This window comes from Larkinella insperata (genome assembly GCF_026248825.1).
In the GTDB taxonomy this organism is placed as follows: Bacteria; Bacteroidota; Bacteroidia; order Cytophagales; family Spirosomataceae; genus Larkinella; species Larkinella insperata.
Map to the genome: position 1 here is coordinate 3,985,172 of NZ_CP110973.1, position 56,999 is coordinate 4,042,170.

The following is a 56,999-nucleotide window of genomic DNA, read 5'->3' on the forward strand; positions in this document are numbered from 1 at the left end:
CGTTCTTAATTCGAAGCGTTCGGGTTTGCTTGCCGGCGAAAAAAAATGTTACTTTCACTTTTTACAAAGTAAGTAGGCAATCCATCAGACTTGCAACTAATTGCTTTAAACACTGAAACTTTACTTATTTGATGAACCCCATTCTACGATGGTTCAGCCGGGGAACGGCCTGCCTGCTTATGGCGGGAGCGGTGCCGGTTTGGGCCCAGTCTGTTGACGAATCTTTAACGCCTTTACCCACCGATCGGCTGACTTCTCTGCCGTCCAACTGGAAACCGGCTGCTTCGGTTCTGGTGAACCCTTTAAAAGCGGATAGTAAAACAAAAAATGGAAGTGGTGTGCTGGTCGGTACGCCGGGCCAGCCGGTTACCTTGCTGACCAACGCCAACGACGTTCGGCTGGTCATGGACGTAATGCTCTCGCCGGGCGCCGAGGCCACCCTGTCGCTCGGTTCAACCAATATTCGTCTGGCCGACAACTGGGGCAATGCTGCCATCAACACGAATACATTCGGGTCGGTTGAAGGCGCTACGCTGCTGCCGTTGCAGAACGCGGGGAAAGCCCCCGGCTTGTGGCAACCCCTGGAAGTGCAGCTGCAGGGCGGGGGCAAAGGACCGGCTACGCTGGAAAAAATGACGCTCAATGGCATTACGCTGTATGAAAACCTGGTACTGCCCCGGGCAACCGGCGGAACAAGCGGAACCCTTGCGCTGAACGTTAAAAAAGGAACCGTTGCCATCCGGAATGTCGGGTATCAGTTGATTTCCGACCGGCAGGTGGCCAAACTGACCAACATTCGGTACAAATTATACGAAAACCGCACCGAGACGGTTTCGGAAGCCGAACTGGCTAACCTGAAACTGGTCAAGGAAGATACGGTTTCGGCGCTGACCTACGAGGTTTCCTTCGGGCAGCCGCGCTGGCACGGTATTCTGTATACCGGCGATCTGGTGGTTGACAAAACCGGACCCTATACCGTGGCGCTGCAACAGGGCGGCTGGGCGGCTCTGCACATCGACGGCAAGGAAGTGCTGGCCAACACCCGGCTCGATCTGGGTTACATGAATACGGCCAAAATCAACCTGACGGCGGGCAAGCATTCCTTCAAGCTGTTTTTCGGGCGGTCGTGGCCCCGGCCGGGTCTGGGTTTCTTCATCTCGGCCCCCGATACCAAGTTTCAGGCGCTGCACCCGCGGGCTTCGCTGCCGGAACCCGACCCCGTCGGTGAAATTGCGGTCGAACCCACCACCAAACCGTCCATTATCCGGTCGTTTGTCAATTATGGTCCCAAAAAGAAGACCCATTGTATTTCCGTGGGCAGCCCGACGGGTTTGAACTACACCGTTGATCTGAACCAGGGCGCGTTGTTGCAGGTTTGGCGCGGTCCGTTTGCCGACGTTACCGAAATGTGGTACGAGCGCGGAGAGCCGCAACTGCTTAAACCGCTGGGAACGCTGGCGGTCCTGTCGGCCCAGAATCCGCTGGCGCTGCTGGCCAATTCTACGCAGTTCTGGCCCGATAGCCTGTCTGACAACGAGTTGAGTTACAAGGGGCTGACGATGGACAAGCAAGGCTACCCGATGATGCAGTACCGGCTGCGGGATCTGGACGTGACGGATGCCGTAATGCCCAGCACCGACGGCAAGTCGTTCACCCGGACACTGACGGTGAAAGGACCGGAGAACGAGTCGCTGTACTGCCGGTTGGCGTCAGGGGCGTCGCTGGAAGAGGTCACCAAAGGCTTGTACTCCGTGGATGGAAAATATTTTATCCAGCTTGATTCCAAAGCCAAGCCGAGTGTGCGTACCAATTCCGGTAAGCAGGAGCTGGTGATGCCGGTCAACGTAAAAGGCGGATCGACAACGGTTCAGTATTCCATTTTGTGGTAAGTGATGGAAAACACAATTTCATGGGCTGACTTCGAAAAGGTGGAAATCTTGACCGGTACGGTTATCGCCGTGGATGCGTTTCCGGAAGCCCGCAAACCCGCTTACAAACTGACCATTGATTTTGGCCCGAAAGGCGTTAAACGGTCCTCGGCCCAGTTGACCAGGCTGTATCAGCCGGACGATTTACTGGGAATGCAGATCGTGGCGGTTGTAAATTTTCCACCCAAGCAAATTGCGACGTTCAAGAGCGAATGCCTGGTGCTGGGGGCGCTTGGCCACGACGGCGAAGTAACCCTGCTGCAAACCGAACGCGAAACCGAAAATGGCTCCCGAATTGCCTAGTTCTAAAAACATGAAAAATAAACTCTCATTTCTCTTTCTATCCCTCTTTCTTTCCGCTGCTGCGCTGGCTCAGCGTCCGTTGACGGAAGATGATTATTACCGGCTGATTACGGTTCCGGTGCCCGAAGGTGTTCAACTCGAAGTGGGCGGGATGGCCGTGCTGCCCGACGGTCGGCTGGGTGTTTCAACGCGCCGGGGCGAGGTCTGGCTTATCAGCAACCCGTATATGAAGGGCAGCCGCCAGCCGCAGTACAAACGGTTTGCGTACGGTTTGCACGAACCCCTCGGACTGGCCTACAACAAGGGCGCTTTCTGGGCCACCCAACGGGGCGAACTGACCAAAATGATCGACACCGACGGCGACGATGAAGCCAACGAATACCGGTCCATTGTCAAATGGCCGTTGTCGGGAAATTACCACGAATATTCGTACGGCCCGCTGTTTTTGCCGGATGGCGACATGCTCATTACGCTCAACCTCGACTGGATTGGCTACGGGGCCAGTCTGGCCAAATGGCGGGGCTGGATGCTGAAAGTCAACGAGAAAGGCGAGCTGAAACCGTTCGCTACGGGGCTGCGTTCTCCGTCAAGTTATCGTCAACTGCGCGATGGTAGCATTTTCTACACCGAAAACCAGGGTGACTGGGTTGGATCGGGGCGGATGACCCACCTCGAACTGGGCGATTTTGCCGGAAATCCGGCGGGTTTAAAATGGACTTCAGAGCCGGGTTCACCCCTGAAACTGAAGCCGGAAGACGTGCCGAGCACCGGAAAACCGATGCACGAGATGGTCAAATCCATTCCCAATCTGAAAGAACCGGCGATCTGGTTCCCGCACACCATTCTGGGGATTTCGACCTCCGATATTCTGGAAGATACCACCGCCAACCGGTTTGGGCCGTTCGACGGGCAGTTGTTTGTGGGCGATCAGGGCCACAGCAAAATCATGCGGGTGTTTCTGGAAAAAGTGGATGGCAAGTATCAGGGGGCGGTTTTTGCGTTCCGGTCGGGTTTCCAGTCCGGTATTCTGCGGATGGCCTGGGGGCTGGACGGTTCCATGTTTGTGGGACAAACCAGCCGGGGCTGGGCGGCCACCGGGAAAGACCCCTTTGGCGTTCAGCGGCTGGTCTGGACGGGATTGACGCCGTTTGAGATGAAAGCCATTCGCTCGATGCCCGACGGTTTTGAAGTGGAGTTTACCCAACCCGTTGACAAGAAAACCGCCGAAGACCTGGCGTCGTACAGCCTGAACAGCTTCACGTATAAGTACCACAAAACCTACGGTAGTCCGGTGGAAGATGCGCGTACGGTGCCCATCCGGGGCGTTGTAGTGGCCGATAACGGTTTAAAAGTCAGAATTGTGGCTGATACCACGCTGCGCGAAGGATACATCCATGAGCTGAAAGCCGAAGGGATCAAGTCAGCAACCGGGCTGGCACTGCTGCACAATACGGGGTATTACACCCTGAATCACATTGCGCCGGGTACGAAGCTGACCATTGCGGCTCCGGCCAAACACAACCACGGCGACATGGCGATGGCGTCGAACGCCAGTGGAGTAGGGGCCGCCGTCGGGAAAGGCAAGGCCATCGGGGGCAAACCGCAAACCTCAGCCGTTAAGCGCATTACGGAACAACCCGCCGACTGGACCAACGGCCCTGATCAGGTGATTACGATCGGTACCGTACCGGGTCTGAAATTTGATAAAACGCAGGTTGAGGTCAAAGCCGGTAGCCGCGTGAAGTGGGTATTCAACAACAACGATGATATGCTGCACAACTGTGTGATTGTGAAGCCATCCACCGCCAATGCCGTTGGCGATGCGGCCCTGAAGCTGAACCTGAACGGGTCCAAAATGCAGTATGTGCCGGTGACGCCGAACGTGTTGTACCACACCAACCTGATGCAACCCGAAAGTACAGAGTCCATTTATTTTGTAGCGCCCACAACCCCGGGTGATTACCAGTTCGTTTGCACCTTCCCGGGTCACCATACGCTGATGCAGGGAGTCATGAAGGTTGTCAAATAAAAATAGTATAATATATTCATGCAAATAGGTGATTAATGTAAAACTTTAATCACCTATTTTTATTAGGCTCATGCCGGATACTTGAGTGGGATGCATGGCCGTTACAATACGCACATTACGTGGAAAAACCTTTTTTTGATTCTATTCAACAATCATTTGCTTCCCTAGTTGGTGAGCCCGGAAAAGCTACGCTTGAAAGCCGTATCTTCAACGCAACCTGCCTGATTTTGATTCTGGTCACGTTGTATAACATACCGTTTAATTATTACATCGGACTTAAGGAGGCATCGGCTATTTCCACTCTTTTGTTTTTTATTTTTTCCGCGCTTTATTATCTCTGCCGGGTTAAAAATAAATTTTACATCAGCATAACCGTTGCCGGGGTTTTAGCGAGTTTGTTATTGGCCGTTAATTATTTCTTTAATGCAGGCGTTGTCGGCTCATCGCTGCTGCTGTTTATGCTGACCTTTTTTCTGGTATCGATTATTGCACCAACCCGCCAAGCTACTTTCTGGCTGTGTTTAAACATCCTGATTGTTCTGGGCCTTTTGTATACCGAATATTACTATCCCCAAGCGATTCTAGCCGGTTATTCAAGCCGGTTAAATTATCTTATCGATGTGGCGTCAACGTATGTGGTGGGGATCGCGCTAATCTATCTGGCAACGCGATTTTCTCGGAAAGCGTACAAAACCGAAAAGCGGCAGGTGGAAGAAAAATCGGGCATTCTGGAGCGGCTGAATGCGGAGAAAAATAAGCTTTTTTCCATTGTTTCGCATGATCTGCGCGCTCCCCTGGCTTCCATTCAGCAGTACCTTGAAATCATCCAGGAGACAGATTTAGATGAAGATCTGCGCCGGGAAATCAAATCGGATTTGATCGACGTGGTTAGTAATACGCAGGAAATGCTGTCCAATTTATTGTCGTGGTCGACCTCCCAGATGAACGGTTTAACCGTAAATCGTACAGAGGTTCATGTTGCCTCCATACTGGTCTCCATCGCTGAACTATATAAACCGCTGGCAGCAAAGAAAGGACTTCATTTAGAAGTAATAAGCAATCCGGATGTGCACGTGCTTGCAGACAGTAACATGCTTCACTTAATTGTCCGGAATCTGGTAGGAAACGCGCTGAAATTTACTCCGTCCGGCGGTTTTGTTAACCTGAAAGCCGTGCCGTCCGGCGCTCATTGCGTTATCTCGGTAAGTGACAACGGTCGGGGTATTGAACCCGAAGATCAGGAGACGCTATTTTCGATGAAGTCGCGGGTAACTTTCGGAACCAATAACGAAAAAGGGGTGGGGCTGGGGCTGTTTTTGTGCAAGGAGTACGCCGAAGCGCAGCGGGGCAAACTTTGGTTTGAGAGTGAACCAAACCTCGGAACGACCTTCTACGTATCGCTGCCCATTGCCGTTTGAATCGCATTCGTAACCCACCCTGGTAGTTTCTCCGCTTCTTACAAGACTGACGACCGCGTGGCCCTTTTTAGAACCTTGCGGTCGTCAGTCTTGTAAAAATTAGCTCAATAACGCGCAAAGCTGCATGGATCAGTAACCCAGCGTGAACCGCTGGCGGATGAACTGGGGATTTTCCAGCTCGTCGAGCAAGGCAACGGATAAGTCATTAACCGAAATTTTGCTGTCGCCGTTTGCGTCGAATACCGGCTGTTCGGTACCCAGTCGGAATTTTCCGGTCCGCTCGCCCGGTTCCAGCATGATGGCGGGGCTCAGGAACGTCCAGTCCAGATCGGTTTCTTTCCGCAGAATCGTCAGGTAGTCACGGGCGGCCAGGGCCCCGGCTTTCCAGGCTTCCGGAAATTGGGGCGTGTCGACCAACTGCAAACCCGGAGCGATTTCCAGGCTTCCGGCTCCCCCAACCACCAGCAGACGCTTTACGCCCGAATTTTTGGTGCCGCTCTGGATGGCCTGCAAGCCCACCAGCGAGTCATCGTAAATGTTGGGATTGTCCCAGCCGGGATTGTATGCGCTCACGACCGCATCATGACCCGCCACCAGCGATGCCACATCGTCGTCGTTCTGTGCATCACCCTTTTGAACCGTTAACCGCTCGTTTTCTGCGGTTATTTTCTCCGGATGGCGCACAATGGCCGTTACTTCGTGGCCACGGTTCAGGGCTTCATTTAACAAACTTGAGCCTACAAAACCCGAGGCCCCGATCAGTGCAATTTTCATGGTTTTACTTGTTTTATGGTATTTATTGGGTAATTCTATTTGCATTACTGTAGCTGATTTTATTACAGTATTGGCTAAAAAAATTAATTAAACTGTTGGCTGAAATCCGCCAGCGTAGTTTGATGGAGTTTGGCAATCAGCGCCTTCTCGGCATCGGTAAACAGATGATCGAGGTGGGTGTTGATTTGCCGACCGACCGGGCAGGACGGGTTGGGGTTATTTTTGTTCTTCCCCAGCAAAGGCGACTCGCGCACGGCCTCATAAACCTCCGACAGCAGGATCTGGTTGGCGGGTTTGGCCAGCATACTGCCACCATTTTTGCCCTCCTTACTGCTAACGAACCCTTTTTTGCGCAGGTTGCTGATTTCTTTGCGGATCAAAACCGGATTGACGTTCACACTCCCGGCAAGGTATTCCGACGACAACCGTTCATCACCGGCCCGGTCTAACAGGGTCAGAATGTGGATGGCGATGGAAAACCGGCTGCTGTTCATTCTGTAATAGATTTTATTACAGTACAAATCGCGTAGGCAAAAGATTCCCGATCAACATAATTTTATGTAAAAATTACCGACGGGGCTGACGGGGGCCTGCTGGACGGGGAGTATGGAGTTCGGGAAGTTTGAAAAATGATACCCTCACCGATCGAAACAGAAAGCCGTTTGTTGGCTTTGACCGGGGGTAGTCAAGTCGATGGGTCGGTCAGGCTTGTTACCGCCCGGATGCGGCTTAATTTTTGCCGCACGCGCCGGGGGTGTACCGGGTAATCCCATAGGCTTTGGCAATGCAGGGGTTGTCGTATGTTTTGCCGTTGCAGCCGCATACCGGGTTCAGTTCATACGTACAGGCTACCGGATCGGGCGACGGCTTTTCGACGCACTCCGGATCCACCTCCCGATCACAGCCAAGTAGAGTCACTAAAAAGACGGCACAGAGTGCGATACGCATAACAGGTTGCTTTTTTTCAAGGACCCATTCGGCCGGAAAATGGTTGCAACATCTGTCAAAACTACACCGGCAACTAATTTGAAACTTGCCCAAGCGCTCCCTTTCCCAGCGCCCGGACCGTTCGCTTACTCACGACGCCAATTTGCCTGATCCTTTGGTTACTACGGTATCGTTCGCAGTGAACGGACCTGGTAGTATGAACAGGGATGTATCATTAAGTTGCTTTGCTGAGATGAAAGATATTCTGAAAGCCGTCATTCCGGTTTCTATCGCGGTGATACTGTACACGTACTTTGCCGAGAACGGCCGCATCGATCACGGCACCTGGCCCTGGGTAATCCTGTTGATTGTCACCATCAGTATTGTTGTATACGCCGTTATTCGGTTGAACCGGCGCAAGAAGTTTCCGAAGCCGTAGTGCAGAGATTGGACGGAGAGCTGAATCGTCTGAGCCCGTAGGTAAGGGAAAATGAGCGCAAATGCCCCCCTTAGTTGCCGCACTTGCCCCGCATCGAACTTCATGATCAGAGCATACTTTTGTTGAGAAGACTAAAAACACGCTCTGATCATCATTAAGGCTGCCAGGCTTAAGAAGGGCTTGAGCTTTGCCCCTGAGCGGATGGATTGAGGACAAAGGCTATCGGCGATATAAATTATCAGGGCAGAAACGATAACCCGCAACGCCGGAGGATACTTTTCGGACGGAGATAAAAAGGTGCGGGTAGAAAGATCGGCTCAGCGACCCAATGAGTGCAATTCAGTAAGCGTTTACATACGCCGGTTTAGCGCCAAAAAGTCGGTGGTAAAATTCGTCCCACAGCATCGAATTAATTTGAATATAATCACGAAAGAGGGCAGTTCTGTTGTGAGGACTGCTTTTTTTCGCGCCTTTTTCCTATTATCGGGCAGAATACCAAAAATGTCCGTTAATTTAGTATGCGCGCTGTTTGTCTAATCCTGTTTTGTCTTGTTTTTGGGAACGTCTCTTTGGCTCAACGGCCCGACGATCCTACGATCGATCGCCCCGGAGCTGCAGTTCCGGCTCATTTGAAGCCCATCGAGCGATCGTACGGCGCTTATTTCTACGGGGGAAAGCGGCTGCGATCCCCCCATTCGATGGAAATACCGTTTAATGAGTTGAACAACGCAACGGTCAACCGGCATTTCCGGACTTTCCGGACGTTATCGACGGTTGGACAGGCCGTGGCGGTGGTGCCGTTGATTTACATACTGACCCGCCCCCGGACCACCTCAACCCGTTCGGGCGAATACTGGACGGTTTACTTTGGCTCCATCGGAGTTACCCTGGGGTTGAGCCTGATTGGCAATGGACAGGTTAAAAAAGCGGTGAACGAATACAACCGGTCGCTGGCCAGCGCTCGTTTTGGATTTTCGGCGCAACCCATTAACGGAACAACACATACGGCCCTGGGCCTGAGCTTAACGAAACGATTATGAACTGGCGGGAACCACAGGAAGAGGAGACGGGCGGGCCATTCCGGATTTTATTTTCGGAAGACGAGACCCGCGAGTTCTACCGGCCCGTGGTTGAACTGCCTACCCGCCGGATTGCATTCTGGTCGATCGGTGCGTCCATCCTGCTGGCCTTTGCGCTGATTTTTTCGGCTCGTCCTGGAACCAACCGTTTGCTAAAGCACCCCAGATCGGTTTCGCATTCTGACGAAAAGTTACCTGTGCACCCGGCCAGCCAAAAGACCATCGGTAAGACGCATTCTCACCCGACGGGGCGCTAATTCACTACTTTACACTTTCGAATGAAAAACGTTTTTCTTCCGCTTGCATTGGGTTTGATTTCCTTTGCCGCCCAATCGCAGACGACCGTTGTCCGCGACCCGGTTATTGCGCAGTTGGTTGGAGAGGTGTCGGCAGACAGCCTGCGGTCGCACGTCACCAACCTGGTCAGCTTCGGAACGCGGCACACCCTGAGCAACCCCAATGATCCGAAACGGGGGCTGGCTGCGGCTCAAAAGTGGGTACTGCGCAAATTCCAGCAGTACGCCAGACAGTCGGGCGGGCGCCTGACGGCCCAGATCGATTCCTGGACGCTGCAACCCGACGGCAAACGCGTTGACCAGGTGACGCAGATGGGCAACGTCATGGCGACGCTCAAAGGCACCGATCCGGCCGACGACCGAATTTTTCTGGTGAGTGGACACATCGATAGCCGCGTGACCGACGTCATGAACCGCACCGCCGACGCGCCGGGTGCCAACGACGACGGTTCGGGAACGGCCGCCGTTATTGAGCTTTGCCGCGTGATGAGCAAGGTGCCATTTCCGGCCACCATCATCTTTGTGGCGGTGAGCGGGGAAGAGCAGGGGCTGCTGGGCGCCAATCACCTGGCGCAACGGGCCAAAGACGAAAAGTGGAATCTGGAAGCGCTGCTGAACAACGACATCATTGGCTCCAACAACAGCTCCGACACCAAAATCACCGATAACACGCGCGTCCGGGTGTTCAGCGAGGGACTACCGGGCTATCAGACCGATTCAGTTGCGGCTACCATCCGGCAGTACGGATTGGAAAACGACGGCAAAGCCCGTCAACTGGCCCGGTATACGAAAGAAGTCGGCGAACGGTATGTCGATCAATTGGAGGTAGTGATGGTGTACCGCAACGACCGTTACCTGCGCGGGGGCGACCATACGCCGTTTGTGACGCGCGGCTTCCCGGCGGTCCGGATTACGGAAATGAACGAGAATTTTGCCCACCAGCACCAGGACCTGCGCACCCAGGACGGCGTGGAGTACGGCGACTACGTAAAGTTTATGGATTTCGACTACCTCCGGAAAAATACTGCCATGAACCTGTCGGTCCTGGCGAATCTGGCCAAAGCGCCCGCCATGCCGCAGAACGTAACCGTAGAAGCCCGCAGCCTGACCAACGCGACAACCTTGTTCTGGCAGGCCCCAAAAGCCGGAAGTTTAGGTGGCCGAAAAATCAAAGGGTATTACGTGTTGATGCGTGAAACGCACTGGCCGTTCTGGCAGAAAAAGTTTTTCACCGACAAGCTGGGCCTGACGCTGCCGTACTCCAAAGATAATTATTTCTTTGCGGTACAGGCTGTTAGCGAAGAAGGCAACGAAAGTTTGCCGGTATTGCCGCGGCCCGGTTTGCGGTGAAACGCTCAGAGGACTTGCGGTATTTTTGGGAAAATTAGTTCACGACGCAACAATTTGGCGGTTTATACCGTATGGTAAAAGAGAAAATTCGGGCTTTGGCGCTGGAAGATGACAACCTGCCGGTTTTTTTCGTAGCTTACGTTTCCAACGGTCATCTCATCCGATCACACTAAAACTTAATACCTAACAAAAACTAAGCATTATGAAGCGTTTACTTTATCTTATTTCAGTAGTGGTCTTTGCAGCTGGCCTGGCATCTTGTAATAAAGACGATGATCCAACGCCCCCGCCTGTCGTAGTTGGTCGTTGGGATCTGAATCACGTTAGAACGTCCGGTTTTACAAGTGCAAACCTGAACAATTTGACGCTTGATCTATATTATTTGCAATTCTACAGCTCTCGTCTGGATGTATACAGTGATAATACATTTGTAAGAAACGATCGGCAGGAATTTGCCGTTGGCGATTTTTCCGGTACCTGGACGTACACAAATGACAAATTGACGCTTAAATATGATGACGGTAGCGCTGATGAAGTCTATACGTACACGAAGAATAAAAACATAGAAGAGTTATCTTCGGAGCTGGTTAATTTTTCACTTGACAGCACCAATGCGGGTAAAGCGCAACTCATTTATCGAAAATAGAAAGACTCAAGTCAGTTAATATACTCAGCCTCTAGTGCCTTGTGCACTGGAGGTTTTTTTATTGCCTCGGCATTAGAGCCTAACCATTTGGCGGAGTTCAGTGGAGAGCACTCTGATCAACTCTGCTATCCTCTGCTTAACGCTGCGAAACAACATATACTCGACTAAGCCAAACTCTAATTAAAAAGCTATTTCCTGACAAATCGTACATAATTTTCAAAAATGACTCTGATTTCAAACCTGTTTTTGAAGTAAATTGAAAAAGAATATAAATCTACTGTTAATTGAGAGGGCATTTATAAAATTTTACTATTTTTGAAAAGACGAAATTGGATTTGGTATTATTCGGAAATAATAAAATAACGTCGTAGTTTAGTACAAAAACTTACAGACCTATGAACCTACCCATTACCCGCAGAAATTGGTTACGCACGGGCGCACTCTTAACCGCCGGTCTAACCGTAAACCGGTCTTCGTTCGGTGGGGCCGCCCTTGGTTCGGATGTCTGGAATCCGGTGGCCGCCAATGCACTTCATGAACAAACGTTAGTCAACGAATTCGCTCGTCTGGGCGAACCCATGCCCCAGATCAAGGCCCGGATTGCGTTCAACGAAAATCCGCACGGCCTTTCTCCCAAAGCCAAAGAAGCCATTATAAAAGCGGTCGAATCCGGAAACCGTTACGCCATGTTCGAAGGCCAGGAACTGAAAAAGCTCATTGCCGAGCGCGAAGGCGTTAAACCGGAAAACATCATGCTGTCGGCTGGTTCGTCGGAACTGCTGACGGCGATGGCGGTGTATTTCGCCGGTAGCGCGGCCAAAGGCGCCGGCGGCACGGTGCTAACCAGCCAGTTTACCTACGACGATTTCCTGGGGTGCGCCAAGAAATTCGGTGCCAAAGTCGAAGCCGTTCCGCTGACCAAGGAGTATCGGTACGATCTGGCGGCCATGAAGGCGAAAATTACGCCGGATACCAAACTGGTCTACATCTGCAACCCCAATAACCCCACCGGTACGGTTATTCCAGCGGAGGAACTGGTGGCGTTCAGCAAAGAGGTGTCGCCCAAACTGCCGGTTTTTATCGACGAAGCGTACATTGATTTTCTGAAGCCGGAAGACCGCCCGGCCCTGCCCAAACTGGTGGCCGAAGGACACAACCTGTTCCTGACCCGCACCTTCTCCAAAATTCACGGGTTTGCCGGGCTACGACTGGGGTACGCCATCGGACCCGAAAAATTCCTGAAAGAGTTGCAGAATTACTCCCGGGGCGAATGGAACCCGAGCGTGACCACGCTACGGGCCGGTATTGCCAGCTACCAAGACCTAGAATGGCAGAATTTCTGCCGCACCGAAAACGACAAAGCCCGTGACTTTCTTTACAAAGGCTTGAAAGACAAAGGCTACGAATACGTGCCTTCGTTTGCCAACTTCGTGCTGTTTCCGATTCGAATGAAACCCAAGACGTTCGAAAAGGAGATGTTCAGCAACGGCATTCTAACCTCTACCCGCGAATACAACGCCCAGCCCTATTGCCGCGTCAGCATCGGTACCCAGGACGAAATGGGCCTTTTCATGGATGCGTTCAAGAAAATAGTTTGATCAATTATGAGTGATCAATGCTGAACGATGACGGGGCCGTCCACACGGTGGGCGAGCGTATTCATTCATCGTTTACCATCCATCATTCATCATTCGTTAAAGATGACCCGACGTAATTTTATTGAATCCACCGGAGCCACCTACGCGACTCTGCTAGCCTGGGGCTTGCTCAAACCGGCGCCCGCCGAAGCCTTTAATTTACCCGCCAACGGTTCCAAAGACGGAAAAGCCCGCAAAGTGGTGGTTCTGGGGGCCGGTCTGGCCGGTCTGACTACGGCTTACGAACTCGGAAAACTCGGCTACGACTGCACCGTGCTCGAAGCCCGCAGCCGGTCGGGGGGGCGGGTCTGGACGGTTCGCGGAGGAACGAAGGAAACGGAAGTGGGCGGTCCGGAGCAGGTCTGCAAATTTGCTGCTGGTCAATACTTTAACGGCGGAGCGGCCCGGATTCCGCACAACCACCAGCTCACCCTGCACTACTGCCGCGAACTGGGCGTTCCGCTCGAGATTTTCAACGGCGGCAACGAATCGGCCTGGCTCTACAACGAAGGTGGCACGGGCACATTGGCCAACAAACGGATGCGGATTCGGGAGTACCACAGCGACCTGCGCGGTTACACCAGTGAGTTACTGGCAAAGGCACTCGATCAGTCTTCGCTCGACCAGCAACTGACCAAGGAAGACGTTGAAAAACTGGTTGATTTTCTGAAAAACGAAGGCGACCTGAACACCGGCAAGCTCTACAAAGGGACCAACCGCCGGGGCTACAAAAACCCGCCCGGCGCGGGAGCCATTCCCGGAGATCTGACCGATCCGTACGGGTTGACGGACTACCTGCGGTCGGGGTACATGCAGCCCGTTTTCTACAACAACGGAGATTACACGTTTGAGCAGCATTCGACGCTGTTGCAACCCGTCGGCGGAATGGACGCCATTCCGAAAGCGCTGGAGAAAAAACTCGTGGGCAAGATTCAGTTCAACGCGCCGGTAAAGGAGCTGCGCAAAACCGAAAACGGGGTGCGGGTGGTTTACCAGAAAGACGGCAAGTCCGCCGAGCTAACGGCGGAATTCTGCGTCTGCACGTTACCGTTACCGGTTCTGAAAAAAATTGATTCCGACCTGTCGCCGATAGTCAAACGGGCGGCTGATTTTATCCCGTACATGAAAACGGGCAAAATCGGGCTGCAATTCAAACGGCGTTTCTGGGAAGAAGACGACGCGATTTACGGCGGCATTTCGCGCACTAACATGGACATCAACCAGATCTGGTATCCTTCCTTTGGTTTGATGGGCCAGAAAGGAGTTCTGATTGGATACTACAATTTCTACAGCCGGGCCGAAGCCGTGGGCGACCTGACGCTGGCGGCCCGCGAAAAAATGGCCTTGGAGCAGGGCTATAAAATTCACCCGCAATACCCGCAGGAATTTGAAAACTCGTTTTCGCTGGCCTGGCAGAGAATCCCGTACAACGAAGGCGGCTGGGCGGTTTACGACGACACCGTTCGCCGGAAATACTACCCGGCCCTGCTCGAACCGGACGGCAATATTTACTTTGCCGGAGAGCACACAACCTACCTGACGGCCTGGATGGCCGGGGCGTTTACCTCCGCCCGGCGGGTGGTGGATGCACTGCACGCACGCGTTGGCGAATACACCAAAAAATAACGATTTAACTTCTATCCATGAAAACTACCCTGTTTCGTACGTGTTTCCTTGTCTGCTGCCTGGTTGTGGTTCAACTGGTTTCCCAACGGGTTTGGGCGCAGACTGCCACCGCGAGCATGTCGCTGGATCAACTGAAAGCCATCAAGGCCATCAAGGTGGGTAATCTGGAAAAAGATACCTATTTCAAGTCCGGTGATTACATCCTGGACCGCTACGAGGAACGCCCGGCTTACGTCTTCAACTACAGCGACGGGATTCCGCGGAAAATCTATCTCTATAAGGTATTCACGGCCGCCGATACCAAAGAACTGGGGCTGCTGGCGGTCTACGAAAACGGTAAAACCAAAGAAACCAAGCCGTTCGTTATTCCCGGAGCCAGCGCCGACCGCAAAGCTTGGGACGCCTACATCGACGATCTGAAGTACGTGGGTGAAAAAGAAGCCGGTCTGATGTCGGCGCTCGGTTTTGTGCTTTCGCGCGAAATGGCCCTGCTGATGGGCGGGGGCGGCTCGAAAGAAGAAGGGGGCGACAAGAAGAAGGAAGAATATAACTTCTGCTTCCCCGCCGACGCCGTGGTGACACTGGCCGACCGGCAAACCCAAGCCATTCAGGACGTAAAAGCCGGTGACGAGGTGATGGCCTACGATGCCAAAACGCGCCTGCTCGTTCCAACGCGGGTGCAGGGCGTAACCGTCCACGAAAAACCGAATCTGGCCATTGCGGGCGTTTGGGTTGTGCCGGTCGAGGAGATTTCGGCCAGCGTTTCCCTGACCAAACCCGTTCTGCTGGAAGCGACCGCCAACCACCCCGTACAAACCGCAACCGGGGCGAAAAAGCTGGGTGACCTGCGCAACGGCGACGTGCTGTACCGCTTCGATGGGGCCACGAAGTCGGTAGCAGCCTGGAAAGTTGCCAGCGTCCAGTCAAACCTGCGGACGGTGGAGAAAGTCTACAACCTGACGACCGAGAAAGGCAGCTACCTGATCAACGACGTGGTGGTGCTGGATAAGTAGACGGTTTTAACGGTGAGTAAAAAAGGGCGAAAGTGGTTTCGCCCTTTTTTATTACATGCCCCAGGCCGTCATTCCGCCGTCTACCGCCAGCGTCTGGCCGGTGATGTAACCCGCTGCGGGCAGGCAGAGAAAGGCAACGGCGGCTGCCACTTCTTCCGGCTCACCCACCCGGGCCAGGGGCGTCCGGGTCAGGATTTTCTGGAGCCGCTCCGGGTTGGTCAGCACCGGTTCGGCCAGCGGAGTTCGGATGTACCAGGGAGCTACGGCGTTGACCCGAATGCCGTCCGGCGCCCACTCCACGGCCAGATTCCGCGTCAACTGGTGCAGGGCGGCTTTGGTCATGCCGTAGATCGAACCGCTGCTGGTGTGCGTTAGCCCCGACACCGACGAGACAAACACAATACTGCCTGTTTGGGAAGACTGGAGCAGCGGATAAGCCGCCTGACACAGTTCGTAGGCCGAGCGGAGGTTTGTGTTCAGAATCTGGTCGAATTCGGCCGGGTTGTAATCCGTGGTTGGTTTGCGGATGTTGGTTCCGGCGTTGTTAATCAGAATATCCAGCTGGCCCCAGCGGTTTCTGACGGTTTCGATCAAGGCCTGGGCCGCACCGGGCTGGCTGATGTCGGTGGCTAAACCGTCGACTGAGAAGCCGTTCTGGCGGTATTCCCACAATTGCTGTTGCAGCAATTCGTTATCCCGGGCAACCACAAATACGCTGGCGCCCAACTGGAGCAACTGCTGTACAATGGCCTGACCGATGCCTTTGGTGCCGCCGGTGACCAGGGCGCGCTGGTTGGAAAGTTGCCAGGAGAGGGGCATAAAATGGTTAATTGGCTTTGAGTTTGGATGAAACCGTTAATAAACAAACTCCTTTTTTCATTTGCCAGATAAGACGTCACAATCTGACGGTACGGCATGAATTAGAAATCCGAAATCAATCTTATTTCAAACCATTAGTTTTTGCGTCTGAAACGCTTTCTAGCTTGATTAACCGAACCGTGTTTCTTCTCGTGAACAAGCTTTTACCCATGACTACGCGCAGGACTTTTATAAAAACTACCGCCGGACTCGCCGGAGCCGCTGCGCTCGGTTTTTCGTTTAAAAAGGCCCAGCCGCGTTTGGCGTTTTCTACCCTGGGTTGCCCCAAGTGGCCTCTGGCGCAAATCATTAAAACGGCCGCGGCCGAAGGCTACGAAGCCATTGAAATCCGGGGGATTCAGGGGGAACTGTTTCTACCCAAATGCCCGGAGTTCAGCACACCGGCCCGCATTGCCGAAACCAGAAAGATGGTTGCCGATCATAAAGTGAAAATCTGCAACCTGGGGGCTTCTGCGGCCCTGCACGATGCGGATCAGGCAAAACGGCAGAAAAATCTGGACGAAGCCAAACGGTTTATTGACCTGGCCCAGCAACTTGAGTGCCCTTACATCCGCGTATTTCCCAACGACCTACCCAAAGACCAGGACCGCGATAAGACCATCAATCTGATCAGTGAAGGGCTGCTCGAACTGGGCCAATATGCGCAGAAGGGCAAAACGACGGTGTTGCTGGAGTCGCACGGGCAGGTGATCTGGAAAGACGTGCTGCTCCGGATTATGAAACAGGCCGACCATCCGAACGTGGGGCTGATCTGGGATATCTTCAACATGTGGTCCGTTACCAAGGAGCCGCCCGCCGACGTGTACAAAACGTTGCAGAAATACATTCGCCATACGCACATCAAGGACGGCAACATCGTGGACGGCAAACCGGCGTACACGCTGGTCGGTAAAGGCGTTGCGCCGTTGAAAGAGGCCATTGACGCCCTGAAAGCCGGGGGGTACAAAGGGTATTACAGTTTTGAGTGGGAGAAAATGTGGCACCCGGAAATTGCCGAGCCGGAAATCGCTTTTGCCGACTACCCCAAAGCCATTCGCCCGTTACTGGAGTAAAGCAATCAGCAATGCGGCTTAGGGTCCGCTACAGACCGTTTGACGCTCCATCGCAGGAAACGAAGGCCCCCGGTTGGTGCGGCAAAATGTGCGGTTTTCTTACTACATTTACACAATTTATTACAACTCTTCTAACCTTACGGGCAGTTTATGATTCCATCTCGCTACTTAAAAAATGTCCGGTTGCCCCGGCGGGCGCTGGCCCTGTCGACCGCCGGTCTTCTCATCGGGGGCGTTCTGGTTGGCGCCTGGCAAAACGATAACCTGAACCAGGCTTCCGGTGAATACCTGGGGCGGCTTTTTGCCCGTCTTTCCGACGATGATAAGCGTGATCCGAAGTACGCCGTCGGAAGCTTGAACGTGGCACCGGGGCTGGAAGCGAAACTTTTTGCGGCCGAACCGATGCTGACCAACCCGACCAACATCGATGTGGATGCGCGGGGCCGCGTCTGGGTGTGCGAAGCGTACAACTACCGGGCCGGCATCAACGGCAATCCGACCCGCCCGGAAGGCGACCGCATTCTGATTCTGGAGGATACCAACGGCGACGGACAGGCCGACGTAACCAAGACCTTTTATCAGGGCCCGGAGCTGGTGTCTCCGCTGGGCATCTGGGTGCAGGGCAATAAAGTTATCGTGTCCGACAGCCCGAACGTTTATGTGTTTACGGACGAGAACGGTGACGATAAAGCCGATAAGAAAGAGTTGCTGTTTACGGGAATCAGCGGAGCCGACCACGACCACGGGATGCACTCGTTTGTGTTTGGTCCCGACGGCAAGTGGTATTTTAACTTCGGCAACGAGGGAAACCAGATCCTGAACAAAGACGGCAAACCCATTTTTGACCGCTCGACGAACAAGGAAATCACCTCCCCCAATTACCGCCAGGGCATGGTTTTTCGGTGTAATCCCGATGGGAGCGAGATGGAAGTGCTGGGCCATAATTTCCGGAACAACTACGAAGTCGCCCTGGATTCCTACGGGGCCATGTGGCAGTCGGACAACGACGACGACGGCAACAAGGGCGTCCGGATTAATTACGTGATGGAATACGGTAATTACGGCTACACCGACGAAATGACCGGGGCGGGCTGGCGGGCCAACCGGACCAACCTCGAAGAAACCATCCCGCTGCGTCACTGGCACCTCAACGACCCCGGCGTCGTCCCGAACCTGCTGCAAACCGGGGCGGGATCGCCAACGGGCATCATCGTTTACGAAGGAAAACTGTTGCCGCCGGCTTTTCAGGGGCAAATGATTCACTGCGATGCCGGGCCGAATGTCGTGCGGGCTTACCCGGTAACCAACGACGGAGCCGGGTACAAAGCCACGATTGTACCCGTAGTGGAAGGCGTACGCGACCAGTGGTTCCGGCCCTCGGACGTGTGCGTAGCCCCCGACGGTTCGTTGATCATATCCGACTGGTACGACCCGGGCGTTGGCGGTCATCAGGCGGGGGATCAGAACCGGGGTCGGGTGTACCGGATTGCTCCGCCGAACACGCCCTACCAGCGCCCAAACATCAACCTGACCACCACCGCCGGCGCCATTGAAGCCTTGCAAAGCCCGAACATGTCCATCCGGTTTGCAGCCTGGAATAAACTGCACGATCTGGGTGGTAAAGCCGAAAAAGACCTGGCAAAACTCTACAAAAATTCGCCGGACCCGCGCATGAAAGCCCGCGCGCTCTGGCTGCTGAGCAAGCTGGACGGCAACAAAGGCAGGAAGTACGTCGAAGCGGCCCTGAAAGATAGCAACCCGAATCTACGGATGGCGGCTCTGCGGGCAGCCCGGCAGATGAAAGGCGACGTGGTACCGTACGTGAAGCAGTTGGTCAACGACCCCGATCCGCAGGTGCGCCGGGAATGCGCCATCGCCCTGCGCCGGAGCCCGTCGCCCGACGCGCCGGAATTGTGGGCGCAACTGGCCGCTCAGCACAACGGCAACGATCGCTGGTACCTGGAAGCGCTGGGCATTGGTGCCGAGGGACAGTGGGATACCTACTATACGGCCTGGCTGAAGCGCGCGGGCGCCAATCCGTTGAGCACGGCGGCTGGCAAAGACATTGTCTGGCGGGCGCGGACCAAAGATGCGGTTCCCCTGCTGGCGCGGCTGGCGGGCGATTCACAGACGGACCTGAAAAGCCGGTTACGGTATTTCCGGGCGTTTGATTTCAACCCGGGGGCCACCGAAAAGTCCAATGCACTGCTGAGTTTGGTGAAAGACAATCCGACCGACGTTCAGGTAACCAAACTGGCGCTGCGCCACCTCGATCCGAGTTTTGTCAAGAACTCGCCGGAAGCGACGGCGGCTCTGTCGAAGCTTTTAAGCGAAACCTACGGCACGCCCGAATACATTGAACTGGTCAACCGGTACGAACCCAGCTCCGAAAATAATCGACTGCTGGCCCTGAGTCAGAAACAGTCCAGCGGCCCGGTTGGCCGCGATGCAATCCGCCAACTGCTGCGGCAGGGTGGGGGGAAACTCGTGTGGGACGTTATCAACGGATCCGACCCGCAGGCCGCAATTACAATGGCCTCGGCGTTGCGCTGGGTGGGCAGCAAAGAATCGCTCGATATTCTGAAAACGGTTGCGCTGGACGAAAAACGCCCGACGTCCCTGCGCCGGGAAGCCACCCGGGCCATCGGGGGGAGTGGCGACGGGGAAGAGCTGATTCTGGAGCTGCTGCGTTCCGGGCAGATTAAAGACGAGTATAAATCGGCCGCCGTGCAGGGCGTGGCTACCACCTGGCGCAAAAAAGTGCGGACCGAAGCGGCCAGCTACCTGGACGGTGCCAAAGGCGGGGGCGGCAAAAAGCTGCCCGCTATTCCGGAACTGCTGGCCATGAACGGCGACGCCGGCCGGGGCCTGACGGTTTTCAAAACCAACTGCTCCATCTGCCACCAGATCAACAGCGACGGCATGGACTTCGGACCGAAATTATCGGAAATTGGCAGCAAGTTGCCGAAAGAAGGACAATATCTGGCTATCTTGTACCCCGATGCCGGGATTAGCTTCGGCTACGAAGGTTTTGAAGTCAAATTCAAAGACGGTAGCACGGCTTCGGGCATCATTTCCAGCAAAACGGAAACCGATCTGCAAATGAAATTTCCGGGTGGAGTAGTGACGGACTATAAGATGAGCGATGTCGTATCGATGAAGCCACTGGACGGTTCGATGATGCCGGCCGGTTTGCAGGAAAACATGACGACGCAGGAATTAGTGGATTTAGTAGATTACCTTGCAAGCTTAAAACGTAAATAGAACCTTTCCTTTAAAATGATTCAACGTCGCGATTTTGTCAAATCAACATTAGGGCTGGCTGGTGCAACCCTTGCCGGAAATGCTCTGGCTGCTAATGAGTCCTCACAACCGCAGACTATGGCTAAAAACCAATTCAAATTGTTGTATGCCCCCCACTTCGGGATGTTTACCAACAGCGCCGGCAAAGACCTGATCGACCAGCTTAAGTTCATGGCAGATAACGGCTTCAAGGCGCTGGAAGACAACGGGATGATGGGTCGGCCGGTTGAGGAGCAGGAGAAAATCGCGAAAGAAATGGCCCGGCTTGGAATGAAAATGGGCGTCTTTGTGGTCGATAAAGGCGGCAACGGGGCCAATACCCTGGCCGCCGGAAAAAAGGAGTACATTGATATTTTTCTGAATGGCTGTAAAAAAGCCGTAGAAGTGGCCAAGCGGGTCAATGCCAAATTCATGACGGTGGTGCCCGGCGATTTCCAGCGCGATCTGCCCATCGGTATTCAAACCGGTAACGTCATTGACGCCCTGCGCCGGGGCGCCGAGATTCTGGAGCCCCACGGTCTGACAATGGTGTTGGAACCGTTGAGCGATACGCCCAACCTGTTCTTACGCACCTCCGACCAGACCTACGAGATTTGCCGGGGTGTCAACAGTTCGGCCTGCAAAATCCTGTTCGATGTGTACCACATGCAAAAAAACGAAGGTCATATCATTCCGCACATCAACTGGTGCTGGAGCGAAATTGGCTATTTCCAGATTGGCGACAACCCCGGCCGGAAAGAACCGACAACGGGCGAAATCAACTACAAAAACGTTTTCAAGCACTGTTACGACAAAGCCAAAGCCAGCAACCAAGAGTTTATCTGGGGCATGGAGCACGGCAACGCCTATCCCGGCAAAGAAGGCGAAATGGCGCTGATCAAAGCCTACGTCGAATCAGACAGCTTCGCGGTTTAATGTAGTGCGGCTTTAGGCCATTAGAAGAGGGGACAATCTAAAAAGCCCGGCCAAAAGGTCGGGCTTGCTTTTTCCAACAGGCTGAGCCAATTACAAAGCCACCACGGAGTTGTCGTCGGATGAAACACCGCTGCCAATGAATTTGTCGGCTTCCGGATCGTTCAACCATTGGTCACCATCAATCAGATAACGGAATTGCGTCTCCTGACCTACGGGTAATTCGACAGTGGTTTTATAAGATCCGTCTTTTTGTTTTTTCAGAGGAGTAGCCGACGCGTCCCAGCCGTTAAAATCACCAACTAGAGCGACCTCTTTTGCGCCATTAACAGCGTCAGCAGGCAGCGTAAACGTTACTTTGCAAATTGTAGGCTTGCTTTTTACATACTGTTTTGCAAGTGCCATATCGAGTAGAGTGTTTGGTTTACGGGTGTAAATTTATATGAAAAGATAAGTAATGCAATGGTAATCAAACTATTAAATCCGAGCTTTCTGGTAATTGTTCTATTTCTAGAAGCAATAATTTAAAAAGTCGAATCAAAACAAGTTTTTTTCATAAAACCATACTACAAAAAAAATGTTTGCCCCGCCCCAGCTCCCTTCTCTTCTTAAGGACCTGATTTGACCGGCAAAGGTTGCATCCGGTCGCTTTCGTTAATGAATCGTATACCGAACCCCCAGAAAACCGCGTATTCCCTGGTTGGGCGCAAATACGTAGTTGGGATCGAACGTCAGCCGGTAAGGATTGTCCGGTGTGGCCACCACCTGGCCGTCAGCGCCGAATACCACCCGTTTGTCGAACGGGTCGTTGGCCCGGGCGATGCTGTTGGCCGGAGGGGTGAAATTCAGCAGGTTTTTTACTCCGCCGTAAATTTCAAATCCATTGTCGAACCGTTTGGTTACCTGGATGTTTTGAATGCTCCAGGTTGGTGAGTATTCGGGGCGCGGGTCGTCGGAACTCAGCAACGGGAGCCGCATGGGACCGTACAGATTCCCCGTATAATCAGCCGAAAGCCCCCGCCCAAAATCGTAAGAAACCGTCCAGGTTCCCGTAATCCGTTCGGTCAGCAACTGACGCGTCTTGACGGGTTGCCCGTCGGCCCCGTCTTCCACTTTGTACACATCCATGAGCGTAAAACCGGCGTTTACTTTCAGCGGGAACGTGAAACTGGCGTCCAGGTTAACGCTCAGACCTTTCGACGTTGAGTGGCCTTTCAGGTTATCGAAGAAGATTTTATTGGGGTCGGTATCGTAATCGGCAATGATCCGGTTGGTGAAGTAAGTATAAAACAGCGATGCGTCGATGTTCAGAAAACCGCTCCCGAATACCAGCAGCTTCGTATAATTAAGGTTAACGTTCCAGCTTCGTTCGGGCTTCAGTTCATCTTCCACCACCACCTGCCGGGCACCGGTCAGGGCCGCGTGATCTTCCGTAAACAGGTTGACCACCCGGTAACCCGTCCCGGCATTGAGCCGGATCACGTTGTCTTTGTTGGGCGACCATTTGTACGAAAACCGGGGCGTCAGGATGTTGCCGTGCCGGGAGTTGTAATCGTAGCGCACCCCGATCAGGAGCTTATGCTGGTCGTTAAACGTAAATTCGGGCTGGGCGAAAATCCCGGGCAGCAGCGTCCGGTCGGGCTGGTTGACGGGCCGGAGCGAATCGCCCGACTGGGTTGCCGGGGTGCTGTCGTCGTAAAAGGTAGAGCGGAAGGGCGTCCCGACCAGCAGGCTGACGTGGCGGTTGAATTCTTTGTTCCAGAGCAGTTGGGCGAAGAAAATCCGCTGGGTGGCTAAAAAGGGCGTTGTGCCGTAAACCGAGTTCTGCTGGTGGCTGTTAAACGATGATTGCAGGGTAATATTTTCGGTGGTGGGCAGTTGATACGCCCCGATCAGTTCCAGGCGCTTGGTAAAAATACTTTCGGCGTACAGGCTGTCGGTGCCCCGCAGGCTGCGATTCCAGTTGGTTTGGCCGCCCCAGCGATCTTCGTAAAAATACCGGGCCACGATGCTGGCCAGCCGGTTTTCTTTCCGCTCAAACTGCCACTTGTTGAACACCGAAATCCGGTGTTGCAGGGTTACATCCGTAAAACCGTCGCCGTTTTTATCGAACGGCCGCTGGTAATTATAATAGTTTAGCCCCACCAGCGAGTTGGCGGCTCCGGCCCGGAATTTTACGCCCAGGTCCGCGTTGTATTCCTGCCAGCTTGTTCCGAAGACATCGGCCGTCAGCACGGGTGCTTTCAACGGGTTTTTCGTAATGATGTTGATCAGACCGGCCACGGCTTCCGAACCGTACAGCGTTGAAGCCGGACCTTTTACCACTTCGACCCGCTCTACCAGCGAGTTGGGGATGCCGGATAAACCGTACACCGTTGACAGGGAACTGACAATGGGCATCCCGTCGAGCAGCACCATCGTATACGGTCCCTCCAATCCGTTGATGTGAATGTCGCCGGTGTTGCAGACGTTGCAGTTGAGTTGTGGCCGCACCCCATTGATGTTTTGCAGGGCGTCGTAGATGTTGGGCGTCGGGTTTTTCTGGAAAAATTTGGGTGTGTAAATCTCGACCGGAACGGGGCTCTCCAACTTCGAGACTTCTTTCATGGTGCCCGTTATTACCACCTCACCCAGCGTGTTGGCAGCTTCGCGCAGGTCGACGGTTTGGTGGAAGGTCTGCCCGGCTGTCAGCGTAATGGTTTTCTGAAACGTCTCAAAGCCCACCTGCGACACCACCAGTTGATAGCGCCCCGCCGGAACGCCGGTTAGCTTAAAGACCCCCGCCGTGTCGGTCAGGGCGCCGAAACGGGTTCCTTTCAGGGCCACGGTGCTCAGTTCGAGCGGTTTTTGTTTGGAATAAACCCGGCCTTCCACCGTGGCGGTTGACTGAGCATAGGCAAATAAGGTACTGCACAATAGGAGCAATACCGATGCGTATATCGTTTTTTGCATGGTTGTCGTTCGATAAAAAGAAAGAATGTGCGGAAGTGTCAACGCGCCCAAGGACAGCTAGTTACAGGCCAGCCTTCACCGAGGTTCGGGACAACGGGGCACGAAAGAAGAATCGCGAGAAGCGACACAACAGGAAGTGACTATCCGACAACCGGCGGACCCCGATGGGAGAAGTAAGGAAAGAAATGAGTACTGATCGACTCGTAAAGGTCCAGAAAATAACGCAGCACCGGCACGCTCAGCACCGCGCAGATAAACACCAACGGCGTTAAGGTATCGTAGAAGGCATTGGCAAAATTATCGAGCCAGAACAGCTCCCCGGTGGTGTGCGTGTTGGGCTGATAGGGGCTGTCGCCAATGGGAATGTACGGGTGCGCGTGAACGATGATCCGCCCGCTGGCGAGCTTGTGAGCGTGGCGGAAAACGACCGAATTGACCAGCATAAAGCTGAACAGAATCAGCAGAATGCGGGCAATTTTCTGTCGATAAACCGGCAACCAGTGCATGGCTTTTTATAACAAGTAGAAGCGGAAAACGATACCGTTCGAAACAAATATAGAAAATAAATTTAGGCACGTCTAAATTTATTACTGATTGGGACAAATAAACCCTGTTTTCAATCTTTTACTCGGAAAAGCTACTCATCCATTTTCCCGCTGGCTATATTTGACGGGAAGGATGAGGGCCCGCGTCAGCCGCTTCATCGTTCATCATTCCTGATCCATTATTCCCTTAATTCTTATGCGAAAAATTGCCATGCTGGGTTCCGGTTTTATTGGCCGGTTCTACGCCGAATCCATCCACGGTCAACGCGGCCGTGACCGTGTGGTGGCCATCTACGCCCGCCGGGAAGAAAGTGCCAAGAAATTTGCCACCGACTACGGCTGCTCCATCTGGGCAACGGACATGGAAGAGGTGATTGCTCATCCGGAGGTTGATATGGTGTGCATTGCCCTGCCCAACAACCTGCACGAAGCCGCCGTGCTGCTTTGCGCCAAACATAAAAAAGCCGTGGTAAGCACCAAACCGCTGGGCCGCAACGCCGAAGAAGCGCTGCGGATGATGAAAGCCGTGGAAGAAGCTGGCATTTTTGCCGGTTACCTGGAAGATTTGTGCTATACCCCCAAGTTTCTGAAAGCCCTGGAAAGCGTTAAAAACGGCGCGTTGGGCCGGATTCTCTGGGCCAAATCGCGCGAGACGCACCCCGGACCGCACAGCGACTGGTTCTGGGACAAGGAGCAGGCCGGTGGGGGGTGTATGCTCGACCTCGGTTGTCACTGCGTCGAAATTGCCCGGAATTTTATTGGCAAAGACGTCAGGCCCGTGGAGGTCATGTGCTGGGCGGCTACGCAGGTCAAGCCCATTGACGCCGAAGACCACGCCATCGCGCTGGTGAAATACGAAAACGGCGCTATCGGGCAGTTTGAGGTAAGCTGGACATTCCGGGGTGGGATGGACCTGCGCGACGAGGTGATGGGAACCGAAGGCACCATCTGGATCAACAATTTTCTGCGGACGGGTTTTGAAATGTTTACCAGCGGCAAAGGCGCCGATTACGTGGCCGAAAAAGCCGAAAGTACGTCCGGCTGGCTTTTTCCGGTGGGCGACGAAGTAAACGATCTGGGCTACAACCACATGTTTACGGACATGTTCAATGCCGCCGAAGCAGGCCGTGAACCCGCCGAAACGTTCTACGACGGCTATGTGGTCAACGCCATACTGGACGCGGCTTACCGATCGGCGGAAACCAAGCAGTGGGAACCCGTTCTGTTGCCGGTCTGGCGGGGGAGGGAAGGGCTGAAACCTGAAGCGACCCTGGTTGATTATGATGAAAATTATTATTTAATCAAAGAGGAAGTTACGCACGACGGACGGCATAAGGTTATTCTCAAAGACAAGGAAACCGGCCGGATCCTGGAACGTGATCTTCCCTAGAAAGCCCGTAACCATTACCTGATTGATACCATCTCCTCCTGTGGCCGGTTCATCGAAGCTGGTCTTTACGCATCTGCCTCAATTTGCTAAATTTCTGCTGGATAATCACCTGGCGGACTTTAGCCGGGAATTGCTGCGCCTGTACCGGCAGGTAGACATCCCAATCCTGGCTTTTTACAAAGACCTGCCGCCCGAACAACTGATTGAAATCCTAAACGATTCGTCCGTGAAACTGCTCACGGCTTTTGTTGAAAACCGGGCCGGTCAGCACATTGAGGCCACCCTGCAACGCTGGGCGCTCGATCAGTTGGGTCAGGTTAGGCGCGACCAGATTGCTACGCAGGACATTGCTCTGATGGGATACGTCCGCAAGCAAGGCTTTCTCACTTTCCTTCCCCGTTACACCGTCGATCCGGTCGAAATGGTTGGGCTGATCCGGGAAATGGACGCCTATACGCTGGAGCTTTCCAACAATGCGTTTGGGCTGTACATCAATCTTTTGCAGGAGAAGATTGATGCACAGGTCCATTTTATCCGAAAAATTACGGATGCCGCTCCGGCCATCATTGCTACCTACCACATCCAAACCGGAGAGTACCAATACATCAGCCGGGGTTTCGAGATGTTGCTGGGCTATTCTCAGGAGCGGGTTCTGCGGGAGGGAGTTGATTTTTTGCTGACCATTATTCATCCCGACGATCTGACGAGTCTGCTGGCGGAGAACGCGCAGGCTTTGGACAAGGCCAATCAGGGACCGGAGGAAGCCCAGGTGTCGGAATTTATATACCGGATGCGGCACCAGAACGGCCATTACCGCTGGTTTCAAACCTTCGGTACGGTTTTCGACCGCAATGCGCAGGGCCTGGTCGAGCACGTGCTTAACATTTCGATCGACATCACCGACAAGGTGGAGGCCGAGCACCAGGTGGAAGAAAAGAACCGCCGACTGGAGCAGTCGAACGCCCGTTTGCAGGAGTTTGCCTACATTGCCAGCCACGATCTGAAAGAGCCGTTGCGGAAAATATCCACCTTCGGCGAGCGGCTGTCGATCAGTCAGCACGACAAAATTGATGCGGAAGGGGAGTTGTATCTGTCGAAGATCATCGACGCGGCCCAGCGAATGCAAACCCTGATCGGCGATATTCTGTCGGTTTCGTTGATTTCGTCGGACCAGAAATTTGAGCAGCACAGCCTGAAGCAGATTCTGGATGACGTGGTGCAGTCGCTCGAGCACCAGATTGAACAGGTAAACGCCCGGGTGTACACCGATGAGCTGCCGGTTGTGGCCCTGGTGGCGTCCCAGTTCCGGCAGCTTTTCCAGAACCTGCTGACGAATGCCTTTAAATTTGCCCGAAAGGATACGCCCCCCGCCGTCCGAATTACGCACCGTTTTTTACCGCCAGGCAGCGTTCATGCCCTCGGTCTGCCGGCGATTCGGCCGTATCTGGAGGTGAAAATTGCCGATAACGGCATTGGATTCGATAACCAGCATGCCGGTAAAATCTTCACCATTTTCCAGCGGCTGCACACCAAAAGAGAATTTGAAGGCACCGGCATCGGCCTGGCTATCTGCAAGAAGATTGTGGAAAACCACGGCGGCATCATCACGGCTGAAGGGGTTCCCAACCAGGGCGCAACGTTTACCATTGTCATCCCGGCCTGACCTCAGAACCGTCCGTGCAGCAGGTAACTGTCGGTGCGGGCGTACAGGGAAGAATAAAAGCTGAAGTCCGGCCGGTTGGTATCAAGTCGCTTGTCGAGCCGCAACAGGGGCGTATGGATGGCCACATTCAGTTGCCGCGCTAGTTCATCGTCGGCTGGAACGGCCAGCACTTTCTGCTCACCTCCTTTCACCAGCAAACCGTATTTGGCCCGCAGTAAATCAAACAGGGAACGGTTTTCCAGCCGCTGGCGTGAGAAACCGGGTAAATAGCGGTTGGGTAAACTGATTTTCTCGAAAAAGACGGGTTCTTCGTCAACCGCCCGCAGCCGTTCAAAATAAATAAAACCAACCTTGGTGTCTTCTTCGGTTGGGGTAAACAAAAAATCGTCCGGAAAAGGGTGCTGCTTGGGTTTGGTCAAAATAGTCGTGGTCATACCCTCAGCCCGGCTGGCATTCGCCGTGTTGGCCAGCCGCCCGACAATCGACATTACGCCCAGGCCAATCGGGAGCGGTTGTACGATGCTGCCTTTGCCCTGGTGCTTACGGATGTACCCGTCCTGCACCAGCAGTCCGAGCGCCTGCCGGATGGTCGGCTGCGTCAGACGGAACTGATTCTGAAGGTCTTTCTCGGACGGCAACAGGTCACCGGCTTTAAAATCGCCCCGGATAATCTGCTGGCGCAACGATTCGTAAAGATACTGATACTGCGGAATACGGGTTGGCCGATCGGTCATAGAGAATGGAAGGTTGGTAGGCAAGTATACAAAAATCTCCGCGATCTGAGACTTATTATAATAAGTTGTTGCAATCCTAGTCTGTAGTTTATACCTTCGTTTTCGACGTACGATTTTTTTGTTTATTCAATGGACCAACTGTGGCTGGCTAACAAACGGATTGTAATTATTGGCGGCACCACCGGCCTAGGCTTGTCGGCTGCGCAGGCGTTTGTTGGGCAGGGAGCCCGCGTGGTGGTGGTGGGGCGAAACGAGGAAAGCTGCAAGGCGGCCGAAGCGCAACTGGGCGGTTTTGGTTTGGCCCTGAACGGCGACGCCACCGATCCGGCCACGGCCATTTCGGCCATTACACTGTGTCAGGGCGAGTTTGGCGGTTTCGACGGACTCTACCACGTCGCGGGCGGAAGCGGTCGGCGGTTTGGCGACGGTCCGTTGCACCACCTCACGCTCGAAGGCTGGAACAAGACGGTGGAACTGAACCTGACCTCGCTGATGCTCTCCAATCAGGCAGCCGTGCGGGCGTTTCTGGAGCAAAATACCGGCGGCACCATCCTGAACATGAGTTCCGTGCTTGGTTTTTCGCCCTCGCCGAAGCACTTCGCTACCCACGCCTATGCGGCTACCAAGTCGGCCGTTATCGGTTTTACAAAGTCCATTGCGGCTTATTACGCATCCAACGACATCCGCATCAATGTGCTGGCGCCCGCCCTGGTTGAAACGCCAATGGCGCAGCGGGCCGCCAACGACGAAACAATCCGGGCGTTTATCGGCACCAAACAACCGCTGAACGGGGGCCGCATCGGCCAGCCAACCGATCTGGACGGGGCCGCCATTTATTTTATGTCGGAGTATTCGCGGTTTACAACGGGGCAGGTCCTGGCGGTCGATGGCGGCTGGGAGGTCAGTGAGGGGCAATATTGAGTAGAGTTTTCCAGATAGCGGGTTTTGAGAATAGGTGGCTCGGTTCTTATCCGGGTCAGTTCCGGCACAAGACGGAGGCATTCACCAAAACCTGTAAAAAAAGATAAATGAAGGCAATCGGCATCGACATTGGCGGTACCCGAATTAAAGGCGTGTTGATCGACGCCCAAACCGGTGACGTGCTGCACCGGGTCATTACACCGACCAACGATCGGGAAGACGGGCAATGGAAAGAGGCCGTGGCCGACACCTTTCGGCAGCTCAAAGCCGTAACCGCTGAACCGGTGGCTGGCGTTGGCTTGTCGGCACCGGGTTTGCCCACCCCTTCCAACGACGCAATTGCCTGCATGCCGGGCCGGTTGCCGGGGCTGGAAGGTCTTCACTGGTCGGCGTTTCTGGGCGAACCCGTGCGGGTGCTGAACGACGCCCATGCCGCGCTGATGGCCGAAGCCCGGTTTGGGGCCGCCCGCAACATCCAAAACGCTCTCATGCTGACGCTGGGCACGGGCGTGGGGGGCGGGCTGCTGATGAACGGACGGCTCTATCAAGGATACTACCAGATGGCGGGTCATTTAGGCCACATACCGGTCCAGGCCGACAGCAGTCAGTTGGGAATCACCGGAACGCCCGGTTCGCTGGAAGATGCCATCGGCAATGCCACGGTGGCCCGGCGGTCGTACGGGCGGTATTCGATGACCAACGAATTGCTGGATGCCTATCACCAGCAGGAACCCCTGGCGACCCTGGTCTGGCTGACTTCGGTGCGGCATCTGGCCACCGCTCTCGCAGGGCTTGCCAATGCGTTCTCTCCGGAGGTCATTGTGCTGGGGGGCGGCATTACGCAGGCTGGTGACGCTTTGTTCGGGCCGCTGGACTCGTTTATGGCTCTTTTTGAATGGCGACCGGCGGGAAAGAAGACCGCCATCCGCAAAGCCCACTTTGAAGACTGGGCGGGCGCTATCGGTGCTGCGGGCTTCGCGGTGGTAGCAGACAGTGAAATACAGACCCTATGATGATACACACGTACTTACAAAAATGCCGGCAACTGATTGATACGGTCGAGCAGCAGACAGCGGAATTGCAACTGGCGGCTCAGTGGTTTGCCGACACCATTCTGGCGGGCCGCATGGTCCACGTGTTTGGTTCGGGCCATAGCCGGATTATGGTGGAAGAGATGTGGCCGCGTTACGGCTCGTTTCCCGGCTTTAATCCCATTGTCGAATTGTCGCTGACGTTTCACAACCTGGTGGTAGGCGCCAACGGCCAGCGGCAGGCGATGTTTCTGGAGAACGTTCCGGGGTTGGCCGAGCGGATTCTGCGGAATTACGACCTTTCCGAACAGGATTCGGCCCTGGTGATTTCGTCGAGTGGCAGCAACGTGGTGCCCATCGAAATGGCGGAAGAATTTCAGCGTCGGGGCGTCAAAGTCGTTGCGCTCATCACGAAAGAACATGCCGAACGCAGCACCAGCAAACGGAAAGACGGTTTGAAACTGAGTGATTTTGCTGATCTGGTTCTGGATACGGGTGCGCCCGTGGGCGATGCGATGGTAACGGTTCCGGATCTGGAAACGCCGGTTTCACCCGGCAGCACGGTGGGGGGCGCGTTGATCGTCAACAGCATCAAAGCCGAACTGGCCCGCTTGCTGACCGAAGCCGGTCAGCCACCCAAGGTCCTGACGGCCGGTGCGGTGGTGGGTACCGAACGGGCCACCGAACTGTTCGAAGCCGCCTACGACGAACACGCCCACCGGTTGGCGAAGCTCTACGCGCAGGTTGGGCAAACCGCCGATCTGCGGGCGCAGGGACCCGCGGGAACACCCGTTTAGATCCTGATTTTTACAAACATAAGCTACTTACTTTGACAAGGCGCACGGACCAACATTCGTGAGCACCCCTTTTCAACCCTATGCAACCCAACCCCATCCGTACAACCGTTATCGGCAGTTACCCGTTTCCCGGCTGGCTTGAATTTGCCTCCCAGAATTTGGACCAGTTTGGTCCCGCCGACGTGGAAGAAATGATTGAAGATGCCGTCATCGCGGCCATTCACGACCAGACCACCGCCGGGCTGGATGTCATCACCGACGGCGAACAGACCCGGCTGGACTTCAACCTGTCGTTCTACGGCTACATCAAGGGGTTGCAACCCAACCATGCCGAGACGCGGAAATTCGGGCCACCCGCCCACGATCAGCGCGGCAAACACTCCATCGTTGAGGAGTTGACGGCTCCGAACGGTTTGGGAGCCGTTAAAGAATACCAGCGATTGAAAAAACTGGCTCCGGCCGGCCCGACCCTGAAAGCATCCATTCCCGGACCGTACACACTCAGTGGCCGGATGCTGCCCAACGACCGCTACAAAGATCGTTACGAGATTACGGAAGCGTTGCTGCCTTTTATCCGGAAGGAACTGGAAGATCTGGTTGCGGCTGGTTGTGAGGAGATTACCGTCGATGAGCCGTCCATGTCGTGTTACGCCTACAAAGAGGATACGAAGCGGTTTGTCGATATTTTCAACCGCACGGTAGCGCCGGTGGTGGGCAAATGCCGCCTTTCGACGCACTTGTGTTTTGGTAACTTCAAGGGGCGGCCCGTTGGGTACCGGAAAATTCACCCCATGTTGCCGGATTTCCTGGATTTGTCGGTGGATGAGGTGCACGTGGAAATGGCCAACCGCGAGTTCGATGAGATTGAACTCATCGCCGAATTTGCGCAGAAGATGGACGTGGCCGTTGGCATTATCGATGTGAAAAATTATTACATCGAAACCGTTAAGGATGTGATTGAACGCATTGAAACGTGCTTGAAATACATTCCGGCGGAGAAACTGGCGGTGGCGCCGGATTGCGGATTGAGTCAGACCGCTCGCTGGGCGGCCCGCCAGAAGCTAGTTAGCATGGTGACCGGGGCAAAAAAAGTGCGGGGTGAATAAATAACCCAAACCACAGTCGGCCTTTCGGAGTTGTTAGAGCAGTTAACAATGAAACGTGGGGCAATGGAAAACAACTGTGGAATAACCTGCATCATACCGTTTTACAACGAAGGAGAGCGGATCTTTTCGGTTTTGGAAGCGGTTACGGGCCTGGGTACCTTCGACCAGATTATCTGCGTCGACGATGGCTCGGAAGACGATACATTGGCCCGAATCCGGCAACGGTGGCCGCGACTGACAGTAATGCGGATGCCGGAAAACCGGGGAAAAACGGCCGCTATCAAACGGGCTCTGGAAGCCGTTGAGTCGCCGTATGTGATGCTGATGGACGCGGATCTGCGCAATCTGGAGCCGGACGAGCTGGCACAGATTGTCCGGATGATTGGCACGTGCCCGGATGTAGACATGCTGATTCTGCGTCGGCTGAATGCCGAATGGTTTGTCCGGATGAACCGCGCCGACGTGCTGTTGTCCGGGGAGCGGATTTTACGGACCGACGATCTGCGCGCCGTATTGGCCGGACCCGTTGACGGTTTTCAACTGGAGATGGCGATCAACGAGTACATGTGGAAGCATCAAAAGGAAGTGTGCTGGGTACCGTGGTCGGCCAAAAATACCTATAAAATGGACAAGCGGGGAACGGTTGACGGTTTCCTGAAAGACGTGATGATGTACGCCGATGTCCTGCAATACATCGGTGTGGTTAGCTTTGTTCGTCAGATGGCGGGTTTTGCCCGGAAGCCGCTGCGGGGAAGGCCAGTTCTGACCTAATGTTGCCTTATGATAAACCTGATTCCTGCCAGTCAAAAAGACCAAAGCTTACTGACCGATATTGAAGCCGCTCGTTCGGAAGCCCACCGGTTGCACATTTGGTGGCTGGGACAGAGCGGTTTTTTGCTGCAATGGCAGGGGCGTCAGGTACTCTTCGATCCGTATCTGTCGGATTCGCTGACGGTGAAATACGCCAACACCGATAAGCCGCACGTCCGAATATCGGAGCGGGTGGTTGATCCGGCCCGGCTGGTGGGTATTGACGTCGTGACGTCCAGCCACAACCATACCGATCACCTGGACGCTGAAACGCTGTTGCCGTTGTTTCGGGCCAACCCGAACGTCCAGTTTGTTATTCCGGAAGCCAACCGGGCGTTCGTCGCTGGCCGGTTGCAGGGCGATCCGGCTTTTCCGGTGGGTCTGAACGACGGCGAAACTGTGGAGGTGGCCGGTTTTACGTTCCACGGTGTACCGGCGGCCCATAACGAACTGGAACGCGATGCGCAGGGGCGCTGTAAGTTTATGGGATTTGTGGTGCAGGCCGGGCCGTGGACGGTTTATCACAGCGGGGATACGCTCTGGTACGACGGAATGGTGGAACTCCTGAAACCGTTTGCCGTCGATGTAGCTTTTTTACCGATCAACGGCAACAAACCCGAACGGCGCGTGGCCGGCAATCTGAACCCGGAGGAAGCGGCCCGGCTGGGCCGGGAAATAGGCGCCCGGCTGGTGATCCCGCACCATTACCACCTGTTTGAATTCAATACCGAAGACCCGGCCAACTTTGTCCGCGAAGCCGAACGCTATCAGACGCCTTTCCAGGTGTTGCGCCCGGGCGAACGCTGGAGCGGAAAAAAGGATTAAAGGCGAAGGGTTGATTATTGGCGGACGATTGCCGAATATTGGAGAAGTCCATCCACGAACCCAGCCTTTCTTCGCCATGAAAAAACTTGCCGCTTTGCTGCTGCTCGCCGGGCCACTCTTCGCCCAGAAACCCAATTTTAAAGTTCAGGTTGTTGACAATCAGATTGATATTGGATACGGTCTGGCCATTGGCGATGTTGACGGCGACCGAAAGCCCGACATTCTGATGGCCGACCAGAAGGAAATTGTCTGGTACCGCAATCCGGGCCAGCGCGACGCGGCCTGGTCGCGGCACGTGATGGCGCAGAATCTGACCCCGCAGGATAACGTCTGCATTGCCGCCCGGGACATCGACGGGGATGGCCGGGTGGAGGTGGCCGTGGGCGCGGGCTGGAATCCCTCCGAAACCAACGACACGACCAAGTCCGGCGCGGTTTTTTACCTGGTTCGTCCCCAGGACCCGACGCAAAGCTGGGAACCCATCCGGTTGCACCACGAGATCACAACGCACCGGATGCGCTGGGCGAAAGTGGCCCCCGATCGCTACCAATTGATTGTGGTGCCGCTGCACGGTTTGGGCAATAAAAACGGCGAAGGCCGGGGTGTGCGCATTCTGGGTTATGAGAAACCGAAAAATCCGCACGACCCCTGGCGGATGCACCTGGTCGATTCAACGCTGCACCTGACGCATAATTTTGAAATCTGGGAGGATGGCCCGGAAACCCGGATGCTGATCGGGAGCAAAGAAGGGGGCAAAACCGTAGCGTACCGCAACGGCAAATGGACGCCCGTTCCGCGGTGGATTGGCGAAGGCAACGGCATGGGCGAGGTGCGTCGGGGATTTCAGAACGGCAAAGTCCCGTTTGTGGCGGCTGTTGAGCCCATGCACGGCAATAAGTTGGTGGTGTACAAAAACGGTCCGGTTGCTGACGCGCCGGATAAGCTGCAATATGGAGTGCTGCAAACGCTAACCGAGCAAATGAATCAGGGCCATGCGCTGGCGTGCGGGGACTTTCTGAAACTCGGCGTTGATCAGATTGCCGTGGGCTGGCGGAACCCCAATGCGGAAAAGAAAGTGGGCGTCCGGCTTTTTGTGCCCGATAAAACCCTCCAAATCTGGCAGGAGCACGTCCTGGATGACAGCGTAATGATGGCGACGGAAGATTTGCTGGCCGCTGATCTGGACGGCGACGGCGATCTGGATTTAGTGGCTTCTGGCAGGGCAACGTTAAACGTGCTGATCTATTGGAATCAACTTAAGTAGGAGAAATAAATTAAATGGTGCGAGAAATTGCATCCTAAAAATCCATTGTTCATATTTACGTAAGTGGTTACGTATGTATAAACGTAGATTTTTTAGCAAATGGATTTGATAGCGCAGTTGGGGCCGTTAGCCTTCGGAAGTCGTCTACGACGGCTGAGCGATTTGATCACAAAACAGGCCTCGGCGGTTTACGAGTCGTTTGGACTCGATTTTGACCCCAAGTGGTTTACCTTATTTTATCTGCTATCCCGAAAGTCACCGTTGAGCGTGACCGAAATCGCGGAAGAACTCAGTTTTTCGCATCCGGCCATCATCCAACTGGCGAAGGAACTGGAGCAGGCGGGCCTGATTGAATCGGCTAAGTCGGGCAAAGACAGCCGCAAACGGCTCCTTTCCCTGAGCGAAAAAGGGCGGGGGATGCTGCCTGATCTGGAGAAGATCTGGCAGGCCATCGACGAACTCAACGGGCAGTTGATCAACAAGCAGCGGCATCACCTCCTTTTTGCGCTGGAAGAAATGGAAGAAACCCTGGCGCAGGAGCATTACCTCAGTCGGTTTAAGACCTATTTCAAAATGAAACAGCTCGACGAAGTTCAAATTCTGGATTTTGATCCGGCTTACCGGGAAGCGTTCAAACAGTTAAATCTGGCTTGGATCGAAAAATACTTTAAAGTTGAAGAACCCGACATCCGGGCGCTGAGCAATCCGGAAGAGTACATTATTGCAAACGGGGGCCGTGTGTTTTTCGCCCGCTATCAGGGCGGTATCGTCGGCACGTGCGCACTACTGAAGGAAAGTGACGGGGTATACGAACTGGCCAAGATGGCGGTGGCACCCGAGGTGCAGGGCAAGCAGATTGGCAAAAAGCTTTGTCAGCACTCCGTGGAGATCGCCCGGCAGATGGGGGCCAAACGGGTTTTTCTGGAATCGAATACCATTTTGACGCCGGCGCTGGAATTGTACAAAAAAGTGGGATTCTACAAAATAGAATCCACTCCATCGCCCTACCAGCGCGCGAACATCAAAATGCGGATGGATCTGTGATCCGGTTATTGCAGCCCTTCACTGGCCGACCGCAGGGCGGTCGCCAAGCCTTGCAACTGATACGGAATTTCCCCTTCCGGTCCAACTTCGCTGCTAAACTGCTGAAGATCATCAGCAATTTCGTTCATAAGGCCGTGAATAGTGGCCGAATCGGGCGATGATTGGGCAGCAGCCTCTTTGAGTTGTGACAATTTGCCGGCCATATCGCGGGTATTTTCGCCCTCGTTCAAAATACCGATCCATTGATCCAGCAGATTGGAATTGGTGTCATTTGCCGAGTCAACCGGGCCTTGAGTCAGACTATCAATGGTTTTATCAAGCAGGTCAGTCGCTGTGGAGTGTGATTCCATGTTATAGGGAAGAAGCAAGCGTTAAAATGGCGTTGGACAAATCGCGGAGCGGGTCCCGAAAATCGGTGTTACTGTTGGATGCCTGCACGTTGAGTTGCTCCGAAAGGTCCAGCAGAATTGTTTTAACGGTTACCGGATCGGGGTTGTCACTTTCCAGTTGGCTTTTCAGCTCCTGCAAGGAAGTGACCACCTGCTGATTACCGGCGGAATCGTCAAGCGTTTCGAGCCAGTTGTCAATCAGGGAAAGTCCGTCGACCGGTACGATGCTGGTAACACCGCCGTCGTTCAACGCCGAGATGGTGGTTTGAATGAGTTCAGTTGGTTGTTGGGTTGCCATTGAGACGATAGTTAAAGATGAACGGGTTTTCGCAGGTCAGTTTTCCAACTGAGAGCTAAAACTCCGTAGAGCAACGACAATTTTTTCCAGTTCGTTAATCCAGGGTCCTTCACTCGACTGGGACATTTGGACGGTATTATCGGCCAGGTCGTTCAGGAGTCGTTTGAGTTGATCCGTGTCCGAGTTGGGCATCTGGAGCAGGGAGCGGAGCTGCATTAATTGTTCCAGGACGGTCGTAGCGGGTCGGCTCTCCTGGAGTACTTTAATCCATTTGTCGATAACCGAAACACCGTCGTTGGGGGATGCGGTTATGGCAGCATCATCAGTGGTTTGTAATGTATTAAGCGTCGCGGTAACGGCGTTCTGGGTCAATGCATTTGATGGCATGGTTGTAACGAGTTAAGGGATGGGTCAATGGCTGACCCATCTGAGTTAAGCTAATTGATTTCCAAAGTTCCGTAGAGCAACGGCCAGACTGTTCAGCCGGGCCGGAAATTCGCCACCGGCTTTGCCCGCCCATTGTTCCGCCTGTTCGGCCAGACCCAGCAGAATGCTGCGAATGTGGACGTTATCGATGAGGGGCGCTTCCAGCGCCGTTTTTAGCTTCTGTAAGGTGTCGGCTACATTATCGGCTTCCGACGTTTTTAACGAACGCAGCCAGTCGTTGATGAGCGAAAGGCCCTCCTGGGGCGTTGTTTTCAGGGGACCGCCATCAAACGATTCCATGGTTACGTCGATCAGCGTCGTGGTATTGGAGTGTGGCGCCTGCGAATGTTGATGAGCCATAATTACGTCAAAAGTTTAGTTGAGCAAAAATGAAAGAGTCGGTCTAGATCTGCCGACTGTTGCCACCGCCTTCGCCGGTGGACGGACGAGTATTGCGCGACTCGGTGCCGGAGCTGGTAGCCGCCGATTCGCCCGAAGAGCCGGTACGGCCGTAAGCGCCCCCGCCCTGCAAATTTCCCACATCGTCGGCATTGGTGTTTCCGGGAACGGCCGGATTAACGCCGGGATTGCCGGCGGCACTGCCGGTTCCGGTTCTCGTGAAAATCTGGGCCCGGCCGTGTTTATCGGCAATATTGCCGCCTTCGCCGTTGAGCACCTTGCCAAAATCCCGTAAGGTCTGCACCAGTTCAACCAATTGCAGCTTTACTTTATCATCATCCGTTGATTGGGCCGCCTGCTCGGTTTGCCCGGCCAGTTCATCCAGAAGCGTTATGATACGGTCCGTGTCCTGATTGCCCTGCATCAGTTCTCCTTTCAACTCACTGAGCGTATTGGTGATCTGGCTGGCGGTTTCGTCATTATCTTCGCTACGGAGCGCCGTCAGCCAGTGATCAATGAGGGAAATACCGTCGAGGGTCGAAAAGGAGGTGGTGTCTCCATTAAAACTTTCAACCGTCGAGCTGATTAAATTCGTTGCCTGTTGGTTTGCCATTGGCTTTGTTGATTTCGGTTTCTAACAATTACTTGGCCATCGCCCGGCTGAAGTCCTTGAGGTTTTCCACCAATTGATTCAGGGCGTGGCGTTGGTCACCCGTGGCATTCTGAGCCACCACGGCGGTCTGATCGGCCAGATCTTTCAACAGCAGCTGGATCGCTACCATGTCGTTGGAATCCAGCGCATCGCGAAGTTGTTCCAGCGTCGGGACCACGGTTTTCCATTCCGCCTGCGTCCGTAAAATCACGATCCAGTCTTCGACCAAGTTAACGCCTTCGGCGGTGGTTGACGACGGTGCTCCTCCTCCGAGGGCCGTGTTCGTATCGTCGAGCATGGTGTCTATTTTCTCATGGTGTGCCATAACGAGATCTGTTTTTTCGCGTATATGATGGAACCGTCAGTGTGCCGGATTGTTTGTACCTTTACCAAGTTTTTAGCCTAATGATGGACCCAACACGGCTTTTCCCGGAATTGCAGTTTCAGTTTGCCCGCAGTGGCGGCAAGGGCGGTCAGAACGTCAACAAAGTGGCGTCGAAGGCCGAGCTATATTTTGACATTCCCAACTCGCAGGTGCTGACGGCGGAAGAAAAAGCGGTATTGCTCGACAAACTGAGCAACAAACTGACGTCGGAGGGCGTGCTGGTGCTGTACCACCAGACGGAGCGGTCGCAACTGGTCAACCGGGACAAGGTGACCGAGAAATTCTACCTGCTCATTCGCAAAGCTTTCGAAAAACCCAAACCCCGTAAAGCCACCCGGCCCACCAAGGCGTCGCAGGAGGAGAAAAGGCAGGAAAAACAACGGCGGGGTGAAGTGAAAGCCGGGCGGAAGAAAGTGGATTATTGAACGGCGCTTCCCGCTACACCTTTTCGGATCAGCGGGAAGCCATAACGGAGCCTTACTTGTGCTGCGCTTTGTAGTGTTCGGCCAGAATATCTTCCCCGAAATCGTTGGTTAAGTCCCGCACGACCGAATGAACGTGGTTGGCGTTATTCTGCGAGTTATCGTATTCAATCAGAATCGTCGGCCCCTGAATGCGGTAATACTGGCCTTTCCCCGGACCAAAACCGGCTTGCCGGTCGCCCGCCCAGGCAAACACCAGCTTATCCAGCCCGACTTTTTTGAGCTTGTCCAGCTGCTGGTTTTTCAACGTGACGTGGTAATTATTGAGGTACGTTTCCAGCAGCGACAGAAAGGTTTTCTGCTGGCTCTCCGTCATCTGCGGAAAGGCAATGCCTTCCTTTTTTTCGATAGACGCCTTCCGGGTATTGGTCGTCACGATGTCACCCGGGCAGGTCTCGCTGATGAGCGCGCGGCCCAACTGGTCGCTGTTGAAGGAGGTAACCAGCGCCAGGGCCAGCGCTTCTTCCTGCTTCAGAATCTGACGGCCTTTCTGCGGTACATCGGCCCGCACAACACCCGGGTTGCTGCCCAGGAACGTCGGGGTCATGCCAATCACTTTGCCGGTGAGCGACGAAAAATGCAGCGACAGGTGGTGACCGTCAACCCGCCAGCCCCAGGGCGTTTTGTTGGACACATCGCCAAACACCGAGAATGAATAGTTTTCCGGGTCGCGGTAGGTATCATTCGAGGGGCGGTTTTCGACCACCCGCAGCACGTTTTCAAGGTCAATAATGGAAGTAACTTTCTCGTATCCCTGATCGCTCAGTGCCGTTTTCAGCAGCACCATAGCCGCTTTTCGCTGCTGCGGATTCATTTGTTTGAGGGGCAGGCCGTTGCGTTTCCGCGGAACATAATGCCAGTCGAATCGCTCCTCACTGTCGAACGGAAAAACCGCCAGTTTGCGCTGGTCGGCGTCAAGGCTGTTTACGAAAGTCTGCACGGCTGCGGCCATTTCCTTACCAACGGGTTCGCGGGAGGGAGGCGTGAAGGCCAGCAGCAGCCCGGCCAGAAAAATCAGGTGCGTTTTCATGAGGTTCAGGACTGAGCGGGGAAGATACAGTTTTTTCTAATCCATAAGGTAACCGGCCGCGATCGGAAAAAGATTTGCCGGATTCCTTAAAAATTAAGTTTACCGGTGGACCCGCCTGGAAAGTCTGCTCCAACAAACGGAAGAATCGGCCTTCTTCATTGGACCGCCGTTCTCCCGAGGGCGTCTTTCAAAACCCGTTTTTGACGGATGAAACGGAATAAATGTCGGTTCATTGATGGGAAGCTGGTGGGCAGCGGCCAAAGCGGTATCTTCCCTGTTCGCAAGTAGACTGCTTTACGATGAAATCCTTGATCGACCGCGTTTTACAGACTTCGGGCCTGCCCATGACGCCCCGGCAACTCTGGCGCTACAGTTTTTTGTACTGGAGCTTCTTCTCGCTGATCTGGTATTGCCAGACGACGCTGGTCTGGCTGCTGACGCCCAACGGTCGGCTGTATTACACCGAAACGCTGTATTGGCTGATTGAACTTCTGTTCTGGTGGGGCCTGACGCCGGTAATCATCTGGTGCGCCCAGCGGTTTTCCCTCCTGCGCAAACAGAGCGCCAGCCGTTTTATGGCCCAATTGCTGACGCACGTGCTGATTGCGGCCCTCCTGTACGGTATAGAACTGATCATTGAACACCTGCTGCTGGGGTCGGCCATTGCGCACGAACAGGGCCGGGCCATCACGGTTCGGCGGGTGTTGCTGGTGTTTGCGCTCAGTTTCGGAACAGCCTTTTCCCAGTACATGCTTCTGGTGGTCTGTTACAGCGTCCTGACGCACGTCTACAAGCTGCAATCCCTCAAACAGCAGAATTTGCAGACCGAACTGATCAACGAGCAGTTGAATACGCAACTGGCAAATGCCCAGCTTCAGGCCCTGAAGATGCAACTGAACCCGCATTTTCTGTTCAACACGCTTCATTCGATTGTGAGTATGCTGATGGGCAACCAGACCCGCCGGGCCATTCAGATGGTGACCACCCTGAGCGATTTGCTCCGGAGTGTTTTGATGCGGCAACAAGCCAATTTTGTCACCTTATTCGAAGAAATGACGTTGACCAAACAATACTTGGCCATTCAGGAAATTCGCTTTGAAGACCGGCTGACGGTAGAATATGCCATTGCGCCCGAAGCGGAAAACTGTCTGCTGCCCCAGCTCATCCTGCAACCCCTCGTCGAAAACGCCATTACCCACGGTATTGCCAACCGGTCGGAAGGAGCCCTGATCCGGATCAGGGCGCAGCGGCAGGAGGATGTTCTGCTGGTGGAGGTGTTCGACAACGGGGCGGGGCACAAACGGCGGCAGGCTACGTCGGGCACGGGTTTGGGGCTTTCCAATACGCGCTCCCGGCTGGAGAAAGCCTACGGCAAACAGGCCCGGCTTCAGTTTATCCAGCCCCCCGGAGGCACCACGACCCTTCGTCTGGAGATTCCCTGCCAGTCTTTCCTGCTTCCCTCCGCTGATCCTGCGGAAACTGTACCGCACGGTTCCCCGGCGCCATAAAAAAGCGGAGCCGCAGCGTATCGGTTCGCTGCAACTCCGCCTGAAGACCGAATCGAACGGTTTTACAACTCCCGAATCCGGATGTTCCGGTACCAAACCACTTCTTTGGGGCTGTGGTTTTGCAGCGCAATTTTTCCTTTGGCGTGCGGCTTCACATACGCCCAGTCCTTAAACTTGCTGGCGTTGGCCATTTTCTGCCATTCCGGACCGCCGTACTCGTATTCCACCACTTTCTTGCCGTTCAGATAGTGCTCAACGTGGTTGTTGTTGACCATAATACGGCCTTTGTTCCACTCCCCGGCGGGTTTGTTAACGGTCGGGTCGTTTGGTGCAATCAGGTCGTAGTTAGCACCGGTCAGCTGGCTGCCTTTCAGCTTGGCACCATCACCCAGCTGGTAGCCTTTGTCGTCGATCACCTGGTATTCCGGGCCTGACCAGTATGTGGCTTTGTTGGCCGGATCCTCGATTACTTTGTAAACAACTCCGCTGTTGCTCTTGGGCGGTAACTTAAACTCGAATTCCAGGTCGAAATTTTCGTATTCCTTGTCGGTAACGAGGTCACCGCCGGTGCCGTCGGGCGTCAGCGTGCCGTTCTCGATGTTCCAGCCAATGGCTTTGTCTTTCAGGTAGCTATGCCAGCCTGCCGTGGACTTGCCGTCGAACAGCGGTACCCACTTGCCGGGTTTTGAACCGCCGATGTTGGAAAGGCTCATTAACGTGAACAAACCGGCCAGCAGACCGATGGCAAAGGTTGCTTTTTTCATGGTTTCGTAGGGGTTATGGGTTGCGTTTCGGTTTATGGCCGGCCAACTGGGTTGAATCGTCGGGCTGCCGTAAACTCAAAAACCGTCTATTGATTCGTTAAACCGCGTTCATGATCTTCATCGCGTTGGGATCCCAGCTGACGATCTGCTTTTTAAACAAGCTCATGTTGCCACACTGCGTGGGTCCGCAGGCGCGCAGGCCGAACGTCGCATCTTCCACCACCGGTTTTTTGTTCCGGATGGAGTCGAAGAAGTTGACAAAGTGTTCGTAGCGGTCGCCTTTGTAGTCTTTGGGCGTTTTGTACACCATTTCGCGCGGGCCTTCCATTTCCGGGCGGTTCGGGTACATCTTGTTGTATTCTTTCAGATAGGCTTCCTGCTGGTCTTTCGGGAAGTTGTCGATCGACAGACCCGGGGCTTTCGGAAGTTTGTGGTGACGAACCGTCAGGCTATCCCACCCAATGGCCAGATCACCCTCCGTGCCGACCAGCCGAACCAGGTAACCACCCCCTCCGCCATCAACGAAGTTGCTGCGGGTAGTCAGGTTAAACTCGGGATGCTCGGCGGTTTTCGGGTAGTCAAAAATGGCCAGGTGAATATCGGGCACATCACGGCCGTCTTTCCAGAACCGCAGCCCTCCGCTGGCGTACACCCGGTTGGGGCCTTTGGAACCCGTGATGGTGTGCAGCGTCGTCAGCAGGTGCACGTAGAGGTCGCCCGCAACACCCGTGCCGTAATCCTGGTAGTTTCTCCACCGGAAAAACCGTTTGGGGTCCCATTCGCGTTTGGGGGCGGTTCCCAGGTATGTATCCCAGTCAACGGTTTGGGGCGACGCATCCGGCGGAATGGAATATTGCCACGCACCCATCGCGCTGTGGCGGTCATACTGGGCTTCGGCAAAAACCAGTTCCCCAATGTCACCGGCTTTGAGCAGTTCTTTGGCTTTGGCGATGATGATGGAGCTGGCAAACTGGCTGCCCACCTGAAACACCTTGCCGGTTTCTTTCTGGACCTTGATCAGCGTGTGGCCGTCTTCTACTTTCTGCACCATCGGCTTTTCGCAGTAGACGTGCTTGCCTTTGCGCATGGCGTCCGACGAAATTTTCTCGTGCCAGTGGTCGGTGGTACCGTTGATAACGGCGTCAACGTCCGTGCGTTCCAGAATCTGGCGGTAATCGCGGGTGGTAAACAGCGCGTCGCCCCAGAGTTCTTTCGCCCGGCGCAGCCGACCGTCGTACAAATCGCAGGCGGCTACCATCTCAACATTTTCCACCATCAAGGCCGTTTGCGTGTCGCCAATTCCCATGCCACCCGTTCCAATGAGGGCGATGCGGATTTTGTCGTTAGCGGCCGTGCTGCTGTGACTTTTCACCAGATTAAGGTACGTGGGAGCGGTTCCGGCCTGGGCGAGCGTTGAAGGAACCGTCGCGGCTGCTGTTCCGGCCAAACCCAGGGTTTTGAGGAATGACCGGCGGGAAGAAGCCTGTTCAGGATTTTCCATAATAAATAAAAAAGAGTTAACAGGAGTCGTAAGTTACGATTTTTTGGAATAGGGCACGAAAAACAAGCGCGAAATGGCAGGATTGCCGTAAAACATTCGGTCACGGATCACGGGTTAATCCGCGTAATTCAATTCATTCTTTGAATCGTGTCAAACGATGGGAAGCGTCATCCGGGATGGGCAACCGGTTTGATTCTGAAGCGGTAAAAGTGTAATTTGGAGCCTTCCTAAACTCCCGCCCGTGTATGAATCGATTCCTTACGATCTTTCCTGCCTTTATCCTGACTCTTACCGCTTTGGCACCAGACCGGCTTTCCGCGATGGCCTGATGAAGGAAAATTGCAGTAAAAAAGACAATCAACCTGAATGAATTGCGAGATGAACGTTAAACCTGTACCGTCAAGACGGACGTTTCTAAAACAGTCGTTGGGCACCCTGGCGGCTTTTAGCATTGTACCCCGGCATGTGCTGGGGAAAGGATACCTGGCGCCCAGCGATCAACTGGCGAAGGGAATCATCGGCGTGGGCGGCATGGGCCGGGGGCATATCGGTTACGCCGGAACGCGGGTGGCGGCCATCTGCGATGTCGACCGGTCGCACCTGGAGCTGGCCAAGGGGATGATCAAAGACCCCGGCTTGAAGACGTTTTCCGACTTCCGCGAACTGATTCAACTGCCCGAAGTCGACATTGTACACATTGCCACTCCGCCCCACTGGCACGGTATCATGGCCGCTGAAGCGGCCCGCGCGGGCAAAGATGTCTGGTGCGAAAAACCGATGACGGCCACCATTGGCGAAGGCAGGCGGGTGCTCGAAGCCGTTCAGCAGCACGGGCGGATTTTTCGACTAAACACCTGGTTTCGGTTCGAGGATACTTTTTACGGGATGGGGACGCCCGTCAAACCCATCAAAAAACTCGTTGAAAGCGGCTTGCTCGGCTGGCCGCTCAAAGTGACCGTGAGCCGTCATACGGGTTTTGACTGGAAATTTTACTGGGTCGGCAAAACGGATCTGAACCCCATGCCCGTACCGCCCGAACTCGACTACGAAATGTGGCTGGGACCCGCGCCCTACAAACCCTACAACCCCCACCGGGTGCACGGTACCTTCCGCGGTTATTGGGACTACGACGGGGGCGGTTTGGGCGACATGGGACAGCATTACCTCGACCCCATCCAGTACTTTTTGGGTAAAGACGGCACCAGCCCCGTTTCGGTGGAAATCGACGCACCCCAGCAGCACCCCGACGCCGTTGGGACGTGGCGCCGGATTGAGTATACCTACGCCGACGGCTGCAAGATTATTCTGGACGGCGAAGGCAAGGATGTTAACAGTCCGTACATCGAAGGGCCGAAAGGGAAGCTGTATCCCGGTTTCAAGTCCGACATTCCGGATTTGGAAAAGAAACTGGCCGCTTTCTCCGACCCACTGCCGCAGGTAACCGACTTTGTGGAAGCCGTGCGGGAACGTAAGCGGTTTGCGCTGAACGAAGCCAACGGCTTCCGCTCCTGTACGCTGGTCAACATGGGGAAAATCGCGCTGCAACTGGGTCGGTCGCTCAAATTTGATCCCGGCCGGCTGATTTTTGTGGACGACGAAGGGGCCAACCGGTTGATCGACCAGCCGTTGCGGGCACCCTGGATTATTTGATGTGGCCCGTGGCCTTTTCCCTAACTTCATTATCCTTCTTATGAAATTTCCCCTACTGACCGTAACCGGTATCCTTTTCCTGAATACCCTCACCCGGGCGCAGGTTCAGCCGGATAACCGACTGGTAGCCGAAAACCTGGCCCAGATGCCCGCTCTGGACGGCAAACAACTTGTTACAACCATGGAAGCCCTGGCCGCCGTGGGCGAAAAAGGGCTGCTCGAAATGGCACTGAAGCTGGCGCCCCCCGGCCAGGGCGATAACACCTCGGTGCAGTACGCGCTCGGTGGTTTTTCCTATTACGTTACCAAACCCGGTAAGGACGGGCAGCGGGCTACGGCAGTCCGGGCGTACGGGCAGGCGCTGGAAAAGCTGACCGATCCGGAAAGCAAAGCGTTTATCATCAGTCAGTTGCAGATCGTAGGCAAAGACGATGCCGTAGCGTACCTGAAACCGTATTTGGCCAACGAACGGCTTTGCGCTCCGGCGGTTCGGACGTTGGTTAAAATTGGCACCCCACTGGCGCAGAAAACCCTCCTGGACGCCCTGAACGGCTCGTCGGGTACTGCCCGGCTGTCGCTGGTGAAAGCCCTGGGGGATATCCATTACCAGCCCGCGGCCGCGGCCCTGATTCCGCTGGTGCAGTCGGACGATAAAAAACTCACGAAAGTAACGCTGTACGCGCTGGCCCGTTTCGGAACGCCGGACGTGGAAGCAACCCTGACCAAAGCCGCGCAGGCCAGCGGCTATACCTACGACGTGACGGAAGCCACCGCCAGCTACCTCGACTACCTGAACCGGCTGGTGGCGCTGGGCAACAAACCGCTGGCCAATGCCCTGGCCCGGCGGGTTTTGGTGCAATGTACTGCGCCAAAACAAGTGCCGACGCGGTCGGCGCTGTTGCGTATTCTGGTGGATATCAACCAGCAGAAAACTCTGCCGTTGCTGACGCAGGCGGTGCTGGATTCGTCGAGGGAATACCGGGTGGCGGCCCTCAAACTGGCAACGGGCCTCCGCAGCAAGCCGGTTAATCTGCAACTCGCCAAACTGGTGGGCAGGACCACCGGCGAGACGCAGGCCGACTTAATCACGCAACTCGGCCAGACCGGCGAGCCGACGCTGGCACCGTTTCTGTTGCCGACGCTGAAAAGTGCTGACCCGGAGGTCCGGCTGGCGGCTATTCCGGCGGTGACGCGGACGGGCTACCAGCGAAGCATAACACCGTTGCTGGAATTACTGAAACGCGGCACGCCGGAAGAGGTAGCGGCTATCAAAGAATCTCTATCCCTGCTGAAGGGCTCGCACATGTACGCCCAGATTACGCACAGCCTGACGAGCATGCCGGCCGAACCCCGGGTGGCCTTGCTGTCTTTGCTGGGCGCCCGCGCCGTTACGGCCAGTGTACCGCAGGTTCTGGCTCAGGTAAAAAACCGGGATACTACCATCAGTCAGGCGGCAGCCGCAGCCCTGCCTATGATGGTGAGCAAAGCGCAGGTTCCGCAACTGGTGCAACTGCTGACAACGGTTACGAATTTCAAAACGGTTCGTTCGCTGCAACAGGCTCTGGTGGCGGCAACGGTTTTGGAAGGAGATTCGGCCCAACGGACGGACCTGCTGGCAAATTACATGCAGCAGGCGCCGGTTGGAGCGCAGGGCCGTTTCTTGGGCGCGCTGGCCGGAATTGGCAGCCCGAAGGCGCTTGAATTGGTGCAGCAGTCCTTTGAAAAGGGCGACGGCCTGGTGCAGCCAGCCGCCGTAGTGGCCCTGTCGGACTGGCCCACGCCCGCTGCGGCCCCGGCTCTGCTGACCATTGCCCGGCAAAACAACGTTTCCTCCGAAGCGGCCCTGAACGGTTATCTGGCCCTGATTGACCGCACCACGTATCCCGCCGACCTGCGGTTGCTGATGCTGCGGGACGCGATGGATCTGGCCCGGACTCCGCAGCAAAAGAATGACATTCTGCAAGCCGCCAGCCGGTGCCGCACCTTTCTGGCGCTGGTTTTTGCGGGCAGTTACCTGACTGATCCGGCAGTGGCAAAACAAGCCGCAACGACGGTAGCAACCATCGCCAACGCCACCCGGGATTTGTCGGGAAACACCGTGCGGGCGTTGCTGGAAAAAGCCGGTCAGGTCCTGACGGGTTCCGAAAGCGAAGCCCAGCGGCAGGCCATTCAGCGACGGCTACAAACCATGAATCCCGCCGAGGGGTTTGTGCCCCTGTTTAACGGAAAAGACCTGTCGGGCTGGAAGGGACTGGTTGCGGATCCGATCAAACGTTCAAAGATGGACGCGGCCACGCTGGCGCAGGAGCAGCAGAAAGCCGACGAGGTGATGCGCAATGGCTGGTCGGTGAAAGACGGGTTGCTGGTTTTCAACGGCCACGGGAACAACATCTGTACGGAAAAACCGTATAAAGACTTTGAAATGCTGGTCGACTGGAAAATCACCAAGGATGGGGATGCCGGTATCTACCTGCGCGGGACGCCCCAGGTCCAGATCTGGGACCCGGCCCGCACCGACGTGGGCGCTCAGGTGGGGTCGGGCGGTTTGTACAACAACCAGAAATATCCCAGCAAACCGCTGAAGAAGGCCGACAATCCCGTCGGGGAGTGGAACACGTTCCGCATCATCATGAAGGGCGAACGGGTAACGGTTTACCTGAATGGCGAGCTGGTGACGGACAATACCGTGCTGGAAAACTACTGGGACCGCAGCCAACCTATTTTCCCGCAGGAACAGATCGAATTACAGGCGCACGGCACCTACGTGGCCTACCGCAATCTTTACATTCGTGAACTGCCCCAGGCCAAGCCGTACGAGCTGACCGAAGAAGAAAAGCGGGAAGGCTACGAATTGCTGTTCAACGGAAAAGATATGACCAACTGGGTTGGCAATACAAAGGATTATGTGGCTGAGAACGGCGACATCGTCTGGTACAACAACGGCGGCAAAGGCAACCTATACACCCAGAAAGAATACAGCGATTTTGTGTTCCGGTTTGAGTTTCAGTTGACGCCCGGCGCTAACAACGGGCTGGGTATCCGGGCTCCGCTGGAAGGCGATGCAGCTTACGTGGGCATGGAATTGCAAATTCTCGATAACGACGCGGAGATTTATAAAAAGCTGGAACCGTATCAGTACCACGGCTCGGTTTACGGCGTAATTCCGGCCCGGCGCGGAGCCCTCAAGCCCCTTGGCGAGTGGAATTACGAAGAAGTAACCGTAAAAGGCAGTCAGATCACAGTGGTGCTGAACGGGGTGCAAATTCTAAACGGCGACATCGCAGAAGCCAGTAAAAACGGTACGCTCGACCACAAAGAGCACCCGGGTTTGAAACGCACCAGCGGACACATCGGTTTTCTGGGCCACGGTTCGGTGCTGCGCTTCCGCAACATTCGCGTTAAGGATTTGAAGAAGTAAAGCGGAAGCTTCGTTGTCATAAAAAAAGCCCCGCTAATCAGTTAGCGGGGCTTTTTTTACAAGTTGATTGGTGAAAATGGGCTGATCCGGCCGGATTAGATCACATCCTGGCGCGCAGCTTCCGGATCGTTATAGTTCCGGTCCAGCTGGTCGGTCGATTTCATATCAGCGGGAGCCTGCGCGGTGGAATGATCCTGCATGGGCTCTTTCTTGATGCTGCTTTCGTCCAGTGTTTCTTTCGGTTGTTCGAGCATCTGGGCCGTTTCCTGAGGCCGTTCGCCCGGCTGGTACGCGTGCGTATCTTTCGCATCGGCGTCGTATGGCCGCGCAGACGTACCCGTATCGGGGTGTTCCTCCATGCCTTCATCCGCCTTCGGTTTGGCATAATTGGCGGGTCCGGGGCCGTCGTTGGCGGAGCTGGTTCCTAAAAACTCCGGAAGCTCCTCGTTTTTGGCCGGGTCCTGGCTTTGCGTCGGGGCATCTGCGCCGGGCATCGTATCGGCAATGGCGCTCGTCGGCGTGTCCCGCTGGTCGGAGCTGTTGGTGACCTGGGAATTGTTTATTTCGTGTGACCGGCCGGGTTCGCTGGGTTCCGTAATTTCGGGATTGTCCGGTTTAGGCGTGGTGGGCAAATCCGGAATTTCGGGACCGGCGGGCGTAGGAGCCGGGGGCGTTGGCGTGTCGGGTCCAGCCGGAACCGGGTTGTTCGGATCGGGCGTCGACGGTAGTCCCGGTACCATATCGGCCTGCGGATGCTCCGACTGAATGTCGACAACATCATACGTCCGCTGGTTGGGTGAATACAGCCCCCGTTCCTCGTCGTTGGTATACTGGCTGGCCAGATCGTCGGAAATATTTGTTTCAACATCCGCCGTTGGAACCAGTTTGCCATCAACTAATTTAACCATATGAGTTTCGGCCTGATCCTGACCATATTTTGCATCAGCGTTGTCTGTATCTAACAGGTTCGCCGGTTGTGAGTCGTGAAACACATTTGATTCCATCGCGTTCGTTACGATTTAGTGAATAGATACCACTTATAACTGACGGTCTGGCAAAAGGTTTTATCCCGCAGGTCCGAAAGAGCCGCAAACAGGTAATGATTTTTGAAAAGTAGAAAGCACAACAAATCGCTGCATAACATGGCGGCAATCCGCAGTCTGGACGAGTGCGGACTTGTGGCAGCCGGTTTATAACCAGCGATTTATACTGTCTTCTGGCGCCGGGATGGGCACCTGGTTTGCCGATACGGTCCGTGCGTTCGATGCTCTGAAAAGTAGAGTGGTAATTGGGGAACACCGTGAGATCGGTTGCCGCTGGATCGGCCCACTAGACCCGCTTCGGGGGAGCATCGCAAGGCCGCGAATGGATCAACAAAACGCAATGAATACCGTGGGCGCTCGTCAGAAAGAACCGTTTTGGCAGGCTCGCTCAGTGCGGCAGATCCATCCTGTTGGCTAATTCGCCAGGATATTAGCCCAGGCGTCTGACAATCAAGCTATTGACTAAGTCGAAAAAAGCCACGGGTTTGAGGGTTCGCCAGTTGTCAATCTCATCCAGAGTGCCCCCGAAATTCATGTAATAGTCCAGCCGGTAGCGCTTCCATTCCGTTTCGACAAAATCCCGGAAGTTGACGGCGGCAATCCAGCCATCTTCTACGTCTTCGAACCACTCTTCATAATAGCTGTCGTCGGAGCCGTGAAAGTTGAGGATGTTTTCCCCCACCAGAATAAACTTATTAATGCCCTCGTTCACCAGCGGGTCAATGACCTGCCGTTTCAGGTACATGATATCGTTGTGCAGGGTGTCGTTCCACTCGCCAAACAACTCAATAACCACGAAGCGCCGGTCGTAATCGGCAAAGAGAATCTTGCAGTAGAGCGTTTCCGACCCGATTTCGTCCCAGAGTGGGTGGATGTAATAACCGTATATGGTATTGGTATACTGGTTCATGTTGTAAACGCGTCCGTAGAAGGGGGAGTTCGGATCATCCGTCGCGTTGTACCACTTTTCCCAGTTATAAAAAGGTTCTATCTCGTGCATAACAATCCGGCTGTTTACTGTCAATACCGGCTATTACAAAGATAACAAAAGTAACCCGGCGAAAGGTTGCCATTCCGGGGTGTCTGAAAACGAAAAAGTCCAGTAGCTTAGCCTCTGGACTTTCTGTCGGAAACGTGTATGGCTGATGAAATGCGCTACCTCCATAGCACAGTTCACCGCGTGTACCAATACCTACGAACCACCCGGATTTTTAGATTGCGGGGTTTTGAAAAAAGTTTGAAAAATTTATTCTGGATTATGTTTTTGTAGATATGTCCGCTGAAAATCAGGCGGTAATCTAGCGAAAAAGTTTTAGTTGAATTACAAGAAAGCCGTAGCTTCGCAAGCAATGACGCTTATGAATCGAATCCAGTGCGCCTGGAAATCTTTTGGAAAGGTAAAATTAAGTGTCTGGTCCGGGCGTGGAGTCGTCTTTTTGTGGGTCCTCCCCAAACCGTTGTTTACTGGATCGGCTTCGATGCTAAAGAGGGCGGGGAAGCGGGCCTATTGAGACCGTCGCAGACTAGGCGAGTCACACAGGCTGATCAGGCGCGCATTAAACAGGTTTACTCGGGTTGCCCGTCGCAGTTTCCGCAGCGCCGTCAATAGGTCTTTGTCATGTCGGCCGGGATGTGCAGAATAAAAGTAGCCAGATTCTGATTGGTTTTGTCCGGCTTTTCTACATCGGGTACTTCAACCGACGCAATGGTGACAATCTTTAAATCCGGCTGCTTCTGACGCAGATACCAGATTATTCCCTCGAAATTGTTGGAGTGATAAGACCCGTTGTAGTGCAGAAGCGTGGTGCCGGGTTTGCGGTTCTGGAGGATGAAATGGGCCATTGTGGCGTCCTTGATAGCCTGGGCGCGGGCAAAATTGGCGCCCTGCTCCGGGTCGGGTTTGGCATCACCGCCGTGCATCATGTCGAGCATGGCTTTGTAGCCGGGCAGCGTCAGATCAACTGTGAGCGGGAGGGGCGCAATCCAGGCTTTCTGGGCAGCCGGAATCGTATCGAGCGAAGCCAACCCCTGCCGGGCCACGGCGCTGGCGTACCGGCGTGGCACGTTCGTGGCGACAAACGGCAATTTGTGTTCCCGGGCAAAATCGACCAGCGGACGGTAATCGGTTTTGTAATTGTTCCAGAGCCGGGCCTGTTTGGGAAACTCCTTGTCCGTGGTTTTGCCGGAAACGTAATCAGACAAAGCCGTCTGGTTGTCGGCTTCAAACATTTCGGCCCCCAGAATCAACTGCTCTTTCCGATCGGCGTACAAATCCTTGGTTAGCTGCAACTCCAGCCAGTGGCAAATTGGATTGTTGTGCAGTTCGCCAAAAAAGACCACATCGGCGTCCTTGGCTTCTTTCAACACCTTCTCGTAGGAAATGGTCTTTAGCTTCTGGGTGTAAAATTGATACGCCGGTTTGTCACTGGTGAACGCCAAACAGCCGAGAACGAACAGGAGGAAGTATTTCATTGAATCTAATTATTTAGACGCAATATAAACAAGAAAGGTTATTTCGCGGAGTTTAACGGAGAATATCGGAGTGATGCAGAGGCTTCCTCCGCTAAACGCTCGTAAACTCCGCTCAATTCCGCGAAATAACCTATCCTGACTCAATCGAACCCGCCTTACAGCTCCCGAATCCAGATATTCCGGAAACCAACCGGGTTGCCGTGGTCCTGCAGCAGCAGCGGGCCTTTGCCGTGGGGTTGTACTTTCGGATAACCGATGTATTCCGTTGTGCCTTTGATGCGGGTATCGTACTGCACCAGAACGCCGTTCAGCAATACCGTTACTTTGCCCTGCTCCGACATCATGCCGTCCTTGTTGAAACGCGGTGCGTAATAGATGATGTCATAGGTTTGCCACTCGCCCGGTTTACGGCTTGGGTTCACCAGCGGAATTGCCTGCTTGTAAATCGAACCCACCATCCCGTTCGAATACGTCGGGTTGTTGTAGCCATCCAGCACCTGCAATTCGTAACGGCCCTGCAGGAAGATACCGCTGTTGCCGCGTCCCTGACCGCTACCTTCTACTTTTTCCGGGGCTCTGAACTCAATGTGGAGCTGGAAATCCTGGAACTCCTGCTTCGTCCGCAGGGAGGCTCCTTTGGCCGAAAACATGGCGCCGTCGCGGATCGGCCAGGTGTTGGACCCTTCGGTGACGCCACCCCAATTGGCCGGATTGTAGTCTTTCACGGAAACCCATTTGCTGCCGTCTTTGCCGTCGAACAGCACAATGGCGTCCGAAGGAGCCGTGGTGCCTGATGCCGTGTTGGGCGACAGAACGCCCGGCGTGACCACGCGCGGAACGGGTTCCCAGATTTCAGACGATTCCGGATTTTGCTGCCGTTTTTCCTGAGCAACCGCTACTTGAGCCGTACCGGCCAGTAAGATTAGGGCTAAGAAATTCTTCTTCATTCGTAACATGTAGGATTGTGTAAACAATGAGTTGTACGAAATATCGGGTTCAAAGATAAATTAAATGTAATCGCCTTGCTTGTTTCTACCCATTCAGGCCAACCTTTTTTGTAATTCTGCCAGATGGTCGTCCGTAAAATCCAGGTGCGTCACGAAGCGTACCAGGTGTTTGCCGAACACACTGCACCGAATTCCCTTTTCCGCCAGTTGCCGGACGTAGTCGGTCGCCAGCACCGTTTCGTTCAGACGGAAAATGACGATGTTCGTGTCAATCGGATAAATGTCTTCCACTTCCGGAAGGGACCTGAGCATTGGCTCAATGGCGCTGGCCCGGCGGTGATCATCCTTCAGTCGGTCAATGTGGTGGTCGAGGGCGTATAGACCGGCCGCAGCCAGATATCCGGCTTGCCGCCAGCCCCCGCCCATCACTTTACGGTAACGCCGGGCCTGCTTGATCACATCGCGGGTGCCGAGCAGCAACGAGCCCACCGGACAGCCCAGCCCTTTGGACAGACAGATGCTGATGGAATCAAACAAGGTACCGTGTTCGAGCGGGGTTTCGCCGGTTTCGACCAGCGCGTTGAACAGCCGGGCTCCGTCGAGGTGCAGGATCAAGCCGTGTTCGTCGCAAACGTCCCGGATTGCCTTAATTTCCGGCAGCGTGTAGTAACAGCCCCCGCCTTTGTTGACGGTATTTTCCAGGCAAACCAGCTGCGTACGGGGCCGGTGTACGTCGTCGGGCTGAATATGGTCGCGGACCAGTTCGGGCGTTAGTTTGCCGAATTTTCCCTGCGTCAGGGTCACCGACGCCAGCGCGTTGACGGCAATGCCGCCCCCTTCGTAGAGGTAGACGTGGGAAAGCTGATCGCAGATCACGTCATCGCCGGGGCGGGTGTGGGTCCGGATGGCGAGTTGGTTGGTCATCGTGCCGGACGGGCAAAACAGCGCGGCTTCCTTACCGAACAGCCGGGCGGCTTTTTCTTCCAGGGCATTTACGGTGGGGTCGTCGCCGGAGACATCATCGCCAACTTCGGCCCGGAACATGGCCTCCAGCATAGCCGGAGTGGGTTTGGTAACGGTATCGCTACGCAGATCAATTATCATGTTGATGTAGTTTAATTCAATAGCCAGCGGCCTGTCCGTCTTTTCGCATTTCGGACGCTCCCTGGTAAACGCGGTTGGCGGGCATAATCTGGATGGCCTGATACCCACCGAAAAAGTCGGTGTCAGTCAGGCGGTGGCCCCGGCGCTGCAATTCCTGCCGAACGGCTTCGGAAATACCGCTTTCGAGCGCCAGTTTGCCGCCGTCGAGCATCTGGGTTCCGGTGGGTTCGCTGCTGCCGCCGTGGCTGAACCGCGCGGCATCACCGGCTTCCTGCACGTTCATGCCGAAGTCGATGAGGTTGCAGAGAATTTGCAGGTGGCCCTGCGGCTGCATGGCCCCGCCCATCACGCCGAAGCTCAGAAAAGGCTGATTGTTTTTCAGGACAAAACCGGGAATGATGGTGGTAAAAGGCCGTTTGCCCGGCGCATACACGTTTGCGTGACCTTCTTCCAGGCTGAAACTGGTGCCCCGATTCTGGAACGTAAAGCCCAGGCCGTCGGGTACCATCCCGCTACCGAATTCGAGCATGTTACTCTGGATCAGCGACACGATGTTGCCTTCGTCGTCGGCGGCTGTCAGGTAAACCGTATCACCGGATTGCAACACCGGCACCCCAGCATCGATGCGCTCGGCGGCCCGGTTGGGGTCGATGAGTTTACGGCGTTGGGCCGCGTATTCTTTGGAAAGGAGCCAAGGCAGTGGAATTTTGGAAAAGTCCGGGTCGGCGTAATGCCGGGCGCGGTCTTCAAACGCCAGCTTCTTGGCTTCGACCAGCAGGTGCAGGTAATCGGCACTGTTGTGACCCAGCGCTTTGAGGTCGTACCCCTCCAAAATGTTCAGCATCTGGAGCACCGAAATGCCCTGACCGTTGGGCGGGAGTTCGTAAACGTCATACCCGCGGTAATTCACCGAAACCGGCTCAATCCAAGTGCTCCGATGGGCCGCCAAATCTTCCTTTCGCAGGTAAATTCCCGTTCGGCGGGCGTACCGCTCCATCGCATTGGCCAGAGAACCTTTGTAAAAAACATCCCGTCCTCCGGTACCGATAGCGGTATACGTAGCGGCTAGATCCGGGTTCCGGAATAGCTGACCTTCGGCGGGAACCTGGCCGTTGACCAGAAAGGTCTTGCGGAAATTCGCAAACTCTCCGACGGTTTTCTGGCTGGCTTCCAGCCGACTGACAGCGGTTTTCCAGGAAAAGGCAATGACCTGCGGCACCGGAACGCCCTCCCTGGCATACCGGATGCTGGGGGCCAGGAGCGTTTTCATCGGCAATTTTCCAAACCGTTTGTTCAACTCAAACCAGCCATCGACCGCACCCGGCACCGATACCGACAGCGGACCGTACAGCGGCAGTTGCTTCTGATCGCCCAGTAAACTCTTTAGTTTGGCGTACGTCAATCCTCTGGCCGAACGGCCACTGGCGTTCAAGCCGTATAACTTCCGGTCTTTGGCAGACCAGACAATCGCGAACAGGTCCCCGCCGATTCCGCAGTTGTTGGGTTCCACCAGACCGAGCATGGCGTTGGCGGCAATGGCCGCGTCGATCGCCGTTCCGCCTTGTTTCAGAATCGCCAGACCCGTCTGGGTTGCCAGCGGATGGCTGGTGGCAACCATGCCGTGCTTGCCCAGTACCGGGCTGCGGGTGGCGAAATGGGCACCGGTCAGGCGGTCGCCTTTCCCGGACTGCCCAACGGCCTGAGCGTGGGCAAGGACAAGCAGCAGTGACAAACAAAAAATAAGGCGCATTGACGGCGAAAGAAAATTCAGCATTAAAAATACACTCATAATGCGATTTGTCCTACTTGTGAGAACCCGTTGCAGTTCTTTCTAATAA

The 56,999-nt window shown here is 54.7% G+C and carries 52 protein-coding genes; 29 read left to right on the forward strand and 23 right to left on the reverse strand.

The window, feature by feature from the left end:
- The first annotated feature begins 131 nt into the window (after window positions 1-131).
- From OQ371_RS15985 to OQ371_RS16000, 4 genes are all read left to right on the forward strand, one after another.
- On the forward strand, window positions 132-1,889 hold the full coding sequence (locus OQ371_RS15985; protein ID WP_265989118.1) for a PA14 domain-containing protein: 1,758 nt from the start codon (window positions 132-134) through the stop codon (window positions 1,887-1,889).
- A gap of 3 nt (window positions 1,890-1,892) precedes the next feature.
- Window positions 1,893-2,231, forward strand: a complete 339-nt coding sequence (locus OQ371_RS15990; RefSeq protein WP_265989119.1) for a tRNA-binding protein — start codon at window positions 1,893-1,895, stop codon at window positions 2,229-2,231.
- 10 nt (window positions 2,232-2,241) lie between these two features.
- Window positions 2,242-4,260, forward strand: a complete 2,019-nt coding sequence (locus OQ371_RS15995) for a plastocyanin/azurin family copper-binding protein (RefSeq protein WP_265989120.1) — start codon at window positions 2,242-2,244, stop codon at window positions 4,258-4,260.
- 119 nt (window positions 4,261-4,379) lie between these two features.
- Window positions 4,380-5,678, forward strand: a complete 1,299-nt coding sequence (locus OQ371_RS16000; protein WP_265989122.1) for an ATP-binding protein — start codon at window positions 4,380-4,382, stop codon at window positions 5,676-5,678.
- A 129-nt stretch (window positions 5,679-5,807) separates the two neighbouring features.
- Here OQ371_RS16000 and OQ371_RS16005 read toward each other — a convergent pair whose 3' ends face one another.
- The 3 genes from OQ371_RS16005 to OQ371_RS16015 all read right to left on the reverse strand — a co-directional run bounded on the left by OQ371_RS16005 (window position 5,808) and on the right by OQ371_RS16015 (window position 7,400).
- The gene (locus OQ371_RS16005) at window positions 5,808-6,452 is read right to left on the reverse strand and encodes an NAD(P)-dependent oxidoreductase (RefSeq protein ID WP_265989124.1); all 645 of its coding nucleotides are present in this window, start codon (window positions 6,450-6,452) and stop codon (window positions 5,808-5,810) included.
- A gap of 83 nt (window positions 6,453-6,535) precedes the next feature.
- Window positions 6,536-6,946, reverse strand: coding sequence for an Rrf2 family transcriptional regulator (locus OQ371_RS16010; protein ID WP_265989125.1), 411 nt, complete (start codon window positions 6,944-6,946; stop codon window positions 6,536-6,538).
- A 235-nt stretch (window positions 6,947-7,181) separates the two neighbouring features.
- On the reverse strand, window positions 7,182-7,400 hold the full coding sequence (locus OQ371_RS16015) for a Kazal-type serine protease inhibitor domain-containing protein (RefSeq protein ID WP_265989127.1): 219 nt from the start codon (window positions 7,398-7,400) through the stop codon (window positions 7,182-7,184).
- A gap of 232 nt (window positions 7,401-7,632) precedes the next feature.
- On the opposite strand from OQ371_RS16015, the gene OQ371_RS16020 reads away from it, so the two are divergent.
- From OQ371_RS16020 to OQ371_RS16055, 8 genes are all read left to right on the forward strand, one after another.
- A complete protein-coding gene (locus OQ371_RS16020) occupies window positions 7,633-7,818 on the forward strand; it encodes a hypothetical protein (RefSeq protein ID WP_265989129.1) in 186 nt (61 codons plus the stop codon).
- Window positions 7,819-8,387: 569 nt separating this feature from the next.
- Entirely contained in the window at window positions 8,388-8,858 is a 471-nt protein-coding gene (locus tag OQ371_RS16025; protein ID WP_265989130.1) for a hypothetical protein, read from the forward strand.
- Window positions 8,855-9,154 (forward strand): hypothetical protein, encoded by a 300-nt coding sequence (locus tag OQ371_RS16030; RefSeq protein ID WP_265989131.1) that lies wholly within the window; start codon window positions 8,855-8,857, stop codon window positions 9,152-9,154. The genes OQ371_RS16025 and OQ371_RS16030 overlap by 4 nt, the downstream gene beginning before the upstream one ends.
- A 21-nt stretch (window positions 9,155-9,175) precedes the next feature.
- On the forward strand, window positions 9,176-10,543 hold the full coding sequence (locus OQ371_RS16035) for a M28 family metallopeptidase (protein ID WP_265989132.1): 1,368 nt from the start codon (window positions 9,176-9,178) through the stop codon (window positions 10,541-10,543).
- Window positions 10,544-10,745: 202 nt separating this feature from the next.
- On the forward strand, window positions 10,746-11,189 hold the full coding sequence (locus OQ371_RS16040) for a lipocalin-like domain-containing protein (protein ID WP_265989133.1): 444 nt from the start codon (window positions 10,746-10,748) through the stop codon (window positions 11,187-11,189).
- A gap of 395 nt (window positions 11,190-11,584) precedes the next feature.
- Complete coding sequence (locus OQ371_RS16045; protein ID WP_265989135.1) at window positions 11,585-12,787, forward strand: pyridoxal phosphate-dependent aminotransferase; 1,203 nt, start codon at window positions 11,585-11,587, stop codon at window positions 12,785-12,787.
- Window positions 12,788-12,889: 102 nt separating this feature from the next.
- A complete protein-coding gene (locus OQ371_RS16050) occupies window positions 12,890-14,452 on the forward strand; it encodes a flavin monoamine oxidase family protein (RefSeq protein WP_265989136.1) in 1,563 nt (520 codons plus the stop codon).
- 17 nt (window positions 14,453-14,469) lie between these two features.
- Window positions 14,470-15,465, forward strand: coding sequence for a Hint domain-containing protein (locus OQ371_RS16055; RefSeq protein ID WP_265989138.1), 996 nt, complete (start codon window positions 14,470-14,472; stop codon window positions 15,463-15,465).
- Between the two features lie 51 nt (window positions 15,466-15,516).
- Here OQ371_RS16055 and OQ371_RS16060 read toward each other — a convergent pair whose 3' ends face one another.
- The gene (locus tag OQ371_RS16060; RefSeq protein ID WP_265989139.1) at window positions 15,517-16,284 is read right to left on the reverse strand and encodes an SDR family oxidoreductase; all 768 of its coding nucleotides are present in this window, start codon (window positions 16,282-16,284) and stop codon (window positions 15,517-15,519) included.
- Between the two features lie 209 nt (window positions 16,285-16,493).
- Between OQ371_RS16060 and OQ371_RS16065 the strand changes: the two genes are divergently transcribed.
- The 3 genes from OQ371_RS16065 (at window position 16,494) to OQ371_RS16075 (ending at window position 21,614) form a co-directional block, all read left to right on the forward strand.
- Window positions 16,494-17,396, forward strand: coding sequence for a sugar phosphate isomerase/epimerase family protein (locus OQ371_RS16065; protein ID WP_265989140.1), 903 nt, complete (start codon window positions 16,494-16,496; stop codon window positions 17,394-17,396).
- A 150-nt stretch (window positions 17,397-17,546) separates the two neighbouring features.
- Entirely contained in the window at window positions 17,547-20,660 is a 3,114-nt protein-coding gene (locus OQ371_RS16070; RefSeq protein ID WP_265989141.1) for a PVC-type heme-binding CxxCH protein, read from the forward strand.
- 18 nt (window positions 20,661-20,678) lie between these two features.
- The gene (locus tag OQ371_RS16075; protein WP_265994321.1) at window positions 20,679-21,614 is read left to right on the forward strand and encodes a hydroxypyruvate isomerase family protein; all 936 of its coding nucleotides are present in this window, start codon (window positions 20,679-20,681) and stop codon (window positions 21,612-21,614) included.
- Between the two features lie 90 nt (window positions 21,615-21,704).
- Here OQ371_RS16075 and OQ371_RS16080 read toward each other — a convergent pair whose 3' ends face one another.
- From OQ371_RS16080 to OQ371_RS16090, 3 genes are all read right to left on the reverse strand, one after another.
- Window positions 21,705-22,016: an isoamylase early set domain-containing protein gene (locus tag OQ371_RS16080; RefSeq protein WP_265989142.1), complete on the reverse strand. Its 312-nt coding sequence runs from the start codon at window positions 22,014-22,016 to the stop codon at window positions 21,705-21,707.
- 249 nt (window positions 22,017-22,265) lie between these two features.
- Entirely contained in the window at window positions 22,266-24,563 is a 2,298-nt protein-coding gene (locus tag OQ371_RS16085; protein ID WP_265989144.1) for a TonB-dependent receptor, read from the reverse strand.
- A 140-nt stretch (window positions 24,564-24,703) separates the two neighbouring features.
- The gene (locus OQ371_RS16090; protein WP_265989145.1) at window positions 24,704-25,069 is read right to left on the reverse strand and encodes a DUF8478 family putative metalloprotein; all 366 of its coding nucleotides are present in this window, start codon (window positions 25,067-25,069) and stop codon (window positions 24,704-24,706) included.
- Window positions 25,070-25,304: 235 nt separating this feature from the next.
- On the opposite strand from OQ371_RS16090, the gene OQ371_RS16095 reads away from it, so the two are divergent.
- Window positions 25,305-26,498 (forward strand): Gfo/Idh/MocA family protein, encoded by a 1,194-nt coding sequence (locus tag OQ371_RS16095; protein WP_265989146.1) that lies wholly within the window; start codon window positions 25,305-25,307, stop codon window positions 26,496-26,498.
- A gap of 22 nt (window positions 26,499-26,520) precedes the next feature.
- A complete protein-coding gene (locus OQ371_RS16100; protein WP_265989147.1) occupies window positions 26,521-28,161 on the forward strand; it encodes a sensor histidine kinase in 1,641 nt (546 codons plus the stop codon).
- A 2-nt stretch (window positions 28,162-28,163) separates the two neighbouring features.
- Here the strand turns inward: OQ371_RS16100 and OQ371_RS16105 are convergent, their stop codons facing one another.
- Window positions 28,164-28,895, reverse strand: a complete 732-nt coding sequence (locus OQ371_RS16105; protein WP_265989149.1) for a GntR family transcriptional regulator — start codon at window positions 28,893-28,895, stop codon at window positions 28,164-28,166.
- Window positions 28,896-29,024: 129 nt separating this feature from the next.
- Between OQ371_RS16105 and OQ371_RS16110 the strand changes: the two genes are divergently transcribed.
- The 8 genes from OQ371_RS16110 to OQ371_RS16145 all read left to right on the forward strand — a co-directional run bounded on the left by OQ371_RS16110 (window position 29,025) and on the right by OQ371_RS16145 (window position 36,693).
- The gene (locus tag OQ371_RS16110) at window positions 29,025-29,816 is read left to right on the forward strand and encodes an SDR family NAD(P)-dependent oxidoreductase (RefSeq protein ID WP_265989151.1); all 792 of its coding nucleotides are present in this window, start codon (window positions 29,025-29,027) and stop codon (window positions 29,814-29,816) included.
- A gap of 107 nt (window positions 29,817-29,923) precedes the next feature.
- Entirely contained in the window at window positions 29,924-30,829 is a 906-nt protein-coding gene (locus OQ371_RS16115; protein WP_265989153.1) for an ROK family protein, read from the forward strand.
- Complete coding sequence (locus OQ371_RS16120; protein ID WP_265994322.1) at window positions 30,829-31,644, forward strand: sugar isomerase domain-containing protein; 816 nt, start codon at window positions 30,829-30,831, stop codon at window positions 31,642-31,644. The genes OQ371_RS16115 and OQ371_RS16120 overlap by 1 nt, the downstream gene beginning before the upstream one ends.
- A gap of 80 nt (window positions 31,645-31,724) precedes the next feature.
- Window positions 31,725-32,750, forward strand: a complete 1,026-nt coding sequence (locus OQ371_RS16125; RefSeq protein ID WP_265989154.1) for a methionine synthase — start codon at window positions 31,725-31,727, stop codon at window positions 32,748-32,750.
- 63 nt (window positions 32,751-32,813) lie between these two features.
- Complete coding sequence (locus tag OQ371_RS16130; protein ID WP_265989156.1) at window positions 32,814-33,521, forward strand: glycosyltransferase family 2 protein; 708 nt, start codon at window positions 32,814-32,816, stop codon at window positions 33,519-33,521.
- A gap of 9 nt (window positions 33,522-33,530) precedes the next feature.
- On the forward strand, window positions 33,531-34,385 hold the full coding sequence (locus tag OQ371_RS16135) for an MBL fold metallo-hydrolase (protein ID WP_265989158.1): 855 nt from the start codon (window positions 33,531-33,533) through the stop codon (window positions 34,383-34,385).
- Window positions 34,386-34,461: 76 nt separating this feature from the next.
- Window positions 34,462-35,649 carry an FG-GAP repeat domain-containing protein gene (locus tag OQ371_RS16140; RefSeq protein ID WP_265989160.1) on the forward strand — a complete coding sequence of 396 codons (1,188 nt, stop codon included), beginning with the start codon at window positions 34,462-34,464 and terminating at the stop codon, window positions 35,647-35,649.
- A gap of 99 nt (window positions 35,650-35,748) precedes the next feature.
- Window positions 35,749-36,693, forward strand: a complete 945-nt coding sequence (locus OQ371_RS16145) for a bifunctional helix-turn-helix transcriptional regulator/GNAT family N-acetyltransferase (RefSeq protein ID WP_265989161.1) — start codon at window positions 35,749-35,751, stop codon at window positions 36,691-36,693.
- A gap of 5 nt (window positions 36,694-36,698) precedes the next feature.
- Here the strand turns inward: OQ371_RS16145 and OQ371_RS16150 are convergent, their stop codons facing one another.
- The 6 genes from OQ371_RS16150 to OQ371_RS16175 are packed head-to-tail and all read right to left on the reverse strand — an operon-like array spanning window position 36,699 to window position 39,182.
- The gene (locus OQ371_RS16150) at window positions 36,699-37,043 is read right to left on the reverse strand and encodes a hypothetical protein (RefSeq protein WP_265989162.1); all 345 of its coding nucleotides are present in this window, start codon (window positions 37,041-37,043) and stop codon (window positions 36,699-36,701) included.
- 1 nt (window position 37,044) lies between these two features.
- Window positions 37,045-37,380, reverse strand: coding sequence for a hypothetical protein (locus OQ371_RS16155; RefSeq protein WP_265989163.1), 336 nt, complete (start codon window positions 37,378-37,380; stop codon window positions 37,045-37,047).
- A 36-nt stretch (window positions 37,381-37,416) separates the two neighbouring features.
- Window positions 37,417-37,767, reverse strand: coding sequence for a hypothetical protein (locus OQ371_RS16160; RefSeq protein WP_265989164.1), 351 nt, complete (start codon window positions 37,765-37,767; stop codon window positions 37,417-37,419).
- A gap of 45 nt (window positions 37,768-37,812) precedes the next feature.
- A complete protein-coding gene (locus OQ371_RS16165; protein ID WP_265989165.1) occupies window positions 37,813-38,166 on the reverse strand; it encodes a hypothetical protein in 354 nt (117 codons plus the stop codon).
- A 43-nt stretch (window positions 38,167-38,209) separates the two neighbouring features.
- Entirely contained in the window at window positions 38,210-38,818 is a 609-nt protein-coding gene (locus OQ371_RS16170; protein ID WP_265989166.1) for a hypothetical protein, read from the reverse strand.
- Between the two features lie 28 nt (window positions 38,819-38,846).
- Window positions 38,847-39,182, reverse strand: a complete 336-nt coding sequence (locus tag OQ371_RS16175) for a hypothetical protein (RefSeq protein WP_265989167.1) — start codon at window positions 39,180-39,182, stop codon at window positions 38,847-38,849.
- 83 nt (window positions 39,183-39,265) lie between these two features.
- Here OQ371_RS16175 and arfB point away from each other — a divergent pair, with 83 nt between their 5' ends.
- Window positions 39,266-39,667, forward strand: coding sequence for an alternative ribosome rescue aminoacyl-tRNA hydrolase ArfB (arfB, locus tag OQ371_RS16180; RefSeq protein ID WP_265994323.1), 402 nt, complete (start codon window positions 39,266-39,268; stop codon window positions 39,665-39,667).
- A gap of 52 nt (window positions 39,668-39,719) precedes the next feature.
- Here arfB and OQ371_RS16185 read toward each other — a convergent pair whose 3' ends face one another.
- Window positions 39,720-40,754, reverse strand: coding sequence for a DUF3500 domain-containing protein (locus OQ371_RS16185; RefSeq protein ID WP_265989168.1), 1,035 nt, complete (start codon window positions 40,752-40,754; stop codon window positions 39,720-39,722).
- 299 nt (window positions 40,755-41,053) lie between these two features.
- On the opposite strand from OQ371_RS16185, the gene OQ371_RS16190 reads away from it, so the two are divergent.
- Complete coding sequence (locus OQ371_RS16190; protein WP_265989169.1) at window positions 41,054-42,262, forward strand: sensor histidine kinase; 1,209 nt, start codon at window positions 41,054-41,056, stop codon at window positions 42,260-42,262.
- 62 nt (window positions 42,263-42,324) lie between these two features.
- Here OQ371_RS16190 and OQ371_RS16195 read toward each other — a convergent pair whose 3' ends face one another.
- Both OQ371_RS16195 and OQ371_RS16200 read right to left on the reverse strand, forming a co-directional pair.
- Window positions 42,325-43,026: a 3-keto-disaccharide hydrolase gene (locus OQ371_RS16195; RefSeq protein WP_265989171.1), complete on the reverse strand. Its 702-nt coding sequence runs from the start codon at window positions 43,024-43,026 to the stop codon at window positions 42,325-42,327.
- Window positions 43,027-43,123: 97 nt separating this feature from the next.
- Complete coding sequence (locus OQ371_RS16200; RefSeq protein ID WP_265989173.1) at window positions 43,124-44,527, reverse strand: Gfo/Idh/MocA family protein; 1,404 nt, start codon at window positions 44,525-44,527, stop codon at window positions 43,124-43,126.
- A 378-nt stretch (window positions 44,528-44,905) separates the two neighbouring features.
- Between OQ371_RS16200 and OQ371_RS16205 the strand changes: the two genes are divergently transcribed.
- Both OQ371_RS16205 and OQ371_RS16210 read left to right on the forward strand, forming a co-directional pair.
- Window positions 44,906-46,177 carry a Gfo/Idh/MocA family oxidoreductase gene (locus tag OQ371_RS16205; RefSeq protein ID WP_265989174.1) on the forward strand — a complete coding sequence of 424 codons (1,272 nt, stop codon included), beginning with the start codon at window positions 44,906-44,908 and terminating at the stop codon, window positions 46,175-46,177.
- A 40-nt stretch (window positions 46,178-46,217) separates the two neighbouring features.
- Window positions 46,218-49,595, forward strand: coding sequence for a 3-keto-alpha-glucoside-1,2-lyase-like domain-containing protein (locus OQ371_RS16210; RefSeq protein ID WP_265989175.1), 3,378 nt, complete (start codon window positions 46,218-46,220; stop codon window positions 49,593-49,595).
- A 95-nt stretch (window positions 49,596-49,690) separates the two neighbouring features.
- Here OQ371_RS16210 and OQ371_RS16215 read toward each other — a convergent pair whose 3' ends face one another.
- From OQ371_RS16215 to ggt, 6 genes are all read right to left on the reverse strand, one after another.
- On the reverse strand, window positions 49,691-50,503 hold the full coding sequence (locus tag OQ371_RS16215) for a hypothetical protein (protein ID WP_265989176.1): 813 nt from the start codon (window positions 50,501-50,503) through the stop codon (window positions 49,691-49,693).
- A gap of 565 nt (window positions 50,504-51,068) precedes the next feature.
- Window positions 51,069-51,638 (reverse strand): hypothetical protein, encoded by a 570-nt coding sequence (locus OQ371_RS16220; protein WP_265989178.1) that lies wholly within the window; start codon window positions 51,636-51,638, stop codon window positions 51,069-51,071.
- Between the two features lie 602 nt (window positions 51,639-52,240).
- Window positions 52,241-53,110: a ChaN family lipoprotein gene (locus OQ371_RS16225; RefSeq protein WP_265989180.1), complete on the reverse strand. Its 870-nt coding sequence runs from the start codon at window positions 53,108-53,110 to the stop codon at window positions 52,241-52,243.
- A 155-nt stretch (window positions 53,111-53,265) separates the two neighbouring features.
- Window positions 53,266-54,057, reverse strand: coding sequence for a 3-keto-disaccharide hydrolase (locus OQ371_RS16230; RefSeq protein ID WP_265989182.1), 792 nt, complete (start codon window positions 54,055-54,057; stop codon window positions 53,266-53,268).
- A gap of 93 nt (window positions 54,058-54,150) precedes the next feature.
- Window positions 54,151-55,161, reverse strand: a complete 1,011-nt coding sequence (locus tag OQ371_RS16235; protein ID WP_265989183.1) for a threonine aldolase family protein — start codon at window positions 55,159-55,161, stop codon at window positions 54,151-54,153.
- Between the two features lie 16 nt (window positions 55,162-55,177).
- Window positions 55,178-56,911: a gamma-glutamyltransferase gene (gene ggt, locus OQ371_RS16240; RefSeq protein ID WP_265989184.1), complete on the reverse strand. Its 1,734-nt coding sequence runs from the start codon at window positions 56,909-56,911 to the stop codon at window positions 55,178-55,180.
- Window positions 56,912-56,999: the final 88 nt, after the last annotated feature.

What these genes read in the sequence shown, in the direction of transcription:
- OQ371_RS16055 (WP_265989138.1), top strand. Translation starts at nt 14,470, where the DNA reads ATGAAAACTACCCTGTTTCGTACGTGTTTCCTTGTCTGCTGCCTGGTT.
- ggt (WP_265989184.1), bottom strand. Translation starts at nt 56,911, where the DNA reads ATGCGCCTTATTTTTTGTTTGTCACTGCTGCTTGTCCTTGCCCACGCT.
- OQ371_RS16095 (WP_265989146.1), top strand. Translation starts at nt 25,305, where the DNA reads ATGCGAAAAATTGCCATGCTGGGTTCCGGTTTTATTGGCCGGTTCTAC.
- OQ371_RS16160 (WP_265989164.1), bottom strand. Translation starts at nt 37,767, where the DNA reads ATGCCATCAAATGCATTGACCCAGAACGCCGTTACCGCGACGCTTAAT.
- OQ371_RS16130 (WP_265989156.1), top strand. Translation starts at nt 32,814, where the DNA reads ATGGAAAACAACTGTGGAATAACCTGCATCATACCGTTTTACAACGAA.
- OQ371_RS16080 (WP_265989142.1), bottom strand. Translation starts at nt 22,016, where the DNA reads ATGGCACTTGCAAAACAGTATGTAAAAAGCAAGCCTACAATTTGCAAA.
- OQ371_RS16175 (WP_265989167.1), bottom strand. Translation starts at nt 39,182, where the DNA reads ATGGCACACCATGAGAAAATAGACACCATGCTCGACGATACGAACACG.
- OQ371_RS16140 (WP_265989160.1), top strand. Translation starts at nt 34,462, where the DNA reads ATGAAAAAACTTGCCGCTTTGCTGCTGCTCGCCGGGCCACTCTTCGCC.
- OQ371_RS16085 (WP_265989144.1), bottom strand. Translation starts at nt 24,563, where the DNA reads ATGCAAAAAACGATATACGCATCGGTATTGCTCCTATTGTGCAGTACC.
- OQ371_RS16190 (WP_265989169.1), top strand. Translation starts at nt 41,054, where the DNA reads ATGAAATCCTTGATCGACCGCGTTTTACAGACTTCGGGCCTGCCCATG.
- OQ371_RS15990 (WP_265989119.1), top strand. Translation starts at nt 1,893, where the DNA reads ATGGAAAACACAATTTCATGGGCTGACTTCGAAAAGGTGGAAATCTTG.
- OQ371_RS16135 (WP_265989158.1), top strand. Translation starts at nt 33,531, where the DNA reads ATGATAAACCTGATTCCTGCCAGTCAAAAAGACCAAAGCTTACTGACC.
- OQ371_RS16150 (WP_265989162.1), bottom strand. Translation starts at nt 37,043, where the DNA reads ATGGAATCACACTCCACAGCGACTGACCTGCTTGATAAAACCATTGAT.
- OQ371_RS16035 (WP_265989132.1), top strand. Translation starts at nt 9,176, where the DNA reads ATGAAAAACGTTTTTCTTCCGCTTGCATTGGGTTTGATTTCCTTTGCC.
- OQ371_RS16225 (WP_265989180.1), bottom strand. Translation starts at nt 53,110, where the DNA reads ATGAAATACTTCCTCCTGTTCGTTCTCGGCTGTTTGGCGTTCACCAGT.
- OQ371_RS16050 (WP_265989136.1), top strand. Translation starts at nt 12,890, where the DNA reads ATGACCCGACGTAATTTTATTGAATCCACCGGAGCCACCTACGCGACT.
- OQ371_RS16020 (WP_265989129.1), top strand. Translation starts at nt 7,633, where the DNA reads ATGAAAGATATTCTGAAAGCCGTCATTCCGGTTTCTATCGCGGTGATA.
- OQ371_RS15985 (WP_265989118.1), top strand. Translation starts at nt 132, where the DNA reads ATGAACCCCATTCTACGATGGTTCAGCCGGGGAACGGCCTGCCTGCTT.
- OQ371_RS16215 (WP_265989176.1), bottom strand. Translation starts at nt 50,503, where the DNA reads ATGGTTAAATTAGTTGATGGCAAACTGGTTCCAACGGCGGATGTTGAA.
- OQ371_RS16220 (WP_265989178.1), bottom strand. Translation starts at nt 51,638, where the DNA reads ATGCACGAGATAGAACCTTTTTATAACTGGGAAAAGTGGTACAACGCG.
- OQ371_RS16185 (WP_265989168.1), bottom strand. Translation starts at nt 40,754, where the DNA reads ATGAAAACGCACCTGATTTTTCTGGCCGGGCTGCTGCTGGCCTTCACG.
- OQ371_RS16210 (WP_265989175.1), top strand. Translation starts at nt 46,218, where the DNA reads ATGAAATTTCCCCTACTGACCGTAACCGGTATCCTTTTCCTGAATACC.
- OQ371_RS16090 (WP_265989145.1), bottom strand. Translation starts at nt 25,069, where the DNA reads ATGCACTGGTTGCCGGTTTATCGACAGAAAATTGCCCGCATTCTGCTG.
- arfB (WP_265994323.1), top strand. Translation starts at nt 39,266, where the DNA reads ATGGACCCAACACGGCTTTTCCCGGAATTGCAGTTTCAGTTTGCCCGC.
- OQ371_RS16040 (WP_265989133.1), top strand. Translation starts at nt 10,746, where the DNA reads ATGAAGCGTTTACTTTATCTTATTTCAGTAGTGGTCTTTGCAGCTGGC.
- OQ371_RS16125 (WP_265989154.1), top strand. Translation starts at nt 31,725, where the DNA reads ATGCAACCCAACCCCATCCGTACAACCGTTATCGGCAGTTACCCGTTT.
- OQ371_RS16030 (WP_265989131.1), top strand. Translation starts at nt 8,855, where the DNA reads ATGAACTGGCGGGAACCACAGGAAGAGGAGACGGGCGGGCCATTCCGG.
- OQ371_RS16070 (WP_265989141.1), top strand. Translation starts at nt 17,547, where the DNA reads ATGATTCCATCTCGCTACTTAAAAAATGTCCGGTTGCCCCGGCGGGCG.
- OQ371_RS16230 (WP_265989182.1), bottom strand. Translation starts at nt 54,057, where the DNA reads ATGAAGAAGAATTTCTTAGCCCTAATCTTACTGGCCGGTACGGCTCAA.
- OQ371_RS15995 (WP_265989120.1), top strand. Translation starts at nt 2,242, where the DNA reads ATGAAAAATAAACTCTCATTTCTCTTTCTATCCCTCTTTCTTTCCGCT.
- OQ371_RS16155 (WP_265989163.1), bottom strand. Translation starts at nt 37,380, where the DNA reads ATGGCAACCCAACAACCAACTGAACTCATTCAAACCACCATCTCGGCG.
- OQ371_RS16115 (WP_265989153.1), top strand. Translation starts at nt 29,924, where the DNA reads ATGAAGGCAATCGGCATCGACATTGGCGGTACCCGAATTAAAGGCGTG.
- OQ371_RS16120 (WP_265994322.1), top strand. Translation starts at nt 30,829, where the DNA reads ATGATACACACGTACTTACAAAAATGCCGGCAACTGATTGATACGGTC.
- OQ371_RS16145 (WP_265989161.1), top strand. Translation starts at nt 35,749, where the DNA reads ATGGATTTGATAGCGCAGTTGGGGCCGTTAGCCTTCGGAAGTCGTCTA.
- OQ371_RS16200 (WP_265989173.1), bottom strand. Translation starts at nt 44,527, where the DNA reads ATGGAAAATCCTGAACAGGCTTCTTCCCGCCGGTCATTCCTCAAAACC.
- OQ371_RS16170 (WP_265989166.1), bottom strand. Translation starts at nt 38,818, where the DNA reads ATGGCAAACCAACAGGCAACGAATTTAATCAGCTCGACGGTTGAAAGT.
- OQ371_RS16060 (WP_265989139.1), bottom strand. Translation starts at nt 16,284, where the DNA reads ATGCCCCTCTCCTGGCAACTTTCCAACCAGCGCGCCCTGGTCACCGGC.
- OQ371_RS16205 (WP_265989174.1), top strand. Translation starts at nt 44,906, where the DNA reads ATGAACGTTAAACCTGTACCGTCAAGACGGACGTTTCTAAAACAGTCG.
- OQ371_RS16105 (WP_265989149.1), bottom strand. Translation starts at nt 28,895, where the DNA reads ATGACCGATCGGCCAACCCGTATTCCGCAGTATCAGTATCTTTACGAA.
- OQ371_RS16235 (WP_265989183.1), bottom strand. Translation starts at nt 55,161, where the DNA reads ATGATAATTGATCTGCGTAGCGATACCGTTACCAAACCCACTCCGGCT.
- OQ371_RS16045 (WP_265989135.1), top strand. Translation starts at nt 11,585, where the DNA reads ATGAACCTACCCATTACCCGCAGAAATTGGTTACGCACGGGCGCACTC.
- OQ371_RS16110 (WP_265989151.1), top strand. Translation starts at nt 29,025, where the DNA reads ATGGACCAACTGTGGCTGGCTAACAAACGGATTGTAATTATTGGCGGC.
- OQ371_RS16165 (WP_265989165.1), bottom strand. Translation starts at nt 38,166, where the DNA reads ATGGCTCATCAACATTCGCAGGCGCCACACTCCAATACCACGACGCTG.
- OQ371_RS16195 (WP_265989171.1), bottom strand. Translation starts at nt 43,026, where the DNA reads ATGAAAAAAGCAACCTTTGCCATCGGTCTGCTGGCCGGTTTGTTCACG.
- OQ371_RS16015 (WP_265989127.1), bottom strand. Translation starts at nt 7,400, where the DNA reads ATGCGTATCGCACTCTGTGCCGTCTTTTTAGTGACTCTACTTGGCTGT.
- OQ371_RS16005 (WP_265989124.1), bottom strand. Translation starts at nt 6,452, where the DNA reads ATGAAAATTGCACTGATCGGGGCCTCGGGTTTTGTAGGCTCAAGTTTG.
- OQ371_RS16010 (WP_265989125.1), bottom strand. Translation starts at nt 6,946, where the DNA reads ATGAACAGCAGCCGGTTTTCCATCGCCATCCACATTCTGACCCTGTTA.
- OQ371_RS16065 (WP_265989140.1), top strand. Translation starts at nt 16,494, where the DNA reads ATGACTACGCGCAGGACTTTTATAAAAACTACCGCCGGACTCGCCGGA.